52 protein-coding genes and 1 riboswitch (2 of these 53 only partly in view) are annotated in these 56554 nt (G+C 74.1%); of the genes, 32 read left to right on the top strand and 20 right to left on the bottom strand.

All coding sequences use genetic code 11. The features are described from left to right. Positions 1 to 434, bottom strand: partial view of a glutamyl-tRNA reductase gene (locus ACZ5HG_RS18645; protein WP_464179153.1) — the start only. It extends 793 nt beyond the left edge of the window; 434 of the gene's 1227 nt are visible here — the first part of the coding sequence; the start codon lies at positions 432 to 434; its stop codon lies beyond the left edge, outside the window. A 55-nt stretch (positions 435 to 489) separates the two neighbouring features. On the opposite strand from ACZ5HG_RS18645, the gene hemE reads away from it, so the two are divergent. The 17 genes from hemE to ACZ5HG_RS18730 all read left to right on the top strand — a co-directional run bounded on the left by hemE (position 490) and on the right by ACZ5HG_RS18730 (position 19574). After that, positions 490 to 1626, top strand: coding sequence for a uroporphyrinogen decarboxylase (gene hemE / locus ACZ5HG_RS18650; protein ID WP_464179155.1), 1137 nt, complete (start codon positions 490 to 492; stop codon positions 1624 to 1626). A 114-nt stretch (positions 1627 to 1740) separates the two neighbouring features. Continuing rightward, complete coding sequence (locus ACZ5HG_RS18655; protein ID WP_464179157.1) at positions 1741 to 3252, top strand: protoporphyrinogen/coproporphyrinogen oxidase; 1512 nt, start codon at positions 1741 to 1743, stop codon at positions 3250 to 3252. Positions 3253 to 3267: 15 nt separating this feature from the next. Next, positions 3268 to 4203, top strand: coding sequence for a hydroxymethylbilane synthase (gene hemC, locus ACZ5HG_RS18660; RefSeq protein WP_464179159.1), 936 nt, complete (start codon positions 3268 to 3270; stop codon positions 4201 to 4203). Beyond that, positions 4200 to 5069, top strand: a complete 870-nt coding sequence (locus ACZ5HG_RS18665; protein WP_464179162.1) for a uroporphyrinogen-III synthase — start codon at positions 4200 to 4202, stop codon at positions 5067 to 5069. Before hemC ends, ACZ5HG_RS18665 begins: the two co-directional genes overlap by 4 nt. Beyond that, positions 5066 to 6073: a porphobilinogen synthase gene (hemB, locus tag ACZ5HG_RS18670; protein WP_464179164.1), complete on the top strand. Its 1008-nt coding sequence runs from the start codon at positions 5066 to 5068 to the stop codon at positions 6071 to 6073. Before ACZ5HG_RS18665 ends, hemB begins: the two co-directional genes overlap by 4 nt. A gap of 5 nt (positions 6074 to 6078) precedes the next feature. Beyond that, positions 6079 to 7389: a glutamate-1-semialdehyde 2,1-aminomutase gene (hemL, locus tag ACZ5HG_RS18675; protein WP_464182217.1), complete on the top strand. Its 1311-nt coding sequence runs from the start codon at positions 6079 to 6081 to the stop codon at positions 7387 to 7389. Between the two features lie 309 nt (positions 7390 to 7698). Next, positions 7699 to 8250 (top strand): SipW-dependent-type signal peptide-containing protein, encoded by a 552-nt coding sequence (locus ACZ5HG_RS18680; RefSeq protein ID WP_464179166.1) that lies wholly within the window; start codon positions 7699 to 7701, stop codon positions 8248 to 8250. Between the two features lie 215 nt (positions 8251 to 8465). After that, positions 8466 to 10130, top strand: a complete 1665-nt coding sequence (locus tag ACZ5HG_RS18685; protein ID WP_464179168.1) for an ABC transporter substrate-binding protein — start codon at positions 8466 to 8468, stop codon at positions 10128 to 10130. An 84-nt stretch (positions 10131 to 10214) separates the two neighbouring features. Beyond that, on the top strand, positions 10215 to 11312 hold the full coding sequence (locus ACZ5HG_RS18690) for an ABC transporter permease (protein ID WP_464179170.1): 1098 nt from the start codon (positions 10215 to 10217) through the stop codon (positions 11310 to 11312). Between the two features lies 1 nt (position 11313). Continuing rightward, positions 11314 to 12372 (top strand): ABC transporter permease, encoded by a 1059-nt coding sequence (locus ACZ5HG_RS18695; RefSeq protein ID WP_464179172.1) that lies wholly within the window; start codon positions 11314 to 11316, stop codon positions 12370 to 12372. Next, positions 12369 to 14093: an ABC transporter ATP-binding protein gene (locus ACZ5HG_RS18700; protein ID WP_464179174.1), complete on the top strand. Its 1725-nt coding sequence runs from the start codon at positions 12369 to 12371 to the stop codon at positions 14091 to 14093. The genes ACZ5HG_RS18695 and ACZ5HG_RS18700 overlap by 4 nt, the downstream gene beginning before the upstream one ends. Before the next feature lie 180 nt (positions 14094 to 14273). Further along, a complete protein-coding gene (locus ACZ5HG_RS18705) occupies positions 14274 to 14555 on the top strand; it encodes a metal-sensitive transcriptional regulator (protein WP_464179176.1) in 282 nt (93 codons plus the stop codon). Positions 14556 to 14590: 35 nt separating this feature from the next. Further along, positions 14591 to 14824 (top strand): heavy-metal-associated domain-containing protein, encoded by a 234-nt coding sequence (locus ACZ5HG_RS18710; RefSeq protein ID WP_464179178.1) that lies wholly within the window; start codon positions 14591 to 14593, stop codon positions 14822 to 14824. Further along, positions 14821 to 17388, top strand: a complete 2568-nt coding sequence (locus tag ACZ5HG_RS18715) for a heavy metal translocating P-type ATPase (protein ID WP_464179180.1) — start codon at positions 14821 to 14823, stop codon at positions 17386 to 17388. The genes ACZ5HG_RS18710 and ACZ5HG_RS18715 overlap by 4 nt, the downstream gene beginning before the upstream one ends. 161 nt (positions 17389 to 17549) lie before the next feature. Next, the gene (locus ACZ5HG_RS18720; protein ID WP_464179182.1) at positions 17550 to 18308 is read left to right on the top strand and encodes a copper homeostasis protein CutC; all 759 of its coding nucleotides are present in this window, start codon (positions 17550 to 17552) and stop codon (positions 18306 to 18308) included. A gap of 233 nt (positions 18309 to 18541) precedes the next feature. Continuing rightward, the gene (locus ACZ5HG_RS18725; RefSeq protein ID WP_464179184.1) at positions 18542 to 19246 is read left to right on the top strand and encodes a nucleotidyltransferase domain-containing protein; all 705 of its coding nucleotides are present in this window, start codon (positions 18542 to 18544) and stop codon (positions 19244 to 19246) included. Then, the gene (locus ACZ5HG_RS18730) at positions 19179 to 19574 is read left to right on the top strand and encodes a hypothetical protein (RefSeq protein ID WP_464179186.1); all 396 of its coding nucleotides are present in this window, start codon (positions 19179 to 19181) and stop codon (positions 19572 to 19574) included. The genes ACZ5HG_RS18725 and ACZ5HG_RS18730 overlap by 68 nt, the downstream gene beginning before the upstream one ends. Positions 19575 to 19584: 10 nt before the next feature. Here the strand turns inward: ACZ5HG_RS18730 and ACZ5HG_RS18735 are convergent, their stop codons facing one another. The 4 genes from ACZ5HG_RS18735 to ACZ5HG_RS18750 are packed head-to-tail and all read right to left on the bottom strand — an operon-like array spanning position 19585 to position 22248. Then, the gene (locus ACZ5HG_RS18735) at positions 19585 to 20367 is read right to left on the bottom strand and encodes an ABC transporter permease (protein ID WP_464179188.1); all 783 of its coding nucleotides are present in this window, start codon (positions 20365 to 20367) and stop codon (positions 19585 to 19587) included. Then, positions 20364 to 21269 carry an ABC transporter ATP-binding protein gene (locus ACZ5HG_RS18740; RefSeq protein WP_464179190.1) on the bottom strand — a complete coding sequence of 302 codons (906 nt, stop codon included), beginning with the start codon at positions 21267 to 21269 and terminating at the stop codon, positions 20364 to 20366. The genes ACZ5HG_RS18735 and ACZ5HG_RS18740 overlap by 4 nt, the downstream gene beginning before the upstream one ends. Then, positions 21266 to 21565, bottom strand: a complete 300-nt coding sequence (locus ACZ5HG_RS18745; RefSeq protein WP_464179192.1) for a transcriptional regulator — start codon at positions 21563 to 21565, stop codon at positions 21266 to 21268. Before ACZ5HG_RS18745 ends, ACZ5HG_RS18740 begins: the two co-directional genes overlap by 4 nt. Continuing rightward, on the bottom strand, positions 21562 to 22248 hold the full coding sequence (locus ACZ5HG_RS18750) for a hypothetical protein (RefSeq protein ID WP_464179194.1): 687 nt from the start codon (positions 22246 to 22248) through the stop codon (positions 21562 to 21564). Before ACZ5HG_RS18750 ends, ACZ5HG_RS18745 begins: the two co-directional genes overlap by 4 nt. A 160-nt stretch (positions 22249 to 22408) precedes the next feature. On the opposite strand from ACZ5HG_RS18750, the gene ACZ5HG_RS18755 reads away from it, so the two are divergent. Continuing rightward, positions 22409 to 23209, top strand: coding sequence for a CPBP family intramembrane glutamic endopeptidase (locus ACZ5HG_RS18755; RefSeq protein WP_464179196.1), 801 nt, complete (start codon positions 22409 to 22411; stop codon positions 23207 to 23209). Here the strand turns inward: ACZ5HG_RS18755 and ACZ5HG_RS18760 are convergent. Then, complete coding sequence (locus tag ACZ5HG_RS18760) at positions 23202 to 23966, bottom strand: DUF308 domain-containing protein (RefSeq protein ID WP_464179198.1); 765 nt, start codon at positions 23964 to 23966, stop codon at positions 23202 to 23204. The genes ACZ5HG_RS18755 and ACZ5HG_RS18760 overlap by 8 nt on opposite strands. A 287-nt stretch (positions 23967 to 24253) precedes the next feature. On the opposite strand from ACZ5HG_RS18760, the gene ACZ5HG_RS18765 reads away from it, so the two are divergent. Further along, positions 24254 to 26776 carry a flippase-like domain-containing protein gene (locus tag ACZ5HG_RS18765; RefSeq protein ID WP_464179200.1) on the top strand — a complete coding sequence of 841 codons (2523 nt, stop codon included), beginning with the start codon at positions 24254 to 24256 and terminating at the stop codon, positions 26774 to 26776. 123 nt (positions 26777 to 26899) lie between these two features. On the opposite strand, the gene ACZ5HG_RS18770 is transcribed toward ACZ5HG_RS18765, so the two are convergent. Both ACZ5HG_RS18770 and ACZ5HG_RS18775 read right to left on the bottom strand, forming a co-directional pair. Further along, the gene (locus ACZ5HG_RS18770) at positions 26900 to 27073 is read right to left on the bottom strand and encodes a hypothetical protein (protein WP_464179202.1); all 174 of its coding nucleotides are present in this window, start codon (positions 27071 to 27073) and stop codon (positions 26900 to 26902) included. A gap of 13 nt (positions 27074 to 27086) precedes the next feature. Next, positions 27087 to 27162, bottom strand: a riboswitch (cyclic di-GMP riboswitch). A 195-nt stretch (positions 27163 to 27357) separates the two neighbouring features. Continuing rightward, positions 27358 to 29229 (bottom strand): penicillin-binding transpeptidase domain-containing protein, encoded by a 1872-nt coding sequence (locus ACZ5HG_RS18775; protein WP_464179204.1) that lies wholly within the window; start codon positions 29227 to 29229, stop codon positions 27358 to 27360. Positions 29230 to 29608: 379 nt separating this feature from the next. Here ACZ5HG_RS18775 and ACZ5HG_RS18780 point away from each other — a divergent pair, with 379 nt between their 5' ends. Further along, positions 29609 to 31018 (top strand): hemolysin family protein, encoded by a 1410-nt coding sequence (locus ACZ5HG_RS18780; protein ID WP_464179207.1) that lies wholly within the window; start codon positions 29609 to 29611, stop codon positions 31016 to 31018. Here the strand turns inward: ACZ5HG_RS18780 and ACZ5HG_RS18785 are convergent. After that, positions 30913 to 31530: a hypothetical protein gene (locus ACZ5HG_RS18785; protein ID WP_464179209.1), complete on the bottom strand. Its 618-nt coding sequence runs from the start codon at positions 31528 to 31530 to the stop codon at positions 30913 to 30915. The genes ACZ5HG_RS18780 and ACZ5HG_RS18785 overlap by 106 nt on opposite strands. 322 nt (positions 31531 to 31852) lie before the next feature. Here ACZ5HG_RS18785 and ACZ5HG_RS18790 point away from each other — a divergent pair, with 322 nt between their 5' ends. Together ACZ5HG_RS18790 and ACZ5HG_RS18795 are read left to right on the top strand one after the other, a co-directional pair. Then, positions 31853 to 32266: an ATP-binding protein gene (locus ACZ5HG_RS18790; RefSeq protein ID WP_464179211.1), complete on the top strand. Its 414-nt coding sequence runs from the start codon at positions 31853 to 31855 to the stop codon at positions 32264 to 32266. 201 nt (positions 32267 to 32467) lie between these two features. Continuing rightward, the gene (locus ACZ5HG_RS18795) at positions 32468 to 33769 is read left to right on the top strand and encodes an MFS transporter (RefSeq protein WP_464179213.1); all 1302 of its coding nucleotides are present in this window, start codon (positions 32468 to 32470) and stop codon (positions 33767 to 33769) included. 65 nt (positions 33770 to 33834) lie between these two features. Here ACZ5HG_RS18795 and ACZ5HG_RS18800 read toward each other — a convergent pair whose 3' ends face one another. From ACZ5HG_RS18800 to ACZ5HG_RS18815, 4 genes are all read right to left on the bottom strand, one after another. Then, the gene (locus ACZ5HG_RS18800) at positions 33835 to 34701 is read right to left on the bottom strand and encodes an ABC transporter ATP-binding protein (RefSeq protein ID WP_464179215.1); all 867 of its coding nucleotides are present in this window, start codon (positions 34699 to 34701) and stop codon (positions 33835 to 33837) included. Continuing rightward, positions 34698 to 36515, bottom strand: a complete 1818-nt coding sequence (locus ACZ5HG_RS18805) for an ATP-binding cassette domain-containing protein (RefSeq protein ID WP_464182218.1) — start codon at positions 36513 to 36515, stop codon at positions 34698 to 34700. The genes ACZ5HG_RS18800 and ACZ5HG_RS18805 overlap by 4 nt, the downstream gene beginning before the upstream one ends. Before the next feature lie 5 nt (positions 36516 to 36520). Continuing rightward, positions 36521 to 37462, bottom strand: a complete 942-nt coding sequence (locus ACZ5HG_RS18810) for an ABC transporter permease (RefSeq protein ID WP_464179217.1) — start codon at positions 37460 to 37462, stop codon at positions 36521 to 36523. A gap of 70 nt (positions 37463 to 37532) precedes the next feature. Further along, positions 37533 to 39059, bottom strand: coding sequence for an ABC transporter substrate-binding protein (locus ACZ5HG_RS18815; RefSeq protein WP_464179219.1), 1527 nt, complete (start codon positions 39057 to 39059; stop codon positions 37533 to 37535). A 409-nt stretch (positions 39060 to 39468) separates the two neighbouring features. On the opposite strand from ACZ5HG_RS18815, the gene ACZ5HG_RS18820 reads away from it, so the two are divergent. The 5 genes from ACZ5HG_RS18820 (at position 39469) to ACZ5HG_RS18840 (ending at position 44203) form a co-directional block, all read left to right on the top strand. Next, a complete protein-coding gene (locus ACZ5HG_RS18820) occupies positions 39469 to 40572 on the top strand; it encodes a Gfo/Idh/MocA family protein (RefSeq protein ID WP_464179221.1) in 1104 nt (367 codons plus the stop codon). Next, entirely contained in the window at positions 40569 to 41045 is a 477-nt protein-coding gene (locus ACZ5HG_RS18825) for a heme-degrading domain-containing protein (protein ID WP_464179224.1), read from the top strand. Before ACZ5HG_RS18820 ends, ACZ5HG_RS18825 begins: the two co-directional genes overlap by 4 nt. Positions 41046 to 41090: 45 nt before the next feature. Continuing rightward, the gene (locus ACZ5HG_RS18830; protein WP_464179226.1) at positions 41091 to 42116 is read left to right on the top strand and encodes a Gfo/Idh/MocA family protein; all 1026 of its coding nucleotides are present in this window, start codon (positions 41091 to 41093) and stop codon (positions 42114 to 42116) included. Between the two features lie 108 nt (positions 42117 to 42224). Then, positions 42225 to 43220: a LacI family DNA-binding transcriptional regulator gene (locus ACZ5HG_RS18835; RefSeq protein WP_464179228.1), complete on the top strand. Its 996-nt coding sequence runs from the start codon at positions 42225 to 42227 to the stop codon at positions 43218 to 43220. Between the two features lie 56 nt (positions 43221 to 43276). Further along, positions 43277 to 44203: an NADP-dependent oxidoreductase gene (locus ACZ5HG_RS18840; RefSeq protein ID WP_464179231.1), complete on the top strand. Its 927-nt coding sequence runs from the start codon at positions 43277 to 43279 to the stop codon at positions 44201 to 44203. 156 nt (positions 44204 to 44359) lie between these two features. Here ACZ5HG_RS18840 and ACZ5HG_RS18845 read toward each other — a convergent pair whose 3' ends face one another. Then, the gene (locus ACZ5HG_RS18845) at positions 44360 to 45352 is read right to left on the bottom strand and encodes a Gfo/Idh/MocA family protein (protein ID WP_464179233.1); all 993 of its coding nucleotides are present in this window, start codon (positions 45350 to 45352) and stop codon (positions 44360 to 44362) included. An 11-nt stretch (positions 45353 to 45363) separates the two neighbouring features. After that, on the bottom strand, positions 45364 to 47625 hold the full coding sequence (locus ACZ5HG_RS18850) for an ATP-binding protein (protein ID WP_464179235.1): 2262 nt from the start codon (positions 47623 to 47625) through the stop codon (positions 45364 to 45366). A gap of 151 nt (positions 47626 to 47776) precedes the next feature. Here ACZ5HG_RS18850 and ACZ5HG_RS18855 point away from each other — a divergent pair, with 151 nt between their 5' ends. Continuing rightward, the gene (locus ACZ5HG_RS18855; RefSeq protein ID WP_464179237.1) at positions 47777 to 48598 is read left to right on the top strand and encodes an alpha/beta fold hydrolase; all 822 of its coding nucleotides are present in this window, start codon (positions 47777 to 47779) and stop codon (positions 48596 to 48598) included. A gap of 60 nt (positions 48599 to 48658) precedes the next feature. Here the strand turns inward: ACZ5HG_RS18855 and ACZ5HG_RS18860 are convergent, their stop codons facing one another. After that, the gene (locus tag ACZ5HG_RS18860; RefSeq protein WP_464179239.1) at positions 48659 to 49765 is read right to left on the bottom strand and encodes a hypothetical protein; all 1107 of its coding nucleotides are present in this window, start codon (positions 49763 to 49765) and stop codon (positions 48659 to 48661) included. A gap of 149 nt (positions 49766 to 49914) precedes the next feature. Further along, positions 49915 to 50235: a hypothetical protein gene (locus tag ACZ5HG_RS18865; protein ID WP_464179241.1), complete on the bottom strand. Its 321-nt coding sequence runs from the start codon at positions 50233 to 50235 to the stop codon at positions 49915 to 49917. A gap of 96 nt (positions 50236 to 50331) precedes the next feature. On the opposite strand from ACZ5HG_RS18865, the gene ACZ5HG_RS18870 reads away from it, so the two are divergent. The 3 genes from ACZ5HG_RS18870 to ACZ5HG_RS18880 all read left to right on the top strand — a co-directional run bounded on the left by ACZ5HG_RS18870 (position 50332) and on the right by ACZ5HG_RS18880 (position 52791). Then, positions 50332 to 51174, top strand: coding sequence for a PhzF family phenazine biosynthesis protein (locus ACZ5HG_RS18870; RefSeq protein ID WP_464179243.1), 843 nt, complete (start codon positions 50332 to 50334; stop codon positions 51172 to 51174). A 20-nt stretch (positions 51175 to 51194) separates the two neighbouring features. Further along, on the top strand, positions 51195 to 51998 hold the full coding sequence (locus ACZ5HG_RS18875) for an SseB family protein (protein WP_464179245.1): 804 nt from the start codon (positions 51195 to 51197) through the stop codon (positions 51996 to 51998). Positions 51999 to 52080: 82 nt separating this feature from the next. Further along, entirely contained in the window at positions 52081 to 52791 is a 711-nt protein-coding gene (locus ACZ5HG_RS18880; RefSeq protein ID WP_464179247.1) for a hypothetical protein, read from the top strand. 7 nt (positions 52792 to 52798) lie between these two features. On the opposite strand, the gene ACZ5HG_RS18885 is transcribed toward ACZ5HG_RS18880, so the two are convergent. Continuing rightward, the gene (locus ACZ5HG_RS18885; protein WP_464179249.1) at positions 52799 to 54256 is read right to left on the bottom strand and encodes an amidase; all 1458 of its coding nucleotides are present in this window, start codon (positions 54254 to 54256) and stop codon (positions 52799 to 52801) included. A gap of 72 nt (positions 54257 to 54328) precedes the next feature. Here ACZ5HG_RS18885 and ACZ5HG_RS18890 point away from each other — a divergent pair, with 72 nt between their 5' ends. Next, positions 54329 to 55729, top strand: a complete 1401-nt coding sequence (locus ACZ5HG_RS18890; RefSeq protein ID WP_464179252.1) for an ATP-binding protein — start codon at positions 54329 to 54331, stop codon at positions 55727 to 55729. A gap of 66 nt (positions 55730 to 55795) precedes the next feature. On the opposite strand, the gene ACZ5HG_RS18895 is transcribed toward ACZ5HG_RS18890, so the two are convergent. Together ACZ5HG_RS18895 and ACZ5HG_RS18900 are read right to left on the bottom strand one after the other, a co-directional pair. Next, entirely contained in the window at positions 55796 to 56482 is a 687-nt protein-coding gene (locus ACZ5HG_RS18895) for an HAD family hydrolase (RefSeq protein ID WP_464179254.1), read from the bottom strand. Beyond that, positions 56479 to 56554: the final stretch of a sugar O-acetyltransferase gene (locus ACZ5HG_RS18900; RefSeq protein WP_464179256.1), read on the bottom strand. Its footprint extends 527 nt past the window's final position; the window shows 76 of its 603 coding nt (coding positions 528-603); the start codon falls outside the window, past its right edge; its stop codon occupies positions 56479 to 56481. The genes ACZ5HG_RS18895 and ACZ5HG_RS18900 overlap by 4 nt, the downstream gene beginning before the upstream one ends.

Genomic DNA, 56554 nt, shown 5'->3' on the forward strand with positions numbered 1-56554 from the left:
CGGGAGGCGGCCTGGAACACGCTCTCGAGGTCGGAGGTGGTGGTGCCGTCACGGCGGGCGGCGGTCAGCGCGCGACGCACCTGGCCGGCGATCTCCCGCTCCCCCACCACCATCGACTCCAGCCCGGAGGCGACGGCGAACAGGTGCTCGACCACGTGGGGTCCGGTGGCGGGGGCCAGCGCGGAGCGCACCCGGTCGGCGGCGTAGCCCGATCGGGCAGCGACGGCGGAGGCGGCGCAGGCGCGGGCGGTGTCGGCATCGGCCGCGTCGGCGACGTCCAGGTACAGCTCGAAGCGGTTGCAGGTCGCCAGGACGACGGCTCCGGAGACGGCGGCAGAGCCGCTCACGATCTCCCGGCCGACGGCGCGCGAGTCGGCGGACAGCCGCTCCAGCACGGACAGGTCGAGGTCGTGATGGCTCGCCACCAACGACATCAGCACCACGTGCTCGATTGAATCACTCCAGGGAAGACCAGGCACAATCACTGGGATGTCGACTCCGTCACGTCCCGAGACCGCCGCCCCCGCCCCGGTGCCCTCGCACCCGGACGGCACCGGCCTGCCCGCCGACCACCCGCTCGCCGACGGCCGGACCGCGCACGCGCCGCTGGTCGACGCCTACCGGGGGCGCACGCCGAGCCGCCGGCCCGTGTGGTTCATGCGGCAGGCGGGGCGCTCGCTGCCCGAGTACCGCGCCGCGCGTGCGGGCACCGCGATGCTGGACGCCTGCCTGACGCCGGACCTCGCCTCGGAGATCACGCTCCAGCCGGTGCGCCGGCACGACGTGGACGCGGCGATCTTCTTCTCCGACATCGTGATCCCGCTGCGGCTCGCGGGCGTGGACGTCGACATCCAGCCCGGGGTCGGCCCGGTGATGGGCTCCGCGGTGCGCACCGCCGCCGACGTGGAGCGGCTGCTGGCCGAGTGCCCCGTCGAGGCGCTGACCCCCGAGGTGCTGGCGCCGGTGACCGAGGCGGTCCGGCTGACCACCGCCGCGCTGGGGTCGACCCCGCTGATCGGCTTCGCGGGGGCGCCGTTCACGCTGGCCGCCTACCTGGTCGAGGGGCGCCCGTCCCGCGACCACCTGGCCGCCCGCACGCTGATGCACGCCGACCCGGACGCCTGGCGGGCGCTGACCACCTGGGCCGCCGACGTCACCGGGACGTTCCTGCGCGCGCAGGTGCTCGCCGGCGCCAGCGCGGCCCAGCTGTTCGACTCCTGGGCGGGGTCGCTCTCGCTCGCGGACTACACCGCGCGCGTGGCCCCGGCCTCGACCCGGGCGCTGTCCCGGATCGGCGATCTCGGCGTGCCGCGCGTGCACTTCGGCACCGGCACCGGCGAGCTGCTGGCGGCGATGCGCGACGCGGGTGCCGACGTGGTCGGCGTGGACGACCGGGTGCCGCTGGACGAGGCCTCCCGCCGGCTCGGCGGCCGCACGCCGGTGCAGGGCAACATCGACCCCGCCCTGCTCGCCGCCCCCTGGCCGGTGCTGGAGGCGCACGTGCGCGACGTGATCGCCCGCGGCGCTGCGGCGCCGGGCCACGTGGTCAACCTCGGCCACGGCGTGCCCCCGACCACCGATCCCGAGGTGCTGACCCGCGTGGTCGCCCTGGTCCACGCGATCTGAGGCGCGACCCGCGCACGAGTTCGCCCGGTGGAACGGGTCCCGCCGCAGGCCGGGACGCGGCACAGTAGGGCACGCACACGGGCCGATCAGCCCGACCGACCAGGAGGAGCAGCCATGACCGACGCCGAGGTCTGGGACGCCGTCGTGGTCGGCGGCGGGATCGCCGGTCTGGTGGCCGCGCGCGACCTGGCGACGGCGGGCCTGCGGACGCTGGTGGTCGAGGCGTGGACCTCCCCTGGCGGCGTGGTCGGCCGGCACGAGCTGGACGGCCTGCGGCTGGACGCGGGGGCGGAGTCCTTCGCGACGCGCGGCGGGGTGGTGGCGGCGCTGGCCGCCGAGCTGGGGCTGTCGGACCGGGTGGTGGCGCCGGAGCCGCGCGGGTCGTGGGTGCGGCTGCCGCACGGTGCCGGGCCGCTGCCGCGCACCGGCCTGCTGGGCATCCCCTCGCAGCCGCTGGCGGCGGACGTGCGACGCACGCTCGGCTGGACCGGGGCGCTGCGTGCGGCGCTGGACCGGGTGCTGCCGGCGTCGGTCGGGGTGCGGCCGGTCGGTGAGGTGACGACCCTGGGCGCGCTGGTGCGGGCCCGGATGGGCCGCCGGGTGCTGGACCGGCTGGTGCGGCCGGTGGTCGCCGGGGTGCACGCGGCGGAGCCGGACGACATCGCGGCGGACGTGGTGGCGCCGGGGCTGCTGGCGGCGCTGCGCCGGGACGGCTCGCTGGCCGGGGCGGTGGCGTCGGTGCGGGCGCTGGCGCCGGCGGGCGCGGCGGTCGGCGGCTTCGACGGCGGGCTGCACGTGCTGGTGGACGCCCTGGTGGCAGACCTGGAGCGGCACGGCGGCGTGCTGCGCTGCGGGACCCGGGTGGTCGGCGTGGACACGGGGGCGGACACCTTCGCGGTGCGCGTGGAGCCGGACGCGCGCCGTCCGGGGCTGGGGTCGGGCGACGCACGGCCGGTGCCGGACGCGACGGGCTCGGAGGTGGTGCACGGACGGCGCCTGGTGGTGGCCACGCCCCGGGCGGTCGACCTGCTGGCCGGGGTGGTGCCGGACCTCGCGGGCCTGCGCACGGACCCGGGTGCGGACATCGTGCTCGCGACGCTGGTGCTGGACGCCCCGGAGCTGGACGCCGCCCCGCGCGGCACGGGGGTGCTGGTGGCGCGCGAGGTGACCGAGGTGCGTGCGAAGGCGCTGACGCACGCGACGGCGAAGTGGGGCTGGCTGGCGCGCGACGCCGGGCCGGGCCGGCACGTGGTCCGGCTGTCCTACGGCCGCGCCGCCTCCCCTGCCCCCGGATCCCCCACGACCGGGTCGCCGGTCCCCACCGATCTCGCCGCGCTCACCGCGCTCGCGCTGGAGGACGCCTCGGCGATCCTCGGGGTGGAGCTGTGCGCCGGTCAGGTGCGGGCGTCGTCCCGGGTGACCTGGTCGCAGAGCCTGCCGGTGCCGAGCGCGGAGCACCGCCGGACCGTCGAGCAGGTGCGCGCCGCGGTGCGCCAGGTGCCGGGGCTGGCGGTGGCCGGCGCGTGGGTGGCCGGCAACGGGCTGGCCTCGGTGGTGCCGGACGCGCGGGCGACGGCGGCGACCCTGCTGGAGACTGGCACGCTTTCGACATCGGGCACCGCCTGAGGCGAGACTGGCCCCATGCCCCTGCTCCGTGTCGGCACGCGTGCCAGCGCCCTGGCGCTCACCCAGACAGGCCACGTGGCGGACGCCCTGGCACGGCTCGGGGCCGGTGACCCGGACCTGGTGCGGGTGCGCACCGACGGCGACCGGCTGACCGGATCGCTGGCGTCGCTCGGCGGCACCGGCGTGTTCGTGGCGGCGCTGCGGGACGCCCTGCTCGACGGCCGGTGCGACGTGGCGGTGCACTCGTTCAAGGACCTGCCGACCGCCCCCGCCGAGGGTCTGGTGGTGGCGGCGGTGCCGACCCGCGAGGACCCGCGCGACGCGCTGTGCGCCCGGGACGGCGCCACGCTGACCACGCTGCCGGAGGGTGCCTCGGTCGGCACCGGGTCGCCGCGCCGCGCCGCGCAGCTGCTGGCCGCCCGCCCGGACCTGCGGGTGGTAGACATCCGCGGCAACGTGGACACCCGCCTGCGCCGGATCGAGGACGACCTGGACGCCGTGGTGCTGGCCCGTGCGGGCCTGGCCCGGTTGGACCGGCTGGACGCGGTGACCGACGCGCTGCCGATCGACGTGATGACCCCGGCACCCGCGCAGGGTGCGCTGGCGGTCGAGGTGCGCACCGCCGACGCCACCGGCGACGGACCGCTCGCGACCGCGCTGGCGGCGCTGGACGACCTGCCGAGCCGGCTGGCGGTGCTGGCCGAGCGGGCGCTGCTGGCCCGGCTGGAGGCAGGCTGCGCGGCCCCGGTGGGCGCGCACGCGCGGATCGCGGACGGCCGCCTGCACCTGACGGCGGTGGTGCTGCGCACGGACGGGTCGTCGCAGCTGCGGCGCAGCACCTCGATCGAGCTGCCGGACGCCGCCGGAGCAGTGACGCTGGGCACCGAGGTCGCCGAGGCGCTGCTGGTGGACGGGGCCGCCGACCTGGCCGGCCTCGGGGCCACCGCGTGACCGCCGCCGAGCAGGCCGCCACCGCCGCCCCGCTCGCCGGGCTGCGCGTGCTGGTCCCCCGCGCCACCGACGGGCCCGATCCGCTGGCCATCGCCCTGCACGCCGCCGGTGCCGAGCCGGTGGTGGTGCCGCTGATCCAGACGGTGCCCCCGGAGGACCCGACCGAGCTGGACGACGTGCTGCTGGCCGTCGAGTCCGGCTACTACGCGTGGGTGGCCGTGACCAGCGCCGCCGCCGTGCCCGTGCTGGTGGACCGGGCGGACGAGACCGACCAGGTGCTCGCCGAGGTGCTGTCCGCGACGACGGTGGCGGCGGTCGGCGGCTCGACCGCCCGTGCGCTGCGGGAGGCCGGGGTCGAGGTCGGCCTGGTGCCGCGCGGCCGGTCGTCGGCCGCCGCCCTGCTGGCCGCCTGGCCCCCGGTGGACTCCGCCGACGAGGACGCCCGCCGCGTGCTGCTGCCGCTGGGCGACCTGGCCTCGGACACCCTGGCCGACGGGCTGCGCGCCCACGGCTGGGAGGTCGACGTGGTCACCGCCTACCGCACCGTCCCCGGTCCGGCCCCGGAGCCGGAGACCGTCGCCGCCTGGCAGGACGGGTCGATCGGCGCCGTGCTGCTGACCTCGGGCAGCACCGCCCGCAACCTGGTCACCATGCTCGGCGCTCCCCCGCCCGGCACCCTGGTCTGCTGCATCGGCGCCGCCACCACCGCCGAGGCGCTGCGCGCGGGCCTGCCGGTGCACGCCGTCGCCGAGGACCAGACGCCCGCCGGCCTGGTCGCCGCGCTCGCGCAGGCAGTCGCCGTGATCGCCGAGACCACCGACCCGGCCCCCGACCCCAGCCCCGCACCCGACGGAGAGCCCGCATGACCCCCACCCCCGAGCAGCCGGCGATCGGCCGCGTCCGTCCGCGCCGCCTGCGCGCCACCGCCGCCCTGCGCCGGTCCGTCAGCCAGACCCGCCTGCACCCGGCCGACCTGGTGCTGCCGGTGTTCGTCAAGGAGGGCCTGACCGAGCCGCAGCCGATCGCCTCCATGCCGGGCGTGGTGCAGCACACCCGCGACTCGCTGCGCCGTGCGGTCGCCGAGGCCGCCGCGGCCGGGATCAGCGGGGTCAACCTGTTCGGCGTGCCGCTGGTGCGGGACGCGACCGGCTCCGGCGCCACCGACCCCGAGGGCATCCTCAACCTGGCGCTCGCGGACGTGCGGTCCGAGGTCGGCGACGCGCTGGTGATCCAGGCGGACCTCTGCCTGGACGAGTTCACCGATCACGGACACTGCGGGGTGCTCACCGCCGACGGCACCGTGGACAACGACGCGACCCTGCTCCGGTACGTCGACATGGCGCTGGTGCAGGCGGAGCACGGCGCCCACATGGTCGCGCCCAGCGGCATGATGGACGGCCAGGTCGGCGTGGTGCGGGACGCGCTGGACGCCGCCGGCCGGCAGGACGTGGCCGTGCTGGCCTACGCCGCCAAGTACGCCTCGGTGCTCTACGGGCCGTTCCGCGACGCGGTGGAGTCGACGCTCGAGGGCGACCGCCGGACGTACCAGATGGACCCGGCCAACCGCCGCGAGGCCCGGCACGAGGTGGCGCTGGACATCGCCGAGGGCGCGGACGTCGTCATGGTCAAGCCGGCCGGCGCCTACCTGGACGTGCTGGCCGACGTCGCCGCCGTGAGCACCGTGCCGGTGGCGGCGTACCAGGTGTCCGGCGAGTACGCGATGGTCGAGGCGGCCGCCGCGAACGGGTGGATCGACCGGCGGCGCGCGATCACCGAGTCCGTGCTCGGCATCCGCCGTGCGGGCGCCGACCAGGTGCTGACCTACTGGGCCGTGGAGCTCGCGTGCTGGCTGCGCGAGGAGTGGAGATGACCGAGATGACCAGCAACGACGCCCTGTTCGACCGTGCGCGCGGGATCATCCCCGGCGGGGTGAGCAGCCCGGTGCGCGCCTACGGCTCGGTGGGTGGCACCCCGCGGTTCCTCGCCTCGGCGCGCGGCGCCTACGTGACCGACGCCGAGGGCACCGAGTACGTCGACCTGGTGGGCTCGTGGGGTCCGGCGCTGCTCGGCCACGCGCACCCCGAGGTGGTCGCCGCCGTGCAGGAGGCCGCCGCGCGCGGGCTGTCGTTCGGGGCGCCGACCGGCGCGGAGATCGACCTGGCCGAGGCCGTGCAGCGGCGCGTGCCCGTGGTGGAGCGCCTGCGGTTCGTCTCCACCGGCACCGAGGCGACCATGACGGCGGTGCGGCTGGCCCGCGGCGCCACGGGTCGCGACCGGATCATCAAGTTCGCCGGCTGCTACCACGGGCACGTGGACGGGCTGCTGGCGGCGGCCGGATCGGGTGTCGCCACGCTGGCGCTGCCCGGGTCGGCCGGGGTCACCGCGGCCAGCGCCGCCGAGACGATCGTGCTGCCGTACCACGACCTGCCCGCCGTCGAGGCGGCCTTCGCCGAGCACGGGCCGTCGATCGCCGCGGTGATCACCGAGGCCGCGCCGGCGAACATGGGCGTGGTGACGCCTGAGCCGGGGTTCAACGCGGCCCTGGCCCGGATCGCGCACGCGCACGGCGCGCTGCTCATCCAGGACGAGGTGCTGACCGGGTTCCGGGTCGGCCCGGCGGGCTGGTGGGGGCTGGAGGCGCGGCAGGAGGGCTGGACGCCGGACCTGCTGACCTTCGGCAAGGTGATCGGCGGCGGCCTGCCGGTGGCCGCGCTCGGCGGGCGCGCCGAGCTGATGGACCTGCTCGCCCCGCTGGGTCCGGTCTACCAGGCGGGCACGCTCTCCGGGAACCCGGTGGCGACGGCGGCCGGCCTGGCGACGCTGCGGCTGGCGGACGCCGAGGTCTACGCGCGGGTGGACGCGGCCTCGCTGGCGGTGCGCACCGCCGTGCACGCGGCCTTCGACGCCGTGGGGCTGCCGCACGCGGTGCAGGTGGCGGGCAACCTGTTCAGCACCGTGCTCGGCACCGACGCGGGCGCCCGCGACTACGCGGGGATGCTGGCCTCCGAGCACTGGCGCTACCCGGCGTTCTTCCACAGCCTGCTCGCGCAGGGCGTCTACGCGCCGCCGTCGGCCTTCGAGGCGTGGTTCCTGTCCGCCGCGCACGACGAGGAGGCGGTCGGTCGCGTGCTGACGGCGCTCCCCGCGGCGGCGCGGGCGGCCGCGGAGGCCCGTCCCCCGGCCTGATCGCGCCCTCACCTGCGACGTCGCCCGGTCACCCGTCCGGGTGATGTCCCGGCCCCTTTCGTGCGGCCGTTCTGCCGACCCGCGGACATGCCCGATATCCCCCGTTCAGCGCAGCAATACCCCGCAATTCGGACACCACGCCGGACATTCCGCCCAGTATCTCGATCGGGGTTGCGGGCACGCCATTCACTGCCCATCCTGGCGGCAGTGTCACAGCGAGCAGGGGCTCTGTGACGCGCTCCGGAGGGTCGTGCAGCCGTCCGGGGCTCGACGGCGCAGGGGGCGTTGCCATGGTGACCGGGGAAAGCCATGACCGCACAGGAGACGTCCGTCATCCTCGAGGAGTCCGAGGTGCGCCGCGTCCGTCGGCGCAAGCCGCGTGGACGCCTGCGCGCGATCCTCGCCGCGATGGGGGTGCTCGGCATCGGTGCCGCGGTCACCCTCGCGGCCTGGACCGACACCGAGTGGATCTTCGGTGGCACCGACAACGGGCCCGGCGTCGGCACCTCGAGCGTCAACATCCAGCAGAACGTCAATGACGCCGCAGGCTGGCGGGACGGCCAGACCGAGGGCACCGCCGGCAAGCTGAATTTCCCGGTGGCCGCCACCGCGCTCTCGCCCGGCACCACCGCGCAGACCACCCTCCAGGCGCTGCTCACGGCCCTGCCGACGGCGGTGTCCGCACAGGTCAACGTGCAGGCGGACGTCGCGAGCCCCGCTCCGCGCCCGGTGACGACCCTCGACGCCGGTGAGCTCGGGGTGACGGCGCTGCGGATCGGGTCGCTGCCGGCGGGGCGCACCGCGTGGCTGGCCTTCGGCTCGTCGGCGGCCGGTCCGAACGCGTACCTGCCGGCGTCGTGATCCCACCGATCGGGACGATCGATCCACCCCTCGGACGGCATTTCGCTGATACATCAGGGATGCCGGGTGATCAGGTCGGACATATCCGGCACATGAACTGAACCTGTGCGTGCAACACGCATGTGCTATGCATTCCCCTTCGCACGTCCACCCGCCGAGACGGTTCCGTCCACCTCGACCGGTGGCAGGGGAACGACACGGAATGAGGAACACGGATGTCCACACTCTCCGCAGGCCGACGGCGCGCGTTCGCCACCGGCGCCGGGCTCGTCACCGCAGCGCTCGTCCTCACCGCGTGCGCCGGCGGGTCCAGCGACGACGACGAGACCGGCGGCGGCTCCGAGAGCGGCAGCTCGCTGCTGATCGGCACCACCGACAAGATCACCACGATCGACCCGGCCGGCTCGTACGACAACGGCTCCTTCGCGGTGATGAACCAGGTCTACCCGTTCCTGCTGAACACGCCCTACGGCAGCCCGGACGTCGAGCCGGACATCGCCGAGTCGGCCGAGTTCACCTCGCCCACCGAGTACACGGTGACGCTGAAGGAGGGCCTGACCTTCGCGAACGGGAACGACCTGACGTCCTCCGACGTCAAGTTCACCTTCGACCGCCAGCTGACGATCTTCGAGAACGGTGCCGACGAGGGCAACGGCCCCGGCTCGCTGCTCTACAACCTGGACAGCGTCGAGGCGCCGGACGACCTCACCGTCGTCTTCCACCTGAAGTCGGAGAACGACCAGGTGTTCCCGCAGATCCTGTCCAGCCCGGCCGGCCCGATCGTGGACGAGGACGTGTTCTCGCCCGACTCGCTCACCTCGGACGACGACATCGTCGCCGGCAACGCCTTCGCCGGCCCGTACGTGCTGACCGACTACGACCAGAACAACCTGCTGTCGTACGACGCCAACCCGGACTACCAGGGCCTGCTCGGCGCGCCGAAGAACGAGCACGTCGACGTGCAGTACTACGCCGACGCCTCGAACCTGAAGCTCGAGATCCAGCAGGGCAACATCGACGTCGCGTTCCGCAGCCTGTCGGCGACCGACATCGACGACCTGCGCGGCGACGACAAGGTCAAGGTCGTGGACGGCCCCGGCGGCGAGATCCGCTACGTCGTCTTCAACTTCGACACCCAGCCGTACGGCGCGACCACGCCGGAGGCCGACGCCGCCAAGGCGCTGGCCGTCCGCCAGGCCGTCGCCGACCTGATCGACCGCGAGGAGATCGCCGACCAGGTCTACAAGGGCACCTACACGCCCCTGTACTCCTACGTCCCGGACGGCCTGACCGGCGCCAACGAGGCGCTCAAGGGCCTGTACGGCGACGGCGACGGCGGCCCGGACGCCGACAAGGCCGCTGCCACGCTGGAGGCCGCCGGTGTCACCACCCCGGTCGCGCTCAACCTGCAGTACAGCAACGACCACTACGGCCCGTCCTCCGGCGAGGAGTACGCGCTGATCAAGGACCAGCTGGAGCAGTCCGGCCTGTTCACGGTCAGCCTCCAGACGACCGAGTGGGTGCAGTACGCCAAGGACCGGACCGCCGACGTCTACCCGGCCTACCAGCTCGGCTGGTTCCCGGACTACTCGGACGCCGACAACTACCTGACGCCGTTCTTCCTGACGGACAACTTCCTCGGCAACCACTACGACAACCCGACGGTGAACGACCTGATCCTCCAGCAGGCCGTGACCGCCGACGCCGACGAGCGGACCGCCCTGATCGGGCAGATCCAGGACGCCGTGGCCGCCGACCTCTCGACCGTCCCGTACCTCCAGGGTGCGCAGGTCGCGGTGGTCGGGGCGGACGTGAACGGGGCCGAGGACACCCTCGACGCCTCCTTCAAGTTCCGCTACGGCGCGCTGTCCATCGGCTGATCACCACGCGCTGACCGGCGCGGGTCGCCCCTCCCCTGCGGACGGGCGGCCCGCGCCGGACGTGTCCGCGAGAACCGGGAACCCATGACCTCCACCACCACCAGCGACGACGCGGTGACCGACGCCCCGGCGCCGGCCGCCAGGTCCGCGCGACGATCCGGAGGAGGGCTGGGCCGCTACCTGCTGGTCCGCTTCCTGCTGATCATCCCCACCGTCTTCATCCTGGTCACCACCGTGTTCGTGCTGATGCGGACCACCGGCGACCCGATCACCGCGGCCCTCGGCGGCCGCCTCCCCGCCGACCAGCTCGCCGAGCGGATCCACGCCGCGGGCTACGACCGGCCGGTCCTCACCCAGTACTGGGAGTACCTCGGCAACCTGCTGCGCGGCGACTTCGGCACCACGCTGAGCGACAGCCGCCCGGTGACCGAGGTGCTCACCACCTTCGGCGCCGCCACCCTCGAGCTCGCGGTCTACGCGCTGATCGTCGCCTTCATCGTGGGCATCCCGCTCGGCCTGGTCGCCGCGTACTTCCGCGACCGCGTGCCGGACGCCCTGCTGCGCGTGTTCGCCATCGCCTGCTACGCCACGCCGGTGTTCTTCGCCGGCCTGCTGCTCAAGCTGGTGTTCGCCGTGCAGCTCGACTGGCTGCCGGTCGCCGGCCGCGCCTCGACCCGCTCCGAGATCGCCATGCGCCGGCTGGACGACCCCACCGGCATCTTCCTGATCGACGCGATCCGCACCGGTGACCCGGACGTCGTGGTCGACGTGCTCCAGCACGCCGTGCTGCCCGCCATCGCGCTCGGCCTGCTCACCGCCGGGGTTTTCCTGCGGCTGGTCCGCACCAACGTGATCGGCACCCTCCAGAGCGGCTACGTCGACGCCGCCCGATCCCGCGGGGTGCGCGAGTCCCGGCTGCTACGCAAGCACGCCTACAAGCCCGCGCTGATCCCGATCGTCACCGTCGTCGGCATGCAGGTCGCGATGCTGCTGGTCGGCGCGGTGCTCACCGAGACGACCTTCGAGTGGCGCGGTCTCGGCTTCCAGCTCTCCGAGTACCTGCAGGCCCGCGACTTCGTGGCCGTGCAGGGCATCGTCGTGATGCTCGCGGTGATCGTCGCGGTGACGAACTTCCTGGTGGACGTGATCGCCGCCCTGATCGACCCGAGGGTGAGGTACTGAGATGACCACCGCTGCCCCCACCGCGCCCGCCCCGGGCCGGCTGCGCACGATCTGGCGCCGGCTGCCCGTCGTGCACCAGCTGCGGCAGAGCGTCGGCCTCCAGCGCGGCATGCTGATCGTCGGCCTGGTGCTGACCGCGATCTTCCTGGTGTCCGCGCTCGTCGCCCCGCTGCTGGCGCCCTACGGCTACGCCCAGCTGCGCAACCCCGAGGGCCCGTTCGGCGCCCAGCAGCCACCCTCGGCCGAGCACTGGCTCGGCACCACCGTCGGCGGCTACGACGTGCTGTCCCGCGTGATCTGGGGCTCGCGCACCGCCCTGCTCGTCATCGTGATCGCCGTGGCGGCCTCGCTGGTGGTCGGCGTGCTGCTCGGCCTGGTCTCCGGCTACTTCGGCGGCTGGCTGGACCGGGTGCTCGTGGTGATCGCCGACGCCGTCTACGCGTTCCCGTCCCTGCTGCTGGCGATCGTGCTCGCGATCGTGATCAGCGGCGGGCAGTCCTCGATGATCGGCGGCGTGCTCGCGGCGGCGCTGTCGATCACGGTGGTGTTCACCCCGCAGTACTTCCGGGTGATCCGCGCCGAGACCGTGCGGATCAAGGCCGAGGCCTTCGTGGAGTCCGCGCGGGTGATCGGCGCCAGCAACTGGCGGATCATGTTCCGGCACGTGCTGCGCAACGCCACCCGCACCCTGCCGCTGATCATCACGCTCAACGCCTCCGAGGCGATCCTCACGCTGGCCGGTCTCGGCTTCCTCGGCTTCGGCATCGAGCCGACGGCGGCCGCCGAGTGGGGCTACGACCTCAACCGCTCGATCGCGGACGTCACCAGCGGCATCTGGTGGACCTCGGTGTTCCCCGGCGTCGCCATCGTGCTCGTCGTGCTCGGCATGACCCTGGTCGGCGAGAGCCTGAACGACCTGGCCGACCCGCGGCTGCGCACCCGGCGCGCCTCCGCGGACGTGACCGGCGACGTCGCGGCGACCTCCGTGGTCCCCGGCGGGGCGCTCACCGCTCCCGGTGGGATCGCCGATCTCGAGGCCGGACCCGGGGAGGGACGATGACCACCACCACCGACGCCCGCGAGCGCGGCACCGTCGTCGACATCGCCGACCTGTCGGTCTCCTTCGCCACCGACGCGGGCTCCGTGCGCGCCGTGGACGGCGTCTCGCTCAGCGTGCGCGCCGGCGAGGTGCTGGCCGTGGTCGGCGAGTCCGGCTCCGGCAAGACCGTCACCGCCAAGACGATCCTCGGGCTGCTGCCGTCCACCGCCACCACCCGCGGCGCCGTCGTGCTGACCTCGAAGGACGGGGCGAGCTCGCAGGACGTCGCCTCGCTCGGCCGGTCCGCCGAGGGCCGCCGCACGCTGCGCCAGGTGCGCGGGCGGGACGCCGCGATGGTGTTCCAGGAGCCGTCCACCGCGCTCAACCCGGTGTACACGGTCGGCTGGCAGATCATCGAGGGGCTGCGCGCCCACGGCCGGTACTCCCGCGCCGAGGCCCGCACGAAGGCGATCGACATCCTGCGCCGGGTCGGCATCCCCGATCCCGAGCACCGGATCGACCACTACCCGCACCAGTTCTCCGGCGGGCAGAAGCAGCGCATCGTGATCGCGCAGGCGCTGGTGCTCGACCCCGGCGTGATCGTGGCCGACGAGCCGACCACGGCCCTCGACGTGACCGTGCAGGCCGAGATCCTCGACCTGCTGCGCCGCTGCCGCGACGAGTTCGGCACCGCGATCGTGCTGATCACGCACAACATGGGCGTGGTCGCCGACCTGGCCGACCGGGTCGCGGTGATGTACCAGGGCGAGATCGTCGAGCAGGCACCCGCCCGGCAGCTGTTCCGCGCACCGGAGCACCCGTACACCCGGGCGCTGCTGGACGCGGTGCCGCGCATCGGGCAGGGCGGCACGCACGCCACCGCGCGGGCGGCGGCTCGGCCTGCCGACTGGGCGTCCGCGCCGCCGGTGGTCGAGGCGAAGGGCCTGGAGATCACCTACCCCGGACGCTTCCGCACCCCCGGCTTCCGGGCCGTGCAGGGCGTCGACCTGGCGATCCGTCCGGGCGAGGTGCTCGGCCTGGTCGGCGAGTCCGGCTCCGGCAAGACCACGATCGGCCGGGCCATCGCCGGGCTGACCACGGTCACCGGCGGCTCGCTCAACGTGCTGGGCCTCGAGCTGAACGGGGCGCGCGAGCGGCAGGTCCGCCCGCTGCGCCACCGGATCGGCTTCGTGTTCCAGGACCCGGCGACCTCCTTCAACCCGCTGCTCACGATCGCGCAGTGCGTCGCCGAGCCGCTGGTCGTGCACGGCCGCGCCCGGGACGCCGCGGAGGCCCGCGAGAAGGTCGACGCCCTGCTGGAGTCCGTGCAGCTGCCGGCGTCCTACGGCGACCGGTTCCCGCACGAGCTGTCCGGCGGGCAGCGCCAGCGCGCGTCGCTGGCCCGGGCGCTGGCCCTGGACCCCGAGCTGCTGATCGCCGACGAGCCGACCTCGGCCCTCGACGTCTCGGTGCAGGCGCGGGTGCTGGAGCTGTTCTCCGAGCTGCAGGAACGGCTCGGGTTCGCGTGCCTGTTCATCAGCCACGACCTCGCCGTCGTCGACCTGCTCGCCGACCGGATCGCGGTGCTGCACCACGGCCGGCTCGTCGAGGAGGGCACCGGCGCGCAGGTCCTCGGCGCCCCGGAGCAGGACTACACCCAACGCCTGCTGGCCTCCCTCCCCGTCCCCGACCCGGAAGAGCAGCAGCGACGCCGCGAGTCCTGGCGCACCCTCACCACCTGAGAGTCCAACCAACCCACCCCAGCCCCACCCCGCGAGGTCGGTGGTTCTGCACGAGGTCGGCGGTTCCGCACCGCACGATCACGCGCGAACCACCGACCTCGTGCTGCTGTCCGCGCACGGAATACCCAGGGGGGGTATACGGTTGGAGGGTCAGGAGGGTTCGGGCGAGCGGAGGCTGACGTGCACGGCTACACCAGCGACAAGGACGACTACCTCAAGCGGATGCGCCGCATCGAGGGTCAGGTGCGCGGCATCGCGCGGATGATCGACGAGGACGTCTACTGCATCGACATCCTCACGCAGGTCGCCGCCGTGACGAAGGCGCTCCAGGCCGTCAGCATCGGCCTGGTCGAGGACCACCTCGGCCACTGCGTCGTGGACGCCGCCCGTCAGTCGCCCGAGGCCGGCGCCGAGAAGGTCCGTGAGGCCTCCGACGCCATCGCCCGGCTCGTCCGCTCCTGACGCCCCTTCCACCACCCCATCCGAGAGGAACCACCATGAGCCAGACCACCACGTTCTCCGTCGACGGCATGACCTGCGGCCACTGCGTCAACCACGTCACCGAGGAGCTCACCGGCCTGGCCGGCGTGCGGGACGTGCAGATCCAGCTCGTCGCGGGCGGATCGTCGCCCGTCACCGTCGTGTCCGAGGCCCCGCTGGACGACGCCGCCATCGCCGCCGCCGTCGAGGAGGCGGGCTACGCCGTCACCCCGAAGGGATCGCTGCTGTGACAGCCGAGGAGCACCCGCACCTCACCACCCCCGTCGCCACGATCGACCTGGCCGTCCAGGGGATGACCTGCGCGTCCTGCGTGGCGCGCGTCGAGAAGCGGATCAACCGGGTGCCGGGCGCCCGCGCGACCGTGAACCTGGCGCTGGAGACCGCCCACGTCGAGATCTCCCCCGCCGAGGACGGCACCACGCCGGACGCCGACGCGGTGGTGGAGGCGGTGCGCAAGGCCGGTTACGACGCCACCGTGATGCGCGAGCGGTCGCTGGTCACGGCCGCCGCCGCGCCGGAGCACGACCACGCCGGGCACGAGCACGCGCACGACCACGGATCGCCCGCGCCTGCGGACCACGCGGCGCACGCCGACCACGCGGACCACTCCGCCCACGCCGGGATGGACCCGGTCGAGCACGCCCTGTCCGGGCACAGCATGGCCCCCGGGCACGAGATGGACCCCGACGAGGACACCTCGGCCCCCACCGACGCGCGCGGCACCGACCTGCGCCGCCGGCTGCGGGTGGCGACCGTGCTGTCCGTCCCCGTGCTGCTGCTGTCGATGATCCCGCCGCTCCAGTTCACCGGCTGGCAGTGGCTGGTGGCGGTGCTCGCGCTGCCGGTCGCGACCTGGGCGGCGTGGCCGTTCCACCGTGCCGCCGCGCGCGCCGCCCGGCACGGCGCCTCGACCATGGACACGCTGGTGTCGATCGGCATCATCGCGGCGACCGGCTGGTCGCTGTGGGCGCTGCTGCTCGGCGGCGCCGGCGAGCTCGGCATGACCATGACCCCCTCGCTGTGGCCCGCGGCCGACAGCCACGGCGGGATGGCGATGCCGGAGCTGTACTTCGAGGTCGCCGCGGTCGTCACCACCTTCCTGCTGGCCGGCCGGTACGCCGAGCACCGGTCCCGCCGCCGTGCGGGCGACGCCCTGCGCGCGCTGCTCGACCTGGGCGCGAAGGACGTGGCGCTGCTGGTCACCGGCCCGGACGGGCGGCAGACCGAGCAGCGGGTGCCGATCTCCCGGCTCGGCGCGGGCGACGAGTTCGCCGTGCGCCCGGGCGAGAAGATCGCCACCGACGGGATCGTGGTGCGCGGCACGAGCGCTGTCGACACCAGCCTGCTGACCGGCGAGCCGGTCCCGGTGGACGTCGGTCCCGGCGACGAGGTCACCGGCGCCACGATCAACGCCGGCGGGCACCTGGTGGTGCGCGCGACACGGGTCGGCGACGAGACGCGTCTGGCGCAGATCGGCCGGCTGGTCGCCGCCGCGCAGACCGGCAAGGCCCCCGTGCAGCGGCTGGCCGACCGGATCTCCGCGGTGTTCGTGCCGGTGGTGCTGGTGCTGGCCGTGATCACCCTGGTCACCTGGCTGCTCACCGGCGGCTCGGTGCAGGCGGCGTTCACCGCCGCGGTCGCGGTGCTGATCATCGCCTGCCCCTGCGCCCTCGGCCTGGCCACCCCGACCGCCCTGCTGGTCGGCACCGGTCGCGGTGCGCAGCTCGGTGTGCTGATCAAGGGACCGGAGACGCTGGAGCAGACCCGGACCGTCGACACCGTCGTGCTGGACAAGACCGGCACGGTCACCGAGGGGCGCATGTCCCTGGTGGACGTGCTGGTGCCGGCCGGCGCCCCGGCCGAGGCCGCCGACGAGGTGCTGCGCTACGCCGGTGCCGTCGAGGCGCTGGCCGAGCACCCGATCGCCCGTGCCGTGGCCGAGGCCGCCGAGGCGCTGGCCGCCGCGCGCGGGACCGGCACGACCGGGACCGGTGGCGACGGGGTCGCGATCGGCGCCGACCAGGTGCACGACTTCACCGCCACCGCGGGCACCGGGGTCAGCGGCGTGGTCCGCACCGCGCACGCCGGGCTCGGGCTCGGGCGACGCGTGCTGGTCGGACGGCCGTCCTGGCTGGCCGAGCAGGGCGTCACCGCCGACGACGACCTCGCGCAGCGGTTCGCCGCCGCCGAGGTCGACGGCGCCACCGCCGTGATGGTCGCCTGGGACGGCGCCGACCGGGGCGTGCTCGTGCTGCGCGACCCGCTCAAGGCGACCTCGCGCCAGGCGATCGACGACCTGCGCACCCTCGGCCTGCGCCCGGTGCTGCTGACCGGCGACAACGCCGGCGCGGCCCGTGCGGTGGCCCGCGAGGTCGGCATCGCCGAGCGCGACGTGATCGCCCAGGTGCTGCCCGCCGACAAGGTCGAGGTCGTGCAGCGGCTCCAGCGCGAGGGCGCCCGGGTCGCGATGGTCGGCGACGGCGTGAACGACGCCGTGGCGCTGGCCACCGCCGACCTCGGGCTCGCGATGGGCACCGGCACCGATGTGGCCATCGAGGCCGCCGACGTGACGCTGGTCCGCGGTGACCTGCGCTCCGCCGCCCAGGCGATCCGGCTGTCCCGGCGCACCCTGCGGGTGATCAAGCAGAACCTGTTCTGGGCGTTCGCGTACAACGTCGCGGCGATCCCGCTCGCGGCGCTCGGCCTGCTCAACCCGATGATCGCGGGGGCCGCCATGGCGTTCTCCTCCGTGCTCGTCGTGTCGAACTCGCTGCGGCTGCGCCGGTTCGCCTGACGTCCGCCGCCCACGGGGCCGGCTCGCGGATCCGTCCGCCACCGGCCCCGCGGCGCGCCCGGCCGGTCGGTCCATAGGTTGTTCGACCCGGGCCCGTGTGGGTGCCGGACGCTACGGTTCGGTATGCGGTCGGATCGGGCCGCCCGAGCGAAGGAGAACCGGTGGCAGCACCCCGTCCCGTCCTGGAGATCGCCGTGCAGGACCCCGCCGGGTTCCACGTCGCCGCCGGAGCGGGGGCCCGTCGGGTCGAGCTGTGCACCGCCCTCGCCGCCACCGGCGGGATCACCCCGAGCGCCGGCCTCGTCTCCGCCGTCCTCGCCGCCCGCGACCACCTGCTCCGCCGCGGCGACCACGCCCCCGAGGTGCACGTGCTGATCCGCCCGCGACCGGGCTCCTTCGTCTACGACGCCGCCGAGACCGACGTGCAGGTCCGCGACGTGCGTGCCGTGCTCGCCGCCGGGGCCGACGGCGTCGTGGTCGGCGCCCTCACCGAGGACGGCACGATCGACACCGTCGCCCTGCGCGCGCTGGTGCTCGCCGCCGACGGCCACGAGGTGACCTTCCACCGCGCGATCGACGCGATCGAGGACCCGTTCGCCGCCCTCGACACCCTCACCGCCGCCGGGGTCGCCCGCGTGCTCACCTCCGGCGGTGCCGCGCGCAGCATCGACGGCGTCCGACTGCTCGCCGCGATGGTCGCCCACTCCGCCGGGGCCGTGCAGATCATGGCCGGCGGCGGCGTGCGCCCGCCCGACATCTCCTCGCTGGTCGCCGCCGGGGTCGACGCCGTGCACCTGTCCGCCTCGCGCACGGTCACCGGCGACGGCGGTCCGGGCGGCGGCGGGGACACCGGGCACACGGTGACCGACCCGGAGGTCGTCGCGCAGGCGGTCGCGGCGCTGGAGCGCGCGGGGGTCTGAGCGCGTCGTCCGCTGCGGGAGATACGCAGTACGGTCGAATCGAAGCCAGCCCATCCGCGGAGCGGCTGGAAGTGAACCCCGGGATCTCCTGCCGGACGACAGGGCCCGGGGTTTCGCGCGTCTGCGCCCGGAGCCTGGCCGCCATCTATCTGTACTATCGTGCGCTCTTGCGTACAATAGTACCGATGAGCGAACAATAGTACGCGTCGCAGCAGGACCGCGCGGGAGGTCGGATGGACGTCGCACACCCCCTCGGCGTCGTCACGCCCACCCTGGACGGCGACGTGCTGATGCGGCTCGCGCTGGCCGACACCGCGTTCACCACCGGGCAGATCCACCGCCTGATCCCGGACGTCTCGGTGGAGGGCATCCGCAAGGTGCTCAGGCGGCTGCACCGCCAGGGCGTCGTCACCGCGACCCCGGCCGGCCGCGGCGTGCTGTACGCGCTGAACCGCGACCACCTGGCCGCTCCCGCGATCATCGCGCTCGCCGACCAGGCCGCGACCCTGCGTCGCCGACTGTCCGAGACCGTCGCCGGGTGGGCGCAGCCGCCGGTCTACGCCGCGATCTTCGGGTCCTGGGCGCGCGGCGTCGCGGCCGTCACGTCCGACATCGACCTGTTCCTGGTGCGCGCCGCGGGAGCCGGATCGGACGCGATCTGGGACGAGCAGGTCCACGCACTGGAGCACGCGGTCACGGCCTGGACCGGCAACGACGCACGTACGCTCGTGCTGGCCGAGGACGAGCTGATGGACGTCGCGGCGGATCCGGTGCTCGGCTCGATCCTCCGGGAGGGCCTGACCGTCCACGGGTCCCCCGCATGGTTCCGCGCCGCCGTCGTCGGCACGTCCGGCGAGCCGAAGGAGTCCGATGCGCACGACACGAGCCGACGCGGCGACCCGCGCCGGGCGGATGGCGAAGGCACGGCAGTTCGCTGACGCGGCGCGAGACGTCCTGGCGCTCGCCGAGGAGGCGTCCGACGTCGCCGACGCGTTCGTCACGCTCGCGGTGCACTCCGGCATCGCCGCCGCCGACGTGATCTGCGCCGGCCGCCTGGGCGAGCACGCCAGCAGCGGCAACCACGACGACGCCGTCACGCTGCTCGCCCGCGCGGACGCCGCACAGGCCCGGCACCTGCGCGTGCTGCTCGGGATGAAGACGACCGCCGGCTACTCGGCGACCCCGGTGTCCGCGAGCAACCGCGTGCGCGCGGAGCGGGCGATGGACGCGCTGCTGGACGCCGCCCGCGCGACCGCGCCCGCCTGAGCCCGCCGGCTCAGTGGAACCGGCGCCCCTCGTCCCGCCGGTAGGCCACCACCGCGAGCACCCCGAACAGCACCGTCCACGTCGCGAGCACGTACGGCGCCGACGCGCCGCCCTCGACGCCGGTGGTCACCTGCACCACGAGGTCACGGGCTGCGCGCGAGGGCAGCGCCTGCGACAGGCCGTCGAGCCAGGCGGGGAAGATCTCCGGCGGCGCGAACAGGCCGCCGGCGAAGGCGAGCGGGAACAGGGTGGCCTGCGTGACGGCGATGGCCGCCTTGGCGCTGAGCGTGTAGCCGATCGCGAGGCCGAGCAGGGTGAACGGCACCGCGACCACCGGGATCATGCCGATGCCGCCGAACAGCTGCGCGGGCGTGACGGAGGCCTCGGTGAGGAACGTGGCGAGCCCGATGACCGGGATCTGCGCGGTGAGGCAGAAGACCACGGCGACGACGATCCGCCCGGCGAGGCGCGGCCCGGCGTCGGCGGGCAGGGTGCGCACGTACGGGTCGAAGGCCAGCGCGCGGTCCTCGGCCACACCGGCGCCGAGCGTGAACAGGCAGGCCGACATGACGGCGAAGGTGCCGAGCTGGGCCACCGAGGCGACGGATGCGGTGGGGTCGGACGCGACCGCACCGATCGGCACGACGAAGAACAGCATCGCGAGCCCGGGGAACAGCAGGTTGCCGATCAGGGCGATCGGGACGCGCACGGTCTCGAGCAGCTGGAACCGGGTGTGCAGGAGGGTCAGCGCGAACCAGCCGCGCGGGACGGCGGCGGGGGTGGCGGTGCTCATCGGGTCTCCTCCGCGACGGTGGGGACGGTCAGGGAGAGGAACGCTTCCTCCAGCGACGCCCCGCGCACCTCCAGGTCGCGGAACGGCACGTCGCGGCGCACGAGCTCGCGCACCAGGGCGTCGGCGTCGGCGGTGAGCAGCTGCGTGCGGTCCCCCTCGCGGCGGGCGTCCTGCACGCCCGGCAGGGCGGCGATCGTCGCCTCGACCTCGGGCGGGACGGTGATGAGCACCCGGCGCGCAGCGGCGAGCGACAGCACCGCCGGCAGGTCGTCGTCGACCAGCACGCGCCCACCGCCGATCACCACCACCCGACGCGCCAGCGCCTCGATCTCCTCCAGGTAGTGGCTGGTGACGACGACGGTCGACCCCTCGTGCTGGTAGTCGCGCAGCGCCTGCCACAGCACGTGCCGCGCCTCGACGTCCAGGCCGGTGGTGGGCTCGTCCAGCAGCACCACGCGGGGCCGCCCGACCAGGGCGAGAGCGACGGCGAGCCGGCGCTTCTGCCCGCCGGACAGCCCGCCGGTCTGCCGCCGGACGAGATCGGCGAGACCGAACCGCTCCAGCGCCTCGGCGCGTGGCATGGGCGCCGGGTAGTGGCCGCCGACGAAGTCCACGACCTCCCCGACGGTCAGGGTCTCGGGCAGGCCGGTGTCCTGCGGGGTGGTGCCGAGGGCGACGCGGGCGGCGGGCCGGCGCGGGTCCAGCCCGCACAGCCGCACAGTGCCGGCGTCGGGGCGGCGCAGGCCGCTGACCAGGCTGAGCAGGGTGGTCTTGCCGGCGCCGTTCGGGCCGAGCAGGCCCAGCATCTCCCCCGCGCCGACGGTCAGCGAGACGTCGTCCAGGGCGGTGACGGCACCGAACCGGCGGGTGACGTGGTCGACCTCGATCAGCGGGGCGGTCATCGCAGCCCCCCGAGCAGCTCGGTGACCTGTCGGGAGTACCGCTCGAACGCGGCGCGGCCGGTGCCGGACAGAGCGACATAGGTGGCGGGCGTGCGGCCCTCGAAGGTCTTCTGCACGGTGACGTACTCCGCTTCCTCGAGCTTGCGCAGGTGGGTGGACAGGTTGCCGGCGGTCATCTGGAGCACCTGCTGCAACCGGGGGAACGTCAGGCTGTCGCCGGTCGGCAGGGCGGCGAGGGTGGCGACCACCCGCAGGCGGGACTGCGCGTGGATCACCGGGTCGAGGTCGTCGCTCACCCGAACCTCCGGCGCTGCGCGCCCGGGCGCCGACGGGACAGGTGGTCGATCGCGGCGCCGACCAGGAAGCCGCCACCGCCGGCGATCCCCATCACCAGGTAGGTGCCGGGCAGGCCCGCGAAGGTGGCGACCCCGGCCACCAGCGCCATCCACACGCCCAGCGCGAACTGCGCGCGGTCGTTCCACAGCGCACCACCGGCCATGTAGAGGATCCCGACGATCAGCGCCGACACCCCGTTCGCGGCGACCAGCACGATCTCGGTGGAGACGCCGGCGCGACCGAGCGCCCCGACCATCGCCTGACCGGCGACGAAGGCCACCATCCAGGACCAGCCGTACATCGCCCCCACGGCGCGGGACGGGCCGACGATCCCGCGCGACCGGCGCAGCGTGTGCACGATCGTGGTGACCACGCCGCCCGCGATCAGCAGGGCGAAGATCGCCCCGGCCCACCACGGCGGGAGGCCGCCGTCGCGCGCGGTCCACCACATGACGCCGTAGCCGAGGATCCAGGCGGCAGCCCAGGCCAGGAAGATCAGGCGGCCGTCGGCGGTTACGGTGTCCCGGGTGCGGGCCCGCTGCGCGGCGATGATCGCCTGGGCCGCCGCGGCGTCGAGCTCGGGCTCGGCCAGGTCCGGCGACCCCGCCGGCCCACCCGCACGCTCGTCCTGCGGCCTGCTCATCCGTCGCTCCTCGTCCGCACGATCAACTTTGCGTTGCAAACTACTTTGCGGACATGTGAACCCGCTACCCCCGATCGAGCGCTCCCCGACCGCGCCGACGTCGGGCGAACCCGCAGGCAGTCTTCGGGCAACGCTCAGCCCCCGCACCTACGCTGGCGGCGTGACCGATGTGCGTCCGGCGGGAGCGCCGCCCGTGTCCGACCGCGCCTGGCGCCGTCGGCTCACCGTGGAGATCTGGATCGTGCTGGGGCTGTCCCTCGGGAAGTCCGGGGTGTACGCGCTGGTCAACATCGTCGCGCGGCTGACCGAGGGCACTCCGCTGGCGCAGCAGTCCACGACGCTCAACGCGAGCCGCTCGGCGCGCCCGTACCTCGACCTGGTGTACCAGCTGCTCCAGATCGGCTTCGCGCTCGTGCCGGTGGCGCTGGCGCTGTACCTGCTGTCGGCCAACGGGCGGTCGGCGGTCCGGCGGATCGGTCTGGACCGGGCACGTCCGGGGCGCGACCTGGGGATCGGCGTGGGCCTGGCCGCGCTGATCGGGCTGCCGGGCCTGGCGCTGTACGCGATCGGGCGCGCGATCGGGATCACCGTCGAGGTCCAGGCCTCCGCACTGACCGGCGCGTGGTGGACCGTGCCGGTGCTCATCCTGGCGGCGCTGCAGAACGCGCTGCTGGAAGAGGTGGTCGTCGTCGGCTACCTGATGGAGCGGCTGCGCGAGCTGCGCTGGCGCACCCCGGCGATCCTGGTGACCAGCGCGGTGCTGCGCGGCTCGTACCACCTGTACCAGGGGATCGGGCCGTTCTTCGGGAACGTGGTGATGGGGCTGGTGTTCGCCGAGTACTACCGGCGGCGCGGACGCGTGATGCCGCTGGTGGTGGCGCACACCGTGCTCGACGTGGTCGCCTTCGTCGGCTACGCGCTGATCCCGGCGGAGTGGCGCGCCGCGCTCGGGATCACCTGACCGGCGGCGTCCCCGGTGCGCTCGGTGCGCTAGGTGCGCTCGGTGCGCTCGGGCCGCGCGGGCTCGCTCCCGGCGCGCCGGGCCGCGGTGCCCCCGCCGCACTCGTCCCGCCCGCACCCGCCCCCGCCGCGCTCGTCCCACCCGCACCCGCCCCCGCCGCGGCCGGCCCCGGCGCGACCGCGCGTGCCGCCTCGAGCTGCCGCGCGAACGACCGCGTGACGAACCCGGCGACCACCAGCACCACCCCGGCGACGAAGGCGAACAGCCCGAACACGGTGACGATCACGTCGACGGTGCCCTCGGGACGGATCGCCAGCAGCAGTCCGAACAGGAAGCCGATCAGCCCGAACACCAGGGTCCCGGCCCAGGCGAGGTCCCGCGCCCGGTACTGCACGACGGCGACGACCACCGCGGTCACGCCCAGCACGAGCACCCAGAGCGCCAGCAGGTAGTAGAGCACCAGCGCGGTGGCGCCGGGCCAGAGCATGATGATCGCACCGAACCCGATGCCGACAGCCGCCTCCGCGAGCCACCAGCCGAACCCGGGACGCCCGCGCGCGCCGAGGGCCTGCACCAGCACCAGGATCCCGTCCACCACGGCGAACACGCCGAACACCCAGACCAGCGCGACCAGGGTGCCGAGCGGTTCGACCAGCATGAGCAGGCCGAGCACCAGCAGCAGCACCCCGCGCAGCACCGGCAGCCACCACAGCGCGCGCAGCACCTCCGCGATCCGACCCTCCGCGTCCTGCACCACAGCGCCTCCCCTGGTCGTCGGTCGGTCCCGCGGCCGACCCTAGACCCGCAGGTCCGGCAGCGCATCGAGAGTGCACGAAAGCAGGCTTCACGCCGCACGAAGGGTGCGTTCGTGCACGCTCGGCACACCGGACGAGACCGAGCGCGCGCACGCGCGCCGGGTGCGGTAGCGGGGCTCATCCTCGAGGCGGAGCCGGCGCCCGCCGACGTCATCCCCGAGGACGGAATCGTCCCCGCGACCCCCGGATGGGCCGGTCGGGCGACCGGGCGCTGCCTAGACTCGCGACCATGCCCGACGCCTCCACCGACGCGCCGGCGGCCGCCGACCGTCCGGACGGGCCGTCGCGCGCCGTCGTGAGCCGGGCGGACGCGTGCTCGGTGAAGGTGGTCGACACGCCCGAGTCGCGTGTGCACCACCCGAGCGACCTGCTGGGCGTGGTGATCACGCTGCTCGGCGTCGTCGCCGTGATGGTGCTGGCCACCTACGCGCAGAACACCACCACCGGTGTCGCGGAAGACGTGCAGGGCTTCGCCTCGCTGCTGCGGGACATCCTGATCGTGCCGGTCGCGCTGCTGGAGAGCATCGTGACCTTCATCGTGCCGGCGGCCGTGCTGATCGAGCTGGCGGTGCGACGGCTCGGCCGGCAGATGGTCGAGGCCTCGGTGGCGGCGGTGGCGGCCGTGCTGGTGACCGCAGCGGTGGCCTGGCTGGTGCGGACGCTCGGCTCGGAGCAGCTGGTCGACGGCCTGTCGGTGCGCCTGGCCGGTGAGCTGACGGTGACGCTGCCCGGGTACATCGCCCTGATCGCCGCCCTGCTGACCACCACCGGCCCGCGCACCCGGCGCCGCACGGTGGCGTGGTCGTGGAACCTGGTGTGGATCGCGGTGGGGATCATGGTGATCACCGCCGGCGTCTCGCTGCCCGGCGTCGCGGTGGCGCTGCTGCTGGGGCGGGCGACCGGCCAGGCGGTGCGCTACCTGTCCGGCGTGCGCACGGAGCGCGCGTACGGCACGAGCCTGGTGGCGGGCATCCGGCGCGCGGGCTACCGGCCGGTGTCGCTGGTGCGCGTGCCGGACGAGGAGCACGGCGACGCCGGCGCCGAGGGCCCGGACGCGCCGGGCACCCCGGCGGCACGGGCCATCGCACGGTTCTCCGACCACCGGGTGTACGAGATGACCACCGAGCGCGGCGAGCGGCTCGACGTGGTGGTGCTGGACGGCGACCGGCAGGTTGTCGGCATGCTGAGCCGGCTGTGGCGGTCGCTGCGGCTGCGCGGGATCGACGGCCGGTCGGTGGTGTCGCTGCGGCAGGCCGCCGAGCGGGCCGCGCTGCTGTCGTCCACGGCGTCGGCGGTGGGGGTCCGCACGCCGCGGCTGCTCGGCATCGCCGAGTCGGAGAGCTCGATGCTGCTGATCCAGGAGCGGGTGCCGGACGCGGTGCCGCTGGCGGACCTGGAGCCGGCGGACATCGACGACGACGTGCTGCGGGAGATCTGGGCGCAGCTCGGCGTCGCGCACGAGGGCGGGCTGGCGCACCGCGCGCTGACCAGCGACGTGATCCTGATCGACCGCAACGGGCCCCGGCCGGTGGTGTGGCTGGTCGGCTGGGAGCAGGGCGACGTCGCCTCCTCCGACCTGGCCCGGCGGATGGACCGTACGCAGATGGTGGCCCTGCTGGCGCTGCGGGTCGGCCCGGCGCGGGCGCTCGAGTCGGCGGTCGCGGTGCTGCCGGACAACGACATCGTGACGATCGGCCCGCTGCTCCAGACGATCACGCTGCCCCGGCGCACCCGTGAGGAGCTGCGCGCGCACAAGGAGGTGCTGGCCGAGCTGCGCAAGGCGCTGGTCGCCCGCCTGCCGGAGGCCGACGTCGAGCCGACGCAGCTGGTCCGGTTCGGCGCGCGCACCCTGCTGACGATCCTGCTGACCGTGGCCGCGGTGATCGTGCTGCTGACCTCGATCAACCTGCAGACGATCCTGGACGCGCTGCAGGACACCGACTGGCGGCTGAGCGTGCTGGCCTTCGCCTTCGGCATGTCCACGCTGGTGGGTGCCGCGCTGACCCTGGTGGCGTTCGCGCCGGTGAAGATCTCGCTGTGGCGGGCGACCCTGGCGCAGTCGGCGGCGACGTTCGTGGCGCTGGCCGCGCCGGCGGGGATCGGTCCGGCGGCGCTGAACCTGCGGCTGCTGACCCGCCGCGGGGCGTCGACGTCGCTGGCCACCGCGACCGTGGCGCTGGTGCAGGTGACCCAGTTCGTCGCGACGGTGCTGATGCTGCTGGTGCTGTCGGTCGCGTCCGGCACCAACCAGCTCGAGCGGTTCACGATCTCGCCGACGGTGGTCATCGTGGTCGGCGCGCTCGTGGCGCTGCTCGTCGGGCTGCTGCTGGTGCCGAAGATCCGCGCCTGGGTGGCGGCGAAGACGCTGCCGACGTTGCAGCAGACCTGGCCCCGGCTGATCGAGGTGGTCGGGCAGCCGCGCCGGCTGGCGTTCGGCATCGCCGGGAACGTGCTGACGACCTTCGGCTACGTGATGGCCTTCGAGGTGTGCCTGCGGGCGTTCGGCCAGGAGGTGTCGCTGGTGCAGGCGGCGATCGTGTTCCTGGCGGGCAACACCGCCGGGTCGATCGCCCCGACCCCCGGCGGCATCGGCACGGTCGAGATCGCCCTGGCCGGTGCGCTGACCGTGATCGGCGTGAACCCCGGTGTGGCGACGTCGGTGGCGGTGCTGTTCCGGGTGCTCACCTACTGGCTGCGCATCCCGATCGGCTGGGCGTCCATGCGCTACCTCCGCAAGGTCGGCGAGCTCTAGCGCCTCCGCACCCCGCACCCGCATTCCACGAGGTCGGTGGAACGGCACGAGGTCGGTGGTTCGCGCGCCCGTGATCGGGCACGAACCACCGACCTCGTCGGTGCTCGGGGTCGTGCGGACGGCTCAGGACGCGGAGGTGCACTCCCGCTGCGCCGGCACCAGGTCGAGGCGCGCGGCGTAGCCGGCCGCGATGCGGGACCAGGTGGTGAGGCGCGAGGCCGCGCGGGTGGTGTCGGGGCGCAGGTCGGAACCGGAGAGGTCCCGATCGGCCGGCTCGAAGAAGCCGCGCTGTTCCATGGGTGTTCCTTCGTTCGGCAGCCCGGCTGACCTGCGGGGGTCCCGTGGCTTTGCGTCCCCTCCTCGCGGAGGGTTTGCTCTTGTCGCTGACAAAAGGTGACTGTAGGACTGCCGGGCCCCGCGCGGAAGAGCAGCGGGTGAACTCGTCACCCCGAACGGCGCATTTCACCCACTCGTGCCAAATCGGACAGCGCCGTCCCGCTGGTCGCCGATGATCACGCGGATCTGCTGCCGCGGGGATCACCCGCGCTCCGTCGCAGGTCACACGAGCGCCCGCGCGCGGATCACCCGTTCACCGCACGCAGGAACCCCTCCAGCAACGGCCCCGCGGTGCCGGTGCCGGACTCGCCGGTCTCCACGAACACCGCCACCGCCAGATCACCCTGGGCGGCGATCATCCACGTGTGGTTCTGCAGGGCGTCGTCGGCGCCGAACTGAGCGGTGCCGGACTTCGCGATCACCTCGGCACCGGGCACGTCCTGCAGGAAGGTCGACCCGCCCTCGGTCACCACCGCGCGCATCATCGACCGCAGCGCCTCGGCCTCTGCCTCGGTGAGCGGCTGCGCGGGTGCGGCGGCTGCCGCCAGGTCGTCCCGGACCACCAGGTGCGGGGTGACCCGGGTGCCGGCGACCACCGAGGCGGCCACGGTCGCCATGCCGAGCGGGGTGGCCTGCACCCGGCCCTGGCCGATCATCGACGCGGCGTGGTCGGTGCCGGTGGCGTCGGCGGGCACCGTGCCCAGCGCCGCGCTGAAACCGAGGTCGACCTCCTGGCCCAGGCCGAGCGCCTCGGCGGCGGTGACCAGCGCGGACTGCGGGGCGAGGTCGGCCGCGGTGAGGAAGGCGGTGTTGCAGGAGTTCGCCAGGGCGGTGCGCAGCGTGATGTCGCCCAGGCGGTTCGTCGGGTAGCCGGGCACGTTCTGGAACTCGCGGCCGTCGACGGTGGCGGTCGGCGGGCAGGTGACCGTGCTGTCCGGGGTCAGGCCGGCGCGCAGCAGCGCGAGGGAGGTCACCACCTTGAACGTCGACCCCGGCGGGTACAGCCCGAGCGTCGCGGTGGACGTGCCGCCGCCACCCGCCCCGCTGGCCGCCGCCAGCACCTCACCGGTGGACGGGCGGATCGCCACCACCGCCGACGCGCGGTCGGTGATCGTCGCGACCTGCGCCTCGGCGGCCTGCTGCACGGCCGGGTCGATCGTGGTGCGCAGCGGCGTGCCGACCTGTGGTTCCACGTGGAACAGCTCGCGCTGGCTGGCGTCGCCGGTGGTCGCGACGATCGTGAAGCCCGGCGTCCCGCGCAGCTGCGCGTCGTACTGCTTCTGCAGCCCGCTGAGCCCGGTGCGGTCGCCGGCGACGACAGCTCCCTCGGACTCCTCGACGATCTCGGCGGTGGCGTCCCCGACGGTGCCGAGCACCGGCCGCGCGAACAGCCGGTCCGGCGCCAGCGGCAGCTCGTCGGCCAGCGCGTTCACACCCGGCATGGCCCCGAGGGCGGCGACGTCGTAGGAGGGGTCGGCGTCACGGACGGTGATCGCCTCGACGAAGGCCTTCTCGCCCGCGGCGGCCACCTTCGCCGCGTAGTCGTCCGGGTTCATCTCGAGCGCCGTCGCCAGCGCCCGCGCGGCACCGTCCCACTCGGCGGCGGACACCCGCGTCTTGTCGATGCCGATCCGGTGCACCGGCCGGTTCTCCACGATCGGCACGTCCCCGGCGCCGAGCACCTGGGCGCGCTCGGCCTGCACCCGACGCACCTGCAGGGTCTCCCCCGCGGTGAGGTCCGGCGCCAGCAGGAACGGCGACCACGCCGCCGTCCAGCCGTCGTCGCCCTCCGACAGCGACGCGCGGGTGGTGTAGGTCCAGGCGCCGGCGCCGCCGACGTCCCAGGTGAAGGTCAGCTCGGCGGTGCCGGCCGTGTCGTCGTCCCCGTGCTCGACGTCACCGGCGACGACCTCCGGCTGCCACGGGTCCAGACCGGCGTACACGGCCTCGCGCAGGTCGGCGGCCTCGGCGGTGGTGGCACCGGTCAGCGCCACGTCCGAGAAGTCGCCGGTGCTGATCGCCGTCGCCAGCGCGTCCGCGAGCGCCTGGTCCTCGTCGCCGCCGGAGGAGCAGGCCGCCAGCGGCAGCACCAGCGCCCCCAGGGCGAGCAGCGCCACCGCGCCGCGCCGTCGTCCCGGCCCCGCGCCCCGGCCCCGCACCGACCCGACCCACCTGTCCGAGCCCGCACCTGCACCCGAGCCCGCAACCGCACGCGCACCCACCGCGACCACCCCGACGCCCCCGATCCCCGGGACCACCGATGGCCCCGACCGGGGTCAGCCTAGGGACGTGCACCCCCACGAACAGGCCGAATGCGGGCCAGATCACGCCGGATCCTGTGAAGGTCCGTGCGGTTGACGGTCCTGCCCGCCCCACCGACGATGAGGAGATGGCACAAGCCCACGACCCCGGCCCACCCTCCGGCAGTACCGTGCGGCGAGCCCGCACCCGTCCCGCGCCGCCACGTGCCGCGCACCGACGGGAGGCCCGCCGCTGATGGACTCCGAGACCTGGGCCAACATCGGCCTCGTCCTGCTCTTCATCCTGGTCGGCGGGGTGTTCGCCGGCACGGAGATCGCGCTGGTGTCGCTGCGCGAGAGCCAGATCAACCGCCTGGAGCGCCAGAGCGCCCGCGGTGCCCGGGTCGCCGCGGTGGCGCGCGACCCCAACCGGTTCCTGGCCGCCGTGCAGATCGGCGTGACCGTGGCCGGGTTCTTCTCCGCCGCGTACGGCGCGTCCACGATCGCCCCGGACTTCGCACCGGTGATCGAGGGGCTGGGCGTCTCGGAGGGGATGGCCGGCACGATCGCGCTGGTGCTGCTGACCCTGGTGATCGCCTACCTGTCGCTGGTGCTGGGCGAGCTGGTGCCCAAGCGGTTCGCGCTCCAGAGCAGCGCACGGGTGGCGCTGGCGGTGGCCCCGCCGCTGGACCGGTTCGCGACGCTGATGCGCCCGGTGATCTGGCTGCTGTCCCGCTCGACGAACCTGCTGGTCCGGCTGCTCGGCGGCGACCCGCAGGCCACCTCGGAGGAGATGTCCGAGGCGGAGCTGCGCGACCTGGTGATCGCGCACGAGGGGCTGCCGGAGGACGAGCGGCGGATCCTCGGGGACGTGTTCGAGGCGACCGACCGCACGGTGGCGGAGGTGATGCGCCCGCGCGGCGAGGTGCGGTTCGTGGCGGCCGACCTGACGCTGGCGCAGGCGCTGGACGCGGTGCGCGACCAGCCGTGGTCCCGCTACCCGGTGACCGGCGAGGACTTCGACGACGTGCTGGGCTTCCTGCACATCCGCGAGCTGATAGGGATCCACGACGCGAGCACGACCCGGGTGCGGGACGTCATGCGCGAGATCGTCGCCCTGCCCGGCACGAACAAGCTGCTGCCCTCGCTGTCCCGGATGCGCCGGGAGGGCGTGCACATCGCCGTGGTGGTGGACGAGTACGGCGGCACCGACGGGATCGTGACCCTGGAGGACCTGGTCGAGGAGCTGGTCGGCGACATCCGCGACGAGTACGACGTGGCCGGCTCCTCCGGCCCGGAGACCACCGACGGCGAGCCGGGCACGTACGACGCGGGCCTGACGATCGAGGAGTTCACCGAGCGCACCGGGATCACCCTGGAGGACGGCCCGTACGAGACGGTCGCGGGCTACCTGATCGCCCGGCTCGGGCGGCTGGGCCGCACCGGGGACGTGGTGCCGGTCGAGGGCCACCGGGTCGAGGTGATCGCGGTGGACGGCCGGCGGATCGTCCGGGTGCGGGTGGTGCCGCCGCCCGAGCCCGACGTGCGCGGCGAGGGCGATCAGGCGGAGGCGTCGATGAACAGCCCGTCCTGGACCACGTCCGCCAGGTCCTCCAGCGAGACGCCGGCGTCGGACAGCAGGTCGGACAGCGAGGAGCCGCTGTAGAGCTGGTCGAGCAGCGTGGTCGAGTCGGTGCCGAGCAGGCTGGACAGCGAGTCGATCGTCTCCTGCTGGTCGCTGGTGAGGGTCTCGCCCCAGACGCCGGAGGAGCCGCTCGGCGGCGGGCCGGCCGGACCGGGCATGCCGGCCTGGTCGACCAGCGAGGACACCATGCCCTCGATGTCGCCCATCGCCTGCATGTCGCTGGGCGCGGCCTCGACCAGCGCGGAGACCAGGTCGTCCCGGCTGACGCCCTGCTCCTCGGCGAGGTCGGACAGCGAGGAGCCGTTCTGCAGCGCCTCCATGATGTCGTCGGTGGACAGGCCGAGGACCTCCGAGGCGGCCTGGATGTGGCCGGGCACGCGGTGGGTGGCGGTGCCGGACGCGCCGGACGTGGTCGAGACGGACGACGCGGTGGCCGAGGCCAGCGCCGAGGCGAGCGTGCTGGTGCTGCTGGTGCTGCTGGTGCGGCTGAGCGCGGTGAGGAACGAGGACGAGCCGATCGCGTCGATGCTCATGCAGACCTCCGGGGTGCGGGATGCGGCGGACCGTCCGTCGCACGACCCCCTGATCGGTCGGCGTGAGGCGCTGATCAGCGCCGGAGCCCGATTGACAGGTGATCGACAGGTCCGCCACAGAAAGTCGGCTCCCACCTGTGAGGACGTGCCCCCGCCGCTGGTCACCGCCCCCACGGCCCGCCCGCCGGACACCCCCGTCCGGATGCGCGTCGCGTCGCCCGGGCGCACCCTGGACGCGATCGGTCGGTGGACCGGTCCCGGTCCCCCGCACCCGGCGCGTGGACCGGCTGCGGCCAGGAGCACGGCGGGCGGAGGCGGATCGATGACCACCAGGACAGGGCAGCACCTCGTGCTGGAACCGGCGACCCGCTCGGTCGCCCTGGGTCGGCGCTGGGCGGTCGGTCAGGCGTTGCGCGCGCACGCGGACGACGAGGCCGCGCGCCGGCTGGAGCTGCTGACCAGCGAGGTGCTGACGAACGCCGTGGTGCACACCCGTGGTGACCGGCGGATCGCCGTGTGCGCGGAGCAGCACGACGACTGCCTGCGCGTCGAGGTGACCGACCCGGACCCGACGCTGCCCGTGGTGCGTCCGGTGCGCACCGGGCGGCCCGGCGGCAACGGGATGCGGATCGTGGACGCGCTGGCGCTGCGCTGGGGCATCGACCTGCACCCGGGCGTCGGCAAGACGGTCTGGTTCGAGACGCCGGTGCACGTGCGGGGCCTGGTCCCTGCCTGAGCTCCTCACCCCCGGCCACGACGGGCGTCCTCCCCCGGCGGGAGGGCGCCCGTCGGTCGTCCCATGGCTCGATTGACTTCCCGACCGAGCGGTCGTATTTTCGCACTACCTACCAGGCGGTAGGTAACGGTGCGACGCGTAGCTGCGTCGTGGCGCTCGACGTGGAGCTCAACCGACTCCCATGGCCCGAAGAAGGTACTCATGGCGACCCCCGCAGCCCTCACCCCCGAGGACACCGAGCCGTCCCGCCCGGCGGACGGCCTCGCTCCGGACACCGGAGCCCCCTTCGACCGGGCGCGCACCCTGCGCTTCGGCGGCGGGTTCTTCGTCTACGGCCTGCTCTGGATCATCGGCCTCCAGATCGTCGCCGCGGTGCTGCTGCCGCAGCGGCTGCTCGACATCGGCGTCTCCTCGCCGGAGACCCTGCTCGGCTCGATCAGCGCGATCACCGCGATCGTCTCGCTGGTGTCGAACCTGGTGTTCGGCAACCTGTCCGACCGCTCGCGCAGCCGGTTCGGCCGCCGTGCCCCGTTCATCCTCGGCGGCGGTCTGCTCGGCGGCGTGACCCTGTTCGCGATCGGCGTGCTGAACGACCCCACCGCGATCACCGTCGTCTACTGCCTCTGCATGGTCGGCCTCAACATGATGCTGGCCCCGGCGGTCGCCGTGCTGGCCGACCGCGTGCCGGCCAAGCTGCGCGGCACCATGTCCGCGTTCTACGGCGGCGGGCTCGCCGCGGGCGCCCCGCTCGGCTCGCTGATCGGCGCCGCGTTCATCGTCAACACCTTCCCCGGCTTCCTGCTGGGCGGCATCCTCATGGCCGGCTCCGCCGTGATCGCGCTGATCGTCTGGCCGCGCGAGACCCCTGCCTCCGAGCTGCCCCCGGCCGAGGGCGGCCTGCTCGAGCTGCTGAAGTCGTTCCGCCCGCCGCGCAAGGCCCCGGACTTCTACCTCGCCTTCGCGAGCCGCCTGTTCATGCTGGTCAGCTACCAGATGATCATGGCGTACCAGCTCTACATCGTCCGCGACCACGTCGGGCAGTCGACCACCGAGTCCGCGAAGACGATCGCCACCATGTCGGTGATCCTGCTGGTCGTGTCGCTGGTCGGCTCGGTGCTCTCCGGCCCGATCTCGGACAAGATCGGTCGCCGCAAGCTGCCCGTGATCGCGTCCTCGGTGCTCTTCGCCGTCGGCATCGCGATGCCGTGGGTGTGGCCGACCCCGATGGGCATGTTCCTGTTCGCGGGCATCGCCGGCTTCGGCTACGGCGTGTACACCTCCGTGGACCAGGCGCTGAACGTCGACGTGCTCCCGAACGAGGAGGAGGCCGGCAAGGACCTCGGCATCCTCAACCTGTCGACCACCGCCGGCCAGACCGTCGGCCCGCTGATCACCTCCGCCCTCGTGGTCGCCACCGGTGGCTACGGCCTGGTGTTCCCGGTCTCGATCGTGGCCGCGCTGCTCGGCGCCTTCTTCATCACCCGCATCAGGTCGGTGCGCTGACACCGCACCACAGCTGAACAGCGCCGGGCCCGGGGACGCGGGAATCGTCCCCGGGCCCGGCCGTGTCACGCGACCGCCCCGGCCTGCTCGTCGGCCGCGGCCTGCGCCGCCACCAGCCGTCGCCGGTCGGCCCGCCGCTGCGCCTGGGCCACCGGGTCCGGCACCGGCGAGGCCATCCAGAGCCGCTGCGTGTACGCGTGCTCCGGGCTGGAGGTCACCGCGGCCGTCTCGCCCCGCTCCACGATGTCGCCCCGGTACATCACGGCGACCCGGTGGCTCACGTGCCGCACCACGGTCAGGTCGTGCGTGATGAACAGGTAGGAGACCCCGGTCTCCTCCTGGATCTCGTTGAACAGGTCGAGCACCCGCGCCTGCGTGGACAGGTCGAGGGCGGACACCGGCTCGTCGCAGATCACCAGGCGAGGGCGCAGCGCGAGCGCCCGGGCGATGGCCACCCGCTGCCGCTGGCCGCCGGAGAACTCGCGCGGGCGCCGCCCGAGGGAGTCCGCCGGCAGCCGCACCTGGTCCAGCAGCTCGGCGATCCGTGCCCGGGCCTGCGCCTTGGGCACGTCCCGCGCCTGCAACGGCTCGGCCAGGATGTCGCCGATCGTCATGGACGGGTTGAGCGAGGTGTACGGGTCCTGGAACACCACCTGCACGTCGCTGCCGAGCCGGCGCCGCTCCGTGCGGGACGCCCGCGCGATGTCCTTCCCGTCGAAGGTGATCGAGCCGGCCGTCACCGGCGCCAGCCCGAGGATCGCCCGGCCCAGCGTCGTCTTGCCGGACCCGGACTCGCCGACCAGGCCGACGCACTCGCCGGGGCGGATGTCCAGGTCGACGCCCTTGAGCACCCGGACCGGGGACTGCCCGCGCCGGGGGTACTCGACCACCAGCCCCCGCACGTCCAGCAGGGGTGCCACGTCGCTGCTCATCGGTCTGCCTCCACGCGTCCGGACTGGTAGGGCGCCCGGATGCCGTCCTCGGAGAGGATCGCGCCGAAGAGCATCCGGGTGTACTCGTGCTGCGGGGCCGCGAAGATGCTGCGGACCTCACCGGTCTCGACGATCAGGCCGTCCTTCATCACCGCGACGCGGTCGCACAGATCGGCGATCACCCCGAAGTTGTGCGTCACCAGCAGCACGCCCATGCCCATGTCGGCCTGGAGCGAGCGCAGCAGGTCCAGCACCTCGGCCTGCACGGTGACGTCCAGGGCGGTGGTCGGCTCGTCCGCGATCAGCAGCTCCGGCTCGCAGGAGATCGCCCCGGCGATCAGCACGCGCTGCGCCATGCCGCCGGACAGCTCGTGCGGGTAGGACTTGAGCGCCCGCACCGGGTCGGCGATCCCCACCCGCTCCAGCAGCTCCAGCGAGCGTGCCCGGGCCGCACCCCGGCTCAGGCCGAGGTGGTGGCGCAGCGGCTCGATCAGCTGCGTGCCGATCGTGAAGGTCGGGTCCAGGTTGCTCATCGGCTCCTGCGGCACGTAGGCGATCCGCCGCCCGCGCAGCCGGGACATCTCCCGCCCGGGCGTCGTCGCGAGGTCGGCACCGTGCCACAGCACGCGCCCCCCGGTGATGCCGCCGCCCACCGGGAGCAGCCGCATGATGCCGAAGGCGGTCTGGGTCTTGCCGGAGCCGGACTCGCCGATCAGGCCGAGCACCTCGCCGCGCCGCACGTCGAAGCTGACGCCGTGCACAACCTCCTTGACCCGATCGCCCTGGGTGTAGCCGATCCGGAGCCGCTGCACCTGGAGGATCAGGTCCTCGTCGGCGGAGCCGTCGGCGGTGGGCAGGCCGGCCGTGGCGGCACCACCCGCCGCGAGCGCCGCGGGAGCATCGGTGTCGTCCTCCGCCCGACGGGCCGGGGTGCGGGGGCGCGCGGCCCCGGTGCCCTCCAGCGCGTCGCGCAGCGCGTTGGCGATCAGGGTGAGCGCCAGGCAGACCGCCGAGATCGCCAGGCTGGGCCACAGCACCAGCAGCGGCTCGGAGTAGATCTTGGCGAAGCCCGCGTTGAGCATCGAGCCCCAGCTCGGGATCGTCTGGTCGCCGAGGCCGATGAACTCCAGACCGGCCTGGATGGCGATGGCCACCGAGGCGATCGACGCGACCTGGATGATCAGGGGCGCCCGGACCACCCGCAGCACGTGCCGGAAGATGATCCGCAGGTCGGACAGGCCGGACACCCGCGCGGCGTCCACGTACAGCTCGCCGCGCACCGCCTGCACCGTGCCGCGGACCAGCCGGAACACCGAGGCCGACAGCAGCACGCCGAAGATCGTCATCGCCCACCAGGCCGAGGGGCCGACCACCGCGCGGGCGGCCAGCAGCACGACCATGCCGGGCAGGGCCATCAGGATCGACGCCGCCCAGGACGCCAGCCCGTCGAACCACTTGCCGAAGTAGCCGGCGACCAGGCCGCTCAGCGCGCCGATGCCGACCGCGACCACCACGGCCACGACCGCGCCGCCCAGGCTGAACCGGCCGCCGTACAGCAGCCGCGCCCACACGTCGCGCCCTGCGCCGTCGGTGCCGAGCAGGTGCTCGCCGCCCGGGGGCAGCAGCGCGTCCTTGAGGGCGCCGGCGTTCGGGCCGGAAGAGGTCAGCAGCGGGGCCAGCGCGGAGGCGAGCACCACCACCGCGAGCACGACCAGCGCGGTCGCGCCGACCGGGTCCTTGAGCAGACGCCGGAACGGGGAGGTGACGGGCTGGGCCGCGTCGACCGTGGTGCCGGCGGCGGTGCCGGCGATCATCTCGCTCACTGGAGCCTCGCCTTCGGGTTGAGCCAGCCCTGGGCGATGTCGATCACCAGGTTCACGACCAGGACGATGATGGCGACCACGACGACCACGCCCATGATCACCGGGATGTCGCCGTTGGTGGTGCTGCTGACGGACAGCGAGCCCAGGCCCGGCAGCGCGAACACCTGCTCGATCACCACCGCGCCGCCCAGCAGGCCGACGAACAGCAGCGCGAGCACGGACAGCGCGGGGCCGCCGGCGTTGCGCAGCGCGTGCCGCAGCACGATCCGGCGCTCCGGCAGGCCACGGCTGCGCAGGGTGCGCACGTAGTCCTGCCGCAGCGAGTCGATCATCGATCCGCGCACCTGCTGCGCCACGCCCGCCACCGCGCCGATGGTGAGAGCCGCGACCGGCAGCGTGATCGTCATCGCCCACCCGCTGAGCGAGTCGCCGGGCCGGGTGTAGCCGGTGGGGGCGAAGATCGCGAGGTTGATCGCGAACAGCACGACCAGGCCCAGTGCGATCAGGTAGTTGGGGACGGCCGCGCCGACCAGCGACACGACCTGGAGGGTGCGGTCCACCCACCCGCCGCGGTAGGCCGCCCACACGCCGACGGCCGTGGCCAGCAGCGCGGAGATGGCGACCGAGATGATCACCAGCGACAGCGTCACGCCGAGACGCGCCGAGACGAGCTGGGTCACCGGCGAGCCGTTGAACCAGGACGTGCCGAGGTCGCCGCGCACGGCATCGCCCAGCCAGGACAGGTAGCGCTCCGGCAGCGGCCGGTCGAGGCCGAGCTCCGAGGCGCGCTGCGCGACGGCCTCCGGGCTCGCGGACTGGCCGAGGAGGCGACGGGCGATGTCCGCCCCCGCCAGGTACACCAGCATGAAGGCGACGGTGCTGATGACGAACAGCATGGCCAGACCCGACAGGATCCGGCGGACCAGGAAGGTCAGCACGGGTACTCCGTTCTCCGCGTGGGGCGGGGCGCGCCCCGGGGACGTGGTGTCCCCGGGGCGCGCCTGCCGGTCAGGACGCGGGCTGGATCTGGTAGATGTACGGGATGTCGGTGTCGATCGGCATGTGGATCGACACGTCGTCCTTGTGCACGTACAGCGACTGGATCCGGTAGAAGGGCGCGAACCAGGCGTTCTCGACCAGGTACTGGTTGAGCTCCTGCGCGGCCGCGGTGGCCTCGTCGTCGGTGCCGGTCTGGATGGTCGCCAGCAGCGCGTCGACCTCCGGGGTCTCGTTGCCGAACGGGTTGAACACCGCCTTCGGCGCCACGGCCAGGGTGGTGAACTGCCAGTCGATCGCCGAGGTCAGCTGCATCCAGGACGAGGTGTACTTGCCGGCGAGCAGGTCGGTGACGAAGTTCGACCCGGCGTCGGTGTAGGTGACGGTGATGCCGATGTCGGCGAGCTGCTGCTGGATGCTGGTGAACACGTCCGGGTTGACCCCGGCGGCGGTCGGCATGTTCAGCGTGATGCCGTCGGCGTAGCCCGCCTCGGCGAGCAGGTCCTTGGCCTTCTCCGGGTCGTACGTGTAGTACGAGTCCAGGTCCTCGACGTAGCCGCTGGCCCCCGGGCCGAAGGCCTGCGAGGTGACGGTGCCGAGGCTGTTCTGCAGCGTGGCGAGCATGGTCTCGCGGTCGATCGCGTAGTTGATCGCCTGGCGCACCCGGACGTCGCCGAGGGCGGGGTCGATGGTGCCGTCGCGGTCGTACATGATCATGCCGAACCAGACCTGCTCCGAGGTCGCCGCGGTGTAGCCGGCGTTGGTGACCTGGTCGATCGTGGTGGCGTCACCGTAGGACGCGGCGTCGAGCTGGCCGCCCTGGAGCGCGTTGAGCAGCGCGGTCTGGCTGTCGTACACGTTGAGCGTCAGGGTGTCCCAGCGCTCGAAGGAGTCGTCCCAGTAGTCCGGGTTCTTCGTGTAGACGTACTTGGAGCCGACCACGGTCGCGGAGGTGTCCAGCACGTAGGGGCCGGAGCCGACCGGCGCGGTGGCCGAGGCCGGGTCGTCCAGCGAGTCGACCGACTGGATCCAGCCCATCGTGCCGGTGAACCAGCGCAGCAGCATCGGGTCGGGGGCGGAGAGCGTGATCGTCACGTGGGTGGCGTCGTCGGCCACCACGTCCGCGATGTACTGCGCGTTCGCCTGGTCCGGGGTGGAGGACGTCTGGAACGCCTTGAGGTTCGCCACCACGGTCTCGCCGTCGAAGGCGCTGCCGTCGCTGAAGGTGACGTCGTCGCGCAGCGTCAGGCTGAGCGTGGTGCGGGCGTCGTCGTAGGCCCACTCGGTGACCAGGCCGGGGGCCAGGCTGCCGTCGTCGGCCTGGCGCAGCAGCGAGTCGTACACCGCGCCGAAGTACAGGCCCTGCTGGGCGGTCGAGCGACCCTCCAGGCCGAGCGAGGTGGGGTAGGCCGTCCCACCGATGCTCAGCGAGGACTGGTCGCCCGATCCCGTGCCGTCAGAACCGTCAGATCCGCCGGAGCAGGCCGCGAGCGCGAGGGCCACGGCTGCGATTCCGGCGACGAGCATGCGTCGTCGCATCTCCATCATCTCCCTTGATGTGGTGCTGACCCGGCTCGCGTCGTCGACGACGCGTGGCTGTCGGGTCGTGCCTCAGTGCCGTCCACTGTGACGAATCAGCAACCTACTGGTCGGTAGTTAACAGGGGAAGACTAGATATGTCACGACTTGGTCTCGACTCGGCGATCCGGGCGACTTCACCCGGGCCCCCGGGCGACCTCCGCGTGACGACAGCACCCGTCTCGGGACGCACTGCCTGCGTCGTTGCAGGTCAGAGCGCTGATCGACACCAGCGCACCGCAGGTGCACCAGGAAAGGTCGCACGGAGCCACGGTCCGCGCGCGGCGAGCGCGTCTTGCACGAAGTGCGAACAGCCGTTTACTGTCTGGCCGCGCGGCCGACGGCGGTCGCGAGATCGGAGGGCCCTGCCATGACGTCCCGCCAGACCGCCCCGCTGGGGCTCGGCATCGTCGGAGCCGGCGACATCCTGCCCCAGTACCTCGCCACCTTCGCCGCGAGCGACGAGGTCGAGGTGCGCTTCCTCGCCGGGGTCGACACCGCGCAGGTGGCAGCGAAGGCCCGCGAGCACGGCATCCCCGGGCACGGCACCCTGGACGACCTGCTCGCCGACGCGAGCGTCGACCTGGTGGTCAACCTGACCCCGCCGCAGGCGCACCACGCGATCAGCCGCGCCGCGCTCGCCGCCGGACGGCACGTGTGGAGCGAGAAGCCGCTGTCCGTGGACGATGACGAGGCCCGCGAGCTGCTCGACCTGGCCGACGCCCAGGGGGTCCGCCTCGGCTGCGCCCCGGACACCTTCCTCGGCCCCGGCCTCCAGACCGCGCTGCGCCTGCTCGCCGAGGGCCGGATCGGGGAGCCCCGGTCCGCGCACGCGCGCTTCCAGTACGCCGGGCCCGACTTCTGGCACCCGAACCCCGCGTTCTTCTTCGCCCGCGGCGGCGGCCCGCTGCTCGACGTCGGCCCGTACTACCTCACCGCGCTGGTGCAGGCGCTCGGGCCGATCGTGCGGGTCACCGCCGTGACCGACCGCGCCCGGGACACCCGCACCGTGCACGCCGGGCCGCGCGCCGGGCAGCCGATCCCGGTCGAGGTGCCGACGCACGTGCTCGCGCTGTACACCTTCGCCTCCGGCGCGGTCGCCGACCTCTCCGCGTCCTTCGACGCCCCGGTGATCACCACCGAGATCGAGATCACCGGCACCGAGGGCGCGCTGCGCCTGCCCGACCCCAACATGTTCGACGGCGACACCGTCGTGCACGCCCGCACCATCGACGGCTCCACCGAGACCGTCCCCGCCGACCCGCGCACCGGCGGCCCGGGCCGCGGCTCCGGGATCGTCGACCTGGCCCGCGCCGTCGCCGCCGGCGAGCCGCACCGCGCCGACGCCCGCCTGGCGTACCACGTGCTCGACGTCATGCTCAGCACGCTGCGCGCGGCCGAGACCGGGCAGCCGGTCGACGTGACCAGCACCTGCACCCCCGCGCCGCTGCTCCCCGCGGGGTGGACGCTGTGACCGCGGACGCGCCCGCGCGCGACACGGTCGCCGCGCTGGAGGCCGAGGCCGCCGCGCTCGTGCTGGGCTCCTTCACCGCCGCCGACGCCTGGGCCATCGGCAGCACCATCGTGCGGGTCGCCCAGCAGCGCGACCTCGGCGTCGCGGTGGACGTCCGCCGCCCCACGCAGATCCTGTTCCACGCCGCCCTGCCCGGCGCCACCGCGGACAACGACCGGTGGATCGAGCGCAAGGCCGCCACCGCGTTCCGCTTCGAGTCCAGCACCTGGCTGCTCGCCCAGCGGTTCGCCGCCGCCGGGGCCACCCCCGATGAGGGCTGGCTGGACAGCCGCACCTACGTGCTCGCCGGCGGTGCCGTCCCGGTGGTCGTGCGCGGCGCCGGGGTGGTGGCGGTGGCCACCGTCTCCGGCCTCACCAGCGCCGAGGACCACGCGCTCGTGGTCGACGCGCTGCGCGAGCACCTGGCAGCCTGAACCCTGATCCACCCGTCTGACCAGCCCTGACACCGGAGCGGAACCGTGAGCCCCACCCTGCCCCAGCCCCGCACGATCGACCCCGCCACCGTCCCCGCGCTGCGCTGGGGCGTCGTCGGCGCCGGCCGGATCGTCGGTGCGTTCGTCGGTGCCGCGCAGCGCCGCAGCACCCAGCAGATCCGCGCGATCAGCGCCCGCGACCCGCAGCGCACCGCCGCCGTCGCGGCCGACCTCGGCGTCCCCGTGGTGCACCCCACCCTGGACGCGCTGCTCGCCGACCCCGAGATCGACGCCGTCTACGTCGGAACCCCGCACACCAGCCACGCCGAGATCGCGCTGGCCGCCCTCGCCGCCGGCAAGCACGTGCTGGTCGAGAAGCCGCTCGCCACCACCGCGGCCGACGCGCAGCGGGTCGCCGACGCCGCCCGCGCCGCCGGTCTGCTCGCCATGGAGGCGATGTGGACGCGCTACCTGCCGCAGTCCGACATCGTCCGCCGGCTGCTCGCCGACGGCGCCGTGGGCGAGGTGCACACCGTGATCGCCGACTTCGGCTTCGTCGCCGGGTACGACCCCGCCGGCCGGCTGTGGGACCCGGCGCTCGGCGGCGGCGCGCTGCTCGACGCCGGCGTGTACCCGGTCTCCTTCGCGTCCTCCGTGCTCGGCCCGATCACCCGGGTCGAGGCCGTCGGCACCCTCACACCCACCGGCGTCGACGCCCGCGCGTCCCTGCTGCTCGGCACGGACGGCGGGGCGGTCGGCCAGGTGGCCACCTCGATCGTGTCCTCGCTGCCGGTGCGGGCGACCGTCGTCGGCGCGCTGGGGCGGATCGACCTGCACGCGCCCTTCTTCGCCCCCTCCGGCGTCACGCTGACCCTGGGAGCCATCGGCGGCGAGACCTCCGCGACCTGGCAGGACGAGCGCTTCGACGACCACTACGACGCGCTCAGCGACGAGGCCACCGCCTTCGCGTCCTACGTCGGCGAGGGCCGCGTCGAGTCCCCGGTGCACACGCTGGACGAGACGGTGGCGGTGCTCGCCGTGATCGAGGCGGCGCGGACGCGGCTCGGCTGAGGCGCCTCGCGCGGGCCGGTTGCGGCAGGCGGGCGCGTTCGGCGCGCGGGCGTCTACTCTGTGCGGCAGCGGGGGCCAGGGCGGCTGCCGCGCGAAGGAGCGTCACGGGTGACGAGCGGTCGGCGGGTCACAGCCAAGGACGTCGCCCTGCACGCCGGCGTCTCGGCCAGCACCGTGTCCTACGTCATCAACAACACACCCAACCAGACGATCCCGGACGCCACCCGCACCCGCGTGCTCGACGCCGTGCAGCACCTCGGCTACCGCCCCTCGGCGGCAGCGCGCGCCCTGCGCAGCGGCACCAGCCGCACCGTCCTGCTCGTGCTGCCGGACGCCCCGATCGGCCCCTCGATCGCCCAGCTGATCGACGCGCTCACCGACGCCCTCGACCCGCACGGCTACACCGTCGTCTACCGCCGGCACCGGCACGGGCAGGACCTCGACCGCCTCTGGCACGAGCTGCTGCCGGCGGCGCTGGTCGACGTGATGGTGCTCGGCCCCGGCGAGGAGCACGGCCTGGCCGCCGCGGGCATCCCGGTCGTCGCGGTGCGCGGCGACGACGAGGGCCCCGGCACCATCGGCTCCGCGCAGACCGCGATCGGCCGGCGCCAGGTCGAGCACCTGCGCAGCCGCGGGCACCAGCGCCTCGGCTACGCCTCCCTGCCGGACGAGCGGGTGCGGATGTTCCACGAGCCACGCCTCGCCGGGGTACGTCTGGAGTGTGCCGGGGCCGGGTTGCCCGAGCCGGTGGTGCTGCCCGTGCCGCCGCAGATCGACGCCGCCGTCGAGGCCGTCACCGCCTGGTGCGCCGGGCCCGACCCGGTCACCGCCGTCTGCGCCTTCAACGACGAGGTGGCGTTCACGCTGCTCGCCGCGATGGCCCGCCTCGGCCTGCGCGCCCCCGACGACCTGGCCCTGATCGGCGTGGACAACCAGCTCCTCTCGCCCTTCTCGATCCCGCCGCTCACCTCGGTCGACATCCACGTCGACCACCTGGCCGCCGAGCTCGCCGAGGCGCTGCTGGAACGGCTGCTGCCCGGGCACGTGCGGCAGCGCCCCGCCGGACCGGTGGTGCCGACGCTGGTCGTCCGCGAGACCTCCTGACGGTGCGCGGGGCCGGGCGCGGAATGCGCGCGGACCGGGGCTCGTTCGCACCAGGTATGAAGGCAGTCGAGTACAGCCAGTTCGGCGGAGCGGACGTCCTGCGGGTCGTCGACGACCGGCCGGAGCCGCACATCGGACCGGACAGCGTCCTGGTCAAGGTGGTCGCCGTCGGGCTCAACCCCGTCGACTACAAAGTCCGCGAGGGGTACCTCCAGGGCCTGATCGACACCACCCTGCCCGCCGTCCCCGCGTGGGACGTCGCGGGCGTCGTGGTCAAGGCCGGGCTGGACACCCCCGAGCTCGCCGAGGGCGACGAGATCCTCGCCTACGCCCGCAAGGACACCGTCACCGACGGCACCCTCGCCGAGTACGTGTCCGTGCCGGTGCGCACCGCCGCGAAGAAGCCCGCCGGCCTGACGTTCGAGCAGGCCGCTGCGCTGCCGCTCGCCGGGCTCACCGCGCTCCAGACCGTCCGCCGCTCCGGCCTCGGCGCCGGGTCCACCGTGCTCGTGCACGCCGCCGCCGGCGGGGTCGGCTCGATCGCCGTCCAGCTCGCCGTGCGCGCCGGTGCCCGGGTGATCGGCACCGCCTCCGCCCGCAACCACGACTACCTGCGCTCGCTCGGCGCCGAGCCGGTGGCCTACGGCGACGGCCTGGTCGACGCCGTCCGCGCGCTCGCGCCCGAGGGCGTCGACGTGATCCTCGACTACGTCGGCGGTCAGGCGATCGACACCGCCCCGGACCTGCTGGTCGACGGCGGGACGATCGTGTCGATCACCGACGCCCGTGCACGCACCGAGCTCGGTGGTCAGTACGTGTGGGTCCGCCCCGACCCCGCCGACCTCGCCGAGCTGGCCGACCTGGTCGCGCAGGGGGCGGTGCGGGTCGAGATCGCCGAGACCTTCGACCTCGACCACGCCGCCGACGCGTTCCGCACCCTCGAGCAGGGCCACACGAGAGGCAAGATCGTCGTCACGATCTGACCCGCACGCGTTCTCGTTCCCGCGCCCCGCGCGCGCACCCGCTCACGTACGCCGAGTTGTCAGCTTTCGTCGCTTCGCGGGCCGCTCAAGCGACAAGAGTTGACAACTCGGCGCGGTCCGGAGGCAGCAGCACAGCGCTCAGCGCGCGCACGCGGCTCAGCGCGTGAGCGGGGCGGGGGTGCGAGGGCGCATGCCCGCGGCGCGGTAGGACGCGTCGACCAGGCGCATCGCGTCCACCGCCGCGCCGGTGCCGGAGACGGGGTCCGCCCCGCGCAGCACCGCGTCGGCGAACGCCCGCAGCATGAACACGTACGAGGCGGTCGGGTCGACGGCCTCCTCGGTCACCGCACCGTCACGGTCCACCACGAGCCGCCCGCCGTGCTGCGGCAGGTAGGCCGAGTGCAGCGTGATCGACCCGCGCGTGCCCTCGATCCGCCCGGAGCTCCGCTCGGGGCCGGTCTCGACCATGCTGGCCCGCAGCGTGCCGTCCACCCCGCCCGGCAGGTCCAGCTGCACGGTGATCTCGGCGTCCACGCCGTTCTCGTCCACCGCCTGCGCCGACCGCACGGTCCCCACGCCGAGCAGCGCGGTCAGGAACCGCAGCGGGTACACGCCGAGGTCCATCAGCGCCCCGCCGGCCATGCCCTCCTGCCAGCGGATGTCCGTGCGGTCGGGGATGCTCACGCAGAAGTCGGCCTCCGCGGACAGCACGTCACCGATCGCGCCCTCGTCCAGCAGAGCGCGCACCCGTGCCCAGGAGGGGTGGTGCTGGGAGTGGAACGCCTCCATCACCACCCGGTCACCGGCCTGCGCGAGCGCGTGGATCTCCTCCGCCTCGGCGGCGTCGGCGGTGAACGGCTTCTCGCACAGCACGTGCTTGCCTGCGGCGAGCGCCCGGCGCACCCACACCCCGTGCAGCGCCGCCGGGGTCGGGACGTAGACCGCGTCGATCTCCGGGTCGGCGAGCAGGGCGTCGTAGGAGTCGAGCACCCGGGGGATGCCCTCGCGCTCGGCCGTGACGGCGGCGCGCTCCCGGTCGCGGGCGGCGATGGCCGTCACCTCGACCTCCGGGACCGATGCGGCGGGCACCGCCACCGCGTCGTGCAGGATGCGGGCAGCACCGAGGACTCCGAGACGCACCGTCGACATGCCTCCGCACACTAGTCCTGCACGGCCAGGACCTCCGCCGGAGCTGCGGTCTGCGTCACGCGGGCCAGCGCCGCCGTCACCCGCTCGACGTGCACCGGGTCACCCATCTCGCGGCGGACCGTCAGCGCCGCCCGCAGGTCCTCGGCCGCCGCACCGGGATCGCCGAGCGCCTCGCGCGCCAGCCCCCGGTTCTCGTAGCCCGCCGCGATCATCCGGGGCACGCCGAGCGGCACCGCCAGGTCGAGCGTCACCGAGGCCGCCGCCAGCGCCTCCGTCCACCGCCCGGCCCGGACCAGCGCCCCGGTCAGGTACCCGTGCGCGCTGGTCAGCGTGAAGTCGGCCACCTGCGCGCGCGGCCGGGTGCGCGGGTCCTCCACCAGGGCGATCACCTCGCGCGCGGTCGCCTCGCCGTCGGCGTGCCGGCCCAGCCGCACCTGCGCCCCGGCCAGCGCGAGCAGCGCCTGCGGTGCCCCCTCCCGGTCGTCCACCGCCAGGAACCGGTCCGCCGCCGCCCGGGCGTCACGCACGGCCGCGTCCAGGTCGCCGAGCCGTGACACGATCCACGACCGGTAGCTGAGCGCCCACCCCTGCTGCGCGAGGTCACCGGCCCGCTCGGCGGCGGCCAGCGCGCGGCAGGCCGTGTCCCGGGCGCGCGGCATCTCGCCCAGGCACTCGGCCTCCGCCCACGCCAGGTAGCCCTCGTGCACCGCCACCAGCCGGTCGTCACCGAGCGCGGTGGCCGCGGCGGCCGAGCGGGCGAACACCTCCGGCCAGTGCCCCCAGGTCGGCCACAGGTCGGAGAACCAGTGCAGGGCGTCGGCGACCTCGGTGGTCCGGCGGGGGTCCGCCCGGCGCAGCGCCGCGAGCCACCCCGTCGCCTCCGCCTGCAACCACGCCCGGGCGGCGCCGGCGTCCGGCAGGTCGGCGTCCCCGTCGGCGCCCGCCACGTGCTCCGGCTCGAACCAGCGCCCCGCCCGCACCGTCGTGGCCAGCAGCCAGCCGTCCGCCGCCGCGCGCACCGCCGCCAGGGTCGCCGGGTCCTCCTGGTGGTCGAGCTCGTAGCGCGCGAACAGCCGCAGCAGGTCGTGCTGCTGGTAGCGGTCGCCGGGCAGGTGCTGCACCAGGCTCAGGTCGGTCAGCTCGTCCAGCAGGTCCTCCGTGCGCGCCGGCGGCTCCCCCACCAGCACGGCCGCGAGCGCCGGTCCGGTCGTCGGCCCGTCCAGCAGCGCCAGCCGTCGGAACAGCCGCTGCGCGCCGGGGCCGAGCTGCTCGTAGGACGAGGTGAACACCGCCTTCACCCGCAGGTCGCCGGCGGCCAGCGAGTCGAGCCGCCGGTCCTCCACCTCCATCCGCTGCACCAGCCCGGTGATCGGCCAGCCCGCCCGCGCCGCCAGCCGGTTGCCGGCGATCCGCAGCGCCAGCGGCACGTCGTCGCACAGCCGGGCCAGCGTCACCAGGCCCCCCGCGTCCCCCCGGTCCGGCACGATCCGGCCGAGCAGGGCGATCGAGTCCGCCGGGTCCAGCCGCCCCAGCACCTCGCGGTGCACCCCGTCCAGACCCGCCAGCCGCCGTCGGCTGGTCACCAGCACGGCCGCCGGTCCCTGCGCCGGCAGCAGCGCGCGCACCTGCTCCTCACCGGCCGCGTTGTCCAGCACCAGCAGCACCCGCCGTCCGGCCAGCAGCCCGCGCAGGTGCTCGGTGGCCGGGGCGAGCCCCGCCGGTGCCCCGCCGGCCGCCAGCGCGTCCACCACCCGGCGCACCGCCACCTCCGGCGGCACCGGTTCGGAGTCCGCGCCGCGCAGGTCCAGGAACACCTGCTCGGGGAACCTGTCGCGCAGGTCGAGCGCCACCTGCACCGCCAGCGTCGTCTTGCCCAGACCGGGTGCCCCGGCGACCACCGCCACCGGCGACCCCTCCCCGGCGCGCGCCCCGGCCAGCACCCGGGTCAGCGCCGACCGCTCGGCTGCCCGCCCGGTGAAGTCGGGCACCGCCCGCGGCAGCGGCAGCGCGTGCGCCGGCGGCTCCGCGACGTGCGGGCCGCCGCGTCGTCGGCCGTCGCGGGCCGCGCGCAGCAGGGCCTCCCGATCGGTCACGTCCAGCCCGAGCGCGTCCGCGAGCGCCTGCACCGTCCGCCGCTGGGGTCCACGGCTCACCCCGCGCTCGATGTCGCCGATCCCCCGGTCGCTCACGCCGGAGGCCGCGGCCAGCGCCTCGATCGTCAGGTCCGCGTCCTGCCGGTGCCGTCGCAGCAGATCGCCCAGCGGCTCGCTCACGCCCGTCCCTCTCGCCCCCCGGCGTCGCAGTTCTGCCGGACTTCTTCCTGGTGGTCACGCCGCGTCGCGCAGTCCAATCGTCACGGGGACGGACATTCCGGGCAAGACCCGGGATCCGATCGGTCCGGCACCCCGGCAGAAGGAGAACGTCATGCCCTACGTCAGCACGCCCGACGGCGCCGAGATCTTCTACCAGGACTACGGCACCGGCCGGCCGGTCCTGCTCAGCCACGGCTGGCCGCTCAGCTCCGAGGCCTGGGCCTACGAGCTCAAGGTCCTGGCCGACCACGGCTACCGCGCCATCGCGCACGACCGCCGCGGCCACGGCCGCTCCGGGCGCACCAGCGGCGGCAACGACATGGACACCTACGCCCGCGACCTCGCCTCGCTGGTCGAGCAGCTCGACCTCACCGACCTCACCGTGGTCGGCCACTCCACCGGCGGTGGCGAGGTGGTCCGCTACGCGGCGCAGCACGGCAAGGGCCGGGTCACCAAGGTCGTCACCGCGGGGGCGGTCCCGCCGATCATGCTCAAGTCCGAGACCAACCCCGAGGGCACCCCGATCGAGGCGTTCGACGGCATCCGCGAGGGCGTGCTGCGCGACCGCTCGCAGTTCTACCAGGAGCTGTCGGTCGCGTTCTTCGGCGCGAACCGCGAGGGTTCCACGATCAGCCAGGGCCTGCGGGACGACTTCTGGCGGCAGTCGATGCTCGCCGAGCTCCAGGCCGCCTACGACTGCGTGAAGGTCTTCTCCGAGACCGACTTCACCGAGGACCTGAAGGCCCTCGACGTGCCGATCCTGATCGCGCACGGCGACGACGACCAGATCGTCCCGATCACCGACGCCGCCTACAAGTCGATCGACCTGGTCAAGCTCGGCACCCTCAAGGTCTACCCGGGTGCCCCGCACGGCATCTCCGGCGCGTACCAGGAGGCGCTGATCCAGGACATCCTCGCGTTCATCGCGGACTGAGGTCGGGGGCGGTCCCGTCCCGGGCACAGGTTCGTCCGGGACGGGAGCGGCGCGGTGCGGTCATCGCACGGACGGCCGGAATCCGAGGAGCGACCTCAGCGTCGGGAGATCCACGGCGATCGCATCGATCGTGCCGGCGAGCGACTCCTCCGCGAGCAGATCGGCGCGGGTGGCGCGAAGATCAAGCCCGAGCAGCAGGTTGTCGAGCACGACAGTGCTGTGCATCCGGTTGAGTCGGACGGCCGCGCCGTGGAGGAGCATCGGCGTCTCACCCGTCGAGCCATCGGCTCCGGGCGCGAGCAGTCCCAGCTCGCTCACGAGGCCCAGGCCCGCCCGGAGGAGCGACACGCGAGCGATCGACTGGAGGCTGTCGTCATCGAGACGGCTGGGCGGAGCGTCGGCGTCGACAAAGCCGTCAAGCAGCTGGACCAGTCGAAGATGCTGGAGCGCGAGCGTCGTGGTGGCCATGATCTCGACGCGCGGCAGGCCCACGTCGGTCATGGCCTCCGCCACGGCGATAGCGCCGAAGAGATCACACATGCCCTCGAGGCGGACGTCCTCGCGCGCGAAGAGCTCGGTGAGGTCGAGGCGCGGCGCGTCGGCGAAGTATGCATCGGGGTCGTCCGGCGGGACGAGGCCTGCGGTGTCCCAGCCACGGCGTTCGTAGAGCCCCCGGACGTCGGCAAGATGCTGTTCGTGGAACAGCGACATGCCGCCGTCGACGGAGCGGGCGCCGTCGGCCTTCGCGCGCTGGATGATCGCCTGATCGACGACCTCGCCGAAGAAGTCGCTCAGCGCGGCGTGCACCCGGTCGTCCAGGAGTGCCAGGTGGACGAGCTCGTGCGCGATCGCGAACGCCTCCTGGACCGAGGTCATGCGGCTACGGAGCTGCATGCGATCGGGGGCTTCCCGCAACGCAGACTCACGCTCGGCGGCCGGCGTCGATAGCGAGGCGAGCGCGAAGGCGGCGGCCGCACGGAACTCACCGGCCACGAGAAGTCTCTGGCCGTAGAGCCGGAAGAGGTACGAGTCGACGACCGAGGACGGTGCGTCGCACAGCTCGATCCGGGTGAGACGGCTGAACATCTGGCCCAGGTACTGGTCGAACACCAGATGATCGCTCCCCGCGGCGCGCACGGACATCGGCCGGGCCACCGGCGAGTGCACGACGTGCACCGTCGGCGGTGGTGCGGAGCTGCCGCGCCCGATCCCCGACCACAGCAAGGTCGTCAGAGCTGCGTAGCGTGTCCGTTGCGGCTCGAGAACCCGATCGAAGCAGTCGCTGCCGTAGTAGACCGGCAGGTCCGCACGGATGGTCAGTGCTCCTGATCAGGCGTTTCGTCGGAGACCGCCGCAGTCAGGGCGGCCAGGATCCGCTGCGACTCCGCGGCGGAGTAACCCTTCAGCTCGATTCCGTCGTGCACCACGCTGAACCGCTTGCGCTGGGCGGTGCGGTGAGCGACCCAGGTCTTGAAGAACGGAAAGGCTCCGGCCCCGAGAGCGATAATCACCTGGACCACCGTCTCTCCATCGAACGGGTGCGCGGTCTGCGGCTCGACCTGCGCGCCGACCGCCTCGACGAGCTCCCGCAGATCCGCGACGTCGGACTCGGGAACGCGCACGGCGATCGATGGCATGAAGGAATCCTGCCACGACGGCGCGCGACGTTCGGGCCGTTCTCCGGATGTACGGACCATCGCCCACCCGATCGGACCGGGCCTACCGTGATCATCATGACCTCCGCGCACCGCTTCTCCCAGGTCGACGTGTTCACCGCCGTGCCGTACCTCGGCAACCCGGTCGCGGTGGTGCACGGCGCCGACGACCTCACCGACGCGCAGATGGCCGCCTTCGCCCGCTGGACGAACCTGTCCGAGACGACCTTCCTGCTGCGCGCCACCGACCCGGCCGCCGACTACCGGCTGCGGATCTTCACGCCCGGCGGCGAGCTGCCGTTCGCCGGGCACCCCACGATCGGCTCCTGCCACGCCTGGCTGGCGGCCGGCGGCGCCCCCGCGCGTGCCGGGCAGGTGGTGCAGCAGTGCGGCGTGGGCCTGGTGCCGCTGCGCACCGACGGGGCGGGCCTGCGGTTCGCCGCACCGGCGCCGCTGACCGAGACCCCCGTGCCGGACGGGGTGCTGCGCCAGGCGGTGGCTGCCCTGCACCTGCCCGAGGACGCGCTGCTCGACCACCGGTTCATCGACAACGGCCCGCGCTGGCACGTGCTGCTGCTCGACTCCGCGGAGCGGGTGCTGGCGCTGCGGCCGGACTGGACGCTGTTCGGCGACCTGCACCTCGGCGTCGTCGGTCCGTACCCCGAGGGCTCCGCGGCGGCGTTCGAGCTGCGGGCCTTCGCCCCGGGGATCGGCGTGCCGGAGGACCCGGTCACCGGCAGCCTCAACGCCGTGGTCGGCCAGTGGCTCACCGGCACCGGCCGCGCCCCCGCCCGCTACCTCGCCTCCCAGGGGACCGCGGTGGACCGCGCGGGGCGGATCACTGTCGAGCGGGACGACGACGGCACGGTGTGGGTCGGCGGCGCGGCGGTGACCTGCGTCGACGGGACCGTCACGATCTGATCGCGCCTAGGGTGGTGGGCATGGGGTGGTTCAGCAAGGACAAGCCGCAGCCCACGCAGCCCGCGCCGGAGGCCGGGCCGGGGGTCAGGCACGACCGGGTCCGCGAGGCGCTCGCCGTCTGGGCGGAGCAGAAGGACGCGCGCACCTTCGCCGACGTGCTGCGGCGCACCCTGGCCGGTGACCTGCTGCTCGACGTCACCGGGTCGACGCTGACCAGCCAGGACGGCGTCCTCCAGCCGGGCAGCACCCTGCGGATCAACGGGACCACCGACAACGCCGGCAAGCACCTGCTGCTCGCGTTCACCGGCCACGACGCACTGTCCCGCCTGCGCGGCGAGCCCGGGCAGTCGCTGGTGGAGCCCGCCTCCGCCGTGCTGGCGCGGGCCGCCCGTGAGCACGAGGGGATCGTGATCGACGGCGCGTTCATCGCCTACGCCCCGGAGATCGGCCAGCACCTCACCGATGACCCTGCCGCCCGGGCCCCGCTGAGCACCGCGCTGGTCGAGCGCACCATGGCGACCCCGGACCTGTTCGCCCTGCTCGCCGCGTCGACGCTGTACGTGATCCCCACCGCCGCCACCACCGAGGACGGCACCGAGATCGCCACCCTCGCCACCACCCGCGGCCCGGACGGCGCGGTCTACGCGGTCGTCGGCTCCTCCCCCGCCGAGCTGTGGGCGTGGAGCCCGGGCGGTCCGGTGCGTGGCACCGACATGGAGCACGTCGCCCGGATCGTCGCCGAGGACGGCTTCGCGGGCGTCGTGATCAACCCCGCGCAGCCCTCCGTCGTGATGCCCGCCGCGGTGCTCGCGCGCTTCGTCTGAGCCTGCCGCGGGCCCGCTGCCTGCGACTCGACGGTCTCCGGCCGCGCTGCACCCCGCACCACCCGCTGCGAGGGTGGAGAGCATGGCGACCACGACGCGACTGATCTCCACCGCCGTCTGCGTGCTGGCCCTGGCCGGGTGCGGCGCAGGCGGGTCCGACGACCCCGCGACCACCACCGCCCCACCGGTCGCCGAGCCGACCACCCCCGCGCCCGACCCCACGACCTCGGCCCCGAGCGCGCCGAGCACCGTGCCCGCCGAGGTGCTCCTCGCCGACGCCGCGTGGTCCCCGATCACCGGGACGCGGCAGGAGTCCGAGGGCATCACCGACTGGCTGCTCCCCGAGTCCTGCGCCGCCGGGATCGCCTCGACCGCTGCCGCCATGCGCACCGTGACGATCGGTGACGGCCAGGAGGAGGCGCAGGTGGGTGTGCAGCAGGTGGCGCTGTTCACCGACGCGGACGCCGCCGTCGCCGAGGCCGACCGGGTCGCCGCCGTGCTGGCGCAGTGCACCGCGGCGCCCGGCACCGAGACCACCTACGTCGTGGAGCCGCTGGCCGTCGGCGCGCAGGGCCTCGGCCTGGCGACCGACTACTACGGCTCCTCCGCCGAGGGCACCGTGGACGACGGCGCGCTGGGCTCCTACCTGGCGCTCACCCGGCGCGGCACCGCGCTCACGCTGGTCGGCCTGCAGGGCGGCGAGAGCACGATCGGCGTCGCACGCGAGTCCGTCACCGCCCACACGCAGGCGGCGTGGGACCTGCTCTGCGGCTACGACTCCGCGGGCTGCTGATCGGCGGTCACCACACCGGCGGGCGGCGGCGCTCCCAGTGCAGCCGGTCCTCGAGCTGGGCCGCGAGCGCCAGCAGCGTCGCCTCCCCGCCGGGACGGCCCACGATCTGCACCCCCATCGGCAGCCCCGCCGGAGCGGTCGGCGTCGGGGCGGTCCAGTGCACCGGCACGGCGACCGCCGGCAGGCCGGCCACATTGATCATCGACGTGTACGGCGTGTATTGGCACTGCTGCGCGAAGTTCCGCTCCGGATCCTCGGCGTCGTACCAGCCGAGCGGGCGCGGGGTCATCGCCATGCCCGGCAGCAGCACCGCGTCATAAGCGCCCACCCGTGCGACCAGCGTCCGCTCGAAGGCCGCGAGCGCCCCCAGGGCCTCCACCACCTGACGCACCGGCACCCGCCGCCCGGTCTCCACCAACCAGCGGGTCAGCGGCTCCAGCAGCGCGAACCGCTCCGGGTCGTCGATCGGCACCGCCGCCGCGCCGGCCATCCACAGCGTGCGGAAAGCCGGCGCGTACGTCGGGTCCGGCTCCCAGCGCGGCGCGTCCTCGACGCCGTGACCCAGCCCGTCCAGCGTCCGCGTCGCCACCTCCAGCGCGTCCCGCGCGTCGGCGCCCAGCACGATCTCGTACGCGGGCTCCCACGCGCTGAACGTGCTCACCCCGATCCGCAACCGCCCCGTCTCCACCCGCTGCGCCGCCGCCAGGTACGCCCCCGCCGGCTCGGCGGCCGTCCGCAGCGTCCGCGGGTGCGGCACCGACCCGTCGGCGTCCCGGGGCAGCAGCGCCTCCAGCAGCAGCGCCGCGTCGGCGGCCGTCCGGGCGAGCGGCCCGTGCACCACCAGCCCGCCCAGCGACTCCACGCCCCCGCCGGCCGGCAGCAGCCCGCGCGTCGGCTTCAGCCCCACCAGCCCGCAGGCGGCCGCCGGGATCCGGATCGACCCGCCGCCGTCCGACCCCGGAGCCACCGGCAGCATCCCCGCCGCCACCGCCACCGCGGCCCCGCCGCTCGACCCGCCCGCTCCGCGCGTCCGGTCCCACGGCGTGCGCGCCGGCGGGCCCACCAGCGTCTCCGTGTACGACGGGAACCCGAGCTCCGGCGCCGCCGTCTTGCCCAGCGACACCGCCCCCGCCGCGTCCAGCACCTGCGTGACGTCGCTGCTCACCTCCGGCACGTACCGGTGCTCCCCCGCGAACGCCCGCGAGCCGAAGCCCGTCGGCACCCCCGCACGATCGGTGAGGTCCTTGTCCGCGATCGGCAGCCCGCCCAGCACCCCGACCGTCGGGTCGACCTCCGCCGCTCGTGCACGCGCGAGGTCCGGGGTGACCGTCACGAAGGCCCCGAGGTCCGCGTCGCGCTCGGCGATCCGGCGCAGGTAGTGCTCGGTGAGGTCGGCGGGGCCGACGGCGCCGGAGCGCAGGTCCTCCCGCAGGTCGACGGCGGTCCGGTCGTGCAGCGCGGTCATGCCGCCAGCGTAGGCGCGGGGCGGCGAGATGGAACCTACTCGCACCTACTCTCAAATTGTTAGAGTAGTTTCATGTACGCCGCCGAGGTGGACCACGCCCTCTCGCTCCCCGCCGACGAGTCTGCCGCCGCGCTCGCCCAGATGCCGGAGAGCCAGTGGTTCGAGCGCAAGTCGGGCCGCGTGTCGGCGCGCGATCTGGCCGTGCCCCTCGTCGCGTTCGCGAACGCCGAAGGCGGCTGCGTCGTGATCGGCATCCACTCGGGGGCGATCGAAGGTGTGATGCGAACGCACCTGAACGACCTGATGCAGGCTGCGCGGGACTTCACGCAGCCGACCGTCCGCGCCCGCGCTGAGGTGCGGCCGGTCTCGTCCGGGAAGGACCTGCTGGTGCTCCGGGTCGACCCAGGTGATCGCGTGCACCAGACGGTCGCCGGCGACTGCTACCTGCGCGTCGGTGACGAGTCCCGCCGGCTCGGGTTCGCGCAGCGGCAAGAGCTCGAGTACGACCGCGGCGGGAGCCCGTACGACGGCACCCCCGTCGACCCGGCGATCGACGATCTGGACCCCGATCAGGCCGAGGCCTACCGAGCGGCGATCGGCTCCGCCTCGACGCTCGACATGCTGCGGGCACGCGGCCTGCTCACCCGCGACGACCGGCTCACCGTGGCCGCCTACCTGCTGTTCGCGGACCGCCCGCAGGATCTCTTCCCGAACGCCCACGTCCGCGTGCTCCGGTATCGCGACGTCGAGCGGGGCACAGGCGCCGGGCTCACCCTCGACGCCTCGGGTGACCTCCGGTGCGAGGGATCGATCCCCGAGCAGATCCATCGTGCGGCGCAGGCGATCGAGCAGCTGTTGCCGATCCGACGCGCGCTAGGTGCGAGCGGTCGCTTCGAACCGGTCCCGGTGATCCCGCGCGACGCCTGGCTGGAGGGACTGGTCAACGCGGTCCTGCACCGGTCGTACAGCATGGCCGGCGATCACGTCCGCGTCGAGATCTTCCCCAACCGGATCGAGATCGCCAGCCCGGGCCGCTTCCCCGGTCTCGTCGATCCGACCCGGCCGACCGAGATCAGCCGCTACGCGCGCAACCCGCGGATCGCTCGGGTGTGCTCCGACCTCGGAATCGCCCAGGAGCTCGGCGAGGGCATCCGCCGGATCTTCACCGAGATGCGCGTCCGCGGGTTGACCGATCCGCTCTACACCCAGACCGCCGCCTCGGTGCAGCTGACGCTGTTCTTCTCGGACGCACTGCCGGCGGAGATCCGGGACAACCTCCCGCCCGGTGCGCTGAACGTCGTCGACGCCCTGCGTCGCGCGGGGCGCCCGCTCGGCACGGGGCACGTCGTGGACCTGCTCGGAGTCACCCGCCCCACAGCGCTCCGCCACCTGCAACGGTTGCAGGAGGCCGGGCTCGTGGTCTGGGAGGGACAGTCCCCGAAGGACCCTCGGGCGACCTGGCGCCTGACGTGACCCGTGCTCTCACGTCTACTCTCACACCTACTAGAAAGCAGGTGTGAGAGTAGACGTGAGAGTAGGTCACCCGCCCTCGCGCTCCGCCCCACGCAGCGCCCACGCCAGCAGCGCCTCCCCGTCCGCCGCCGCCATCCCGCCACGCACCAGCAGGTCGGCCTGCTCGAACCGCTCGTCCAGCGGGTCGGTGACCGTCGGGATCGCCAGGCAGCGCATCCCGGCGGCGCGTGCCGCGAGCACCCCGGGCACGGCGTCCTCCACCACCAGGCAGCGCGCGGGATCGACGCCCAGCCGCCGGGCGGCCTCCAGGAACACGTCCGGGGCGGGCTTGCCGGCACCGACCTCCTGCACGGAGACCTGCACGGTGAGCACGTCGGCGAGGCCGACCACGCGCAGCGCGGCGGCGATGGCGTCGGCCGGCGACCCGGAGGCGACGGCCTGCGGGATCCCGGCGGCCGCCAGCCCGCGCACCATCGTGGCGGTCGGGCCGAAGCCGCGCAGCGTCGGCAGGCCTGCGGCGTACGCGGCGATCTTGCGCCGGCCCAGGTCCTCCTGGTCGGCCTCGACCCCGAGCGCCTCCGCGATCCGGCCGAGCACCTCGTACCCGCCGAGCCCGATGAACGGGCGCTTGATCTCGGGCGTGAGGTCGGCGCCGTAGTGCGCGAACGCGGTGCGCTCGGCCTCGAACAGCAGCGTCTCGGTGTCGGCCAGCACCCCGTCCAGGTCCCAGAGGACCGCGCCGAGGTCGGTCACCGGTCGGCGTCCGGCAGGTCGCGCGGCGCGCGGTAGGACCACTCGCGGTCGGCGTCGGTGATCGGGCGCAGG

This window comes from Cellulomonas sp. GTC20042 (assembly GCF_055389595.1).

Bases quoted from the DNA above. Each gene is read 5' to 3' on its own strand.
- hemE (WP_464179155.1), top strand. From the start codon at position 490: ATGTCGACTCCGTCACGTCCCGAGACCGCCGCCCCCGCCCCGGTGCCC.
- ACZ5HG_RS18655 (WP_464179157.1), top strand. From the start codon at position 1,741: ATGACCGACGCCGAGGTCTGGGACGCCGTCGTGGTCGGCGGCGGGATC.
- hemC (WP_464179159.1), top strand. From the start codon at position 3,268: ATGCCCCTGCTCCGTGTCGGCACGCGTGCCAGCGCCCTGGCGCTCACC.
- hemB (WP_464179164.1), top strand. From the start codon at position 5,066: ATGACCCCCACCCCCGAGCAGCCGGCGATCGGCCGCGTCCGTCCGCGC.
- hemL (WP_464182217.1), top strand. From the start codon at position 6,079: ATGACCAGCAACGACGCCCTGTTCGACCGTGCGCGCGGGATCATCCCC.
- ACZ5HG_RS18680 (WP_464179166.1), top strand. From the start codon at position 7,699: ATGACCGCACAGGAGACGTCCGTCATCCTCGAGGAGTCCGAGGTGCGC.
- ACZ5HG_RS18685 (WP_464179168.1), top strand. From the start codon at position 8,466: ATGTCCACACTCTCCGCAGGCCGACGGCGCGCGTTCGCCACCGGCGCC.
- ACZ5HG_RS18690 (WP_464179170.1), top strand. From the start codon at position 10,215: ATGACCTCCACCACCACCAGCGACGACGCGGTGACCGACGCCCCGGCG.
- ACZ5HG_RS18695 (WP_464179172.1), top strand. From the start codon at position 11,314: ATGACCACCGCTGCCCCCACCGCGCCCGCCCCGGGCCGGCTGCGCACG.
- ACZ5HG_RS18700 (WP_464179174.1), top strand. From the start codon at position 12,369: ATGACCACCACCACCGACGCCCGCGAGCGCGGCACCGTCGTCGACATC.
- ACZ5HG_RS18710 (WP_464179178.1), top strand. From the start codon at position 14,591: ATGAGCCAGACCACCACGTTCTCCGTCGACGGCATGACCTGCGGCCAC.
- ACZ5HG_RS18725 (WP_464179184.1), top strand. From the start codon at position 18,542: ATGGACGTCGCACACCCCCTCGGCGTCGTCACGCCCACCCTGGACGGC.
- ACZ5HG_RS18730 (WP_464179186.1), top strand. From the start codon at position 19,179: ATGCGCACGACACGAGCCGACGCGGCGACCCGCGCCGGGCGGATGGCG.
- ACZ5HG_RS18735 (WP_464179188.1), bottom strand. From the start codon at position 20,367: ATGAGCACCGCCACCCCCGCCGCCGTCCCGCGCGGCTGGTTCGCGCTG.
- ACZ5HG_RS18740 (WP_464179190.1), bottom strand. From the start codon at position 21,269: ATGACCGCCCCGCTGATCGAGGTCGACCACGTCACCCGCCGGTTCGGT.
- ACZ5HG_RS18750 (WP_464179194.1), bottom strand. From the start codon at position 22,248: ATGAGCAGGCCGCAGGACGAGCGTGCGGGTGGGCCGGCGGGGTCGCCG.
- ACZ5HG_RS18765 (WP_464179200.1), top strand. From the start codon at position 24,254: ATGCCCGACGCCTCCACCGACGCGCCGGCGGCCGCCGACCGTCCGGAC.
- ACZ5HG_RS18770 (WP_464179202.1), bottom strand. From the start codon at position 27,073: ATGGAACAGCGCGGCTTCTTCGAGCCGGCCGATCGGGACCTCTCCGGT.
- ACZ5HG_RS18780 (WP_464179207.1), top strand. From the start codon at position 29,609: ATGGACTCCGAGACCTGGGCCAACATCGGCCTCGTCCTGCTCTTCATC.
- ACZ5HG_RS18785 (WP_464179209.1), bottom strand. From the start codon at position 31,530: ATGAGCATCGACGCGATCGGCTCGTCCTCGTTCCTCACCGCGCTCAGC.
- ACZ5HG_RS18790 (WP_464179211.1), top strand. From the start codon at position 31,853: ATGACCACCAGGACAGGGCAGCACCTCGTGCTGGAACCGGCGACCCGC.
- ACZ5HG_RS18795 (WP_464179213.1), top strand. From the start codon at position 32,468: ATGGCGACCCCCGCAGCCCTCACCCCCGAGGACACCGAGCCGTCCCGC.
- ACZ5HG_RS18800 (WP_464179215.1), bottom strand. From the start codon at position 34,701: ATGAGCAGCGACGTGGCACCCCTGCTGGACGTGCGGGGGCTGGTGGTC.
- ACZ5HG_RS18805 (WP_464182218.1), bottom strand. From the start codon at position 36,515: ATGATCGCCGGCACCGCCGCCGGCACCACGGTCGACGCGGCCCAGCCC.
- ACZ5HG_RS18815 (WP_464179219.1), bottom strand. From the start codon at position 39,059: ATGCGACGACGCATGCTCGTCGCCGGAATCGCAGCCGTGGCCCTCGCG.
- ACZ5HG_RS18820 (WP_464179221.1), top strand. From the start codon at position 39,469: ATGACGTCCCGCCAGACCGCCCCGCTGGGGCTCGGCATCGTCGGAGCC.
- ACZ5HG_RS18840 (WP_464179231.1), top strand. From the start codon at position 43,277: ATGAAGGCAGTCGAGTACAGCCAGTTCGGCGGAGCGGACGTCCTGCGG.
- ACZ5HG_RS18845 (WP_464179233.1), bottom strand. From the start codon at position 45,352: ATGTCGACGGTGCGTCTCGGAGTCCTCGGTGCTGCCCGCATCCTGCAC.
- ACZ5HG_RS18855 (WP_464179237.1), top strand. From the start codon at position 47,777: ATGCCCTACGTCAGCACGCCCGACGGCGCCGAGATCTTCTACCAGGAC.
- ACZ5HG_RS18865 (WP_464179241.1), bottom strand. From the start codon at position 50,235: ATGCCATCGATCGCCGTGCGCGTTCCCGAGTCCGACGTCGCGGATCTG.
- ACZ5HG_RS18870 (WP_464179243.1), top strand. From the start codon at position 50,332: ATGACCTCCGCGCACCGCTTCTCCCAGGTCGACGTGTTCACCGCCGTG.
- ACZ5HG_RS18875 (WP_464179245.1), top strand. From the start codon at position 51,195: ATGGGGTGGTTCAGCAAGGACAAGCCGCAGCCCACGCAGCCCGCGCCG.
- ACZ5HG_RS18880 (WP_464179247.1), top strand. From the start codon at position 52,081: ATGGCGACCACGACGCGACTGATCTCCACCGCCGTCTGCGTGCTGGCC.
- ACZ5HG_RS18885 (WP_464179249.1), bottom strand. From the start codon at position 54,256: ATGACCGCGCTGCACGACCGGACCGCCGTCGACCTGCGGGAGGACCTG.
- ACZ5HG_RS18890 (WP_464179252.1), top strand. From the start codon at position 54,329: ATGTACGCCGCCGAGGTGGACCACGCCCTCTCGCTCCCCGCCGACGAG.